Annotated in this window: 53 protein-coding genes, 1 other RNA gene and 1 pseudogene (2 of these 55 running past the window's edge); 23 read left to right on the forward strand and 32 right to left on the reverse strand. The window is 71.1% G+C overall.

Annotated elements, in window-relative coordinates:
* The 5 genes from V5F53_RS18305 to V5F53_RS18325 all read right to left on the reverse strand — a co-directional run.
* Positions 1-759 carry the 5' portion of a TRAP transporter substrate-binding protein gene (locus V5F53_RS18305; protein WP_393995966.1) on the reverse strand. It extends 333 nt beyond the left edge of the window, so 759 of the gene's 1,092 nt are visible here — the first part of the coding sequence; the start codon lies at positions 757-759; the stop codon falls past the left edge of the window.
* Between the two features lie 178 nt (positions 760-937).
* Positions 938-2,095: an Mrp/NBP35 family ATP-binding protein gene (locus tag V5F53_RS18310; protein WP_393995965.1), complete on the reverse strand. Its 1,158-nt coding sequence runs from the start codon at positions 2,093-2,095 to the stop codon at positions 938-940.
* A 228-nt stretch (positions 2,096-2,323) separates the two neighbouring features.
* On the reverse strand, positions 2,324-2,989 hold the full coding sequence (locus V5F53_RS18315) for a uracil-DNA glycosylase family protein (RefSeq protein WP_393995964.1): 666 nt from the start codon (positions 2,987-2,989) through the stop codon (positions 2,324-2,326).
* Positions 2,982-3,725: an MBL fold metallo-hydrolase gene (locus tag V5F53_RS18320; protein WP_393995963.1), complete on the reverse strand. Its 744-nt coding sequence runs from the start codon at positions 3,723-3,725 to the stop codon at positions 2,982-2,984. The genes V5F53_RS18315 and V5F53_RS18320 overlap by 8 nt, the downstream gene beginning before the upstream one ends.
* 4 nt (positions 3,726-3,729) lie before the next feature.
* The gene (locus V5F53_RS18325) at positions 3,730-4,341 is read right to left on the reverse strand and encodes a glutathione S-transferase family protein (RefSeq protein ID WP_393995962.1); all 612 of its coding nucleotides are present in this window, start codon (positions 4,339-4,341) and stop codon (positions 3,730-3,732) included.
* A gap of 156 nt (positions 4,342-4,497) precedes the next feature.
* Between V5F53_RS18325 and V5F53_RS18330 the strand changes: the two are divergent.
* A pseudogene (locus V5F53_RS18330) lies at positions 4,498-5,255 on the forward strand (IS5 family transposase).
* A gap of 9 nt (positions 5,256-5,264) precedes the next feature.
* Here V5F53_RS18330 and V5F53_RS18335 read toward each other — a convergent pair.
* A complete protein-coding gene (locus V5F53_RS18335) occupies positions 5,265-5,756 on the reverse strand; it encodes a thermonuclease family protein (protein WP_393998467.1) in 492 nt (163 codons plus the stop codon).
* Positions 5,757-6,064: 308 nt separating this feature from the next.
* Here V5F53_RS18335 and V5F53_RS18340 point away from each other — a divergent pair, with 308 nt between their 5' ends.
* Positions 6,065-7,063, forward strand: coding sequence for a sensor histidine kinase (locus tag V5F53_RS18340; protein ID WP_393998468.1), 999 nt, complete (start codon positions 6,065-6,067; stop codon positions 7,061-7,063).
* An 18-nt stretch (positions 7,064-7,081) separates the two neighbouring features.
* Here V5F53_RS18340 and queG read toward each other — a convergent pair whose 3' ends face one another.
* Together queG and V5F53_RS18350 are read right to left on the reverse strand one after the other, a co-directional pair.
* Positions 7,082-8,224, reverse strand: coding sequence for a tRNA epoxyqueuosine(34) reductase QueG (gene queG, locus V5F53_RS18345; RefSeq protein ID WP_393998521.1), 1,143 nt, complete (start codon positions 8,222-8,224; stop codon positions 7,082-7,084).
* Positions 8,221-8,910, reverse strand: a complete 690-nt coding sequence (locus V5F53_RS18350; RefSeq protein WP_393998469.1) for a glutathione S-transferase family protein — start codon at positions 8,908-8,910, stop codon at positions 8,221-8,223. The genes queG and V5F53_RS18350 overlap by 4 nt, the downstream gene beginning before the upstream one ends.
* 544 nt (positions 8,911-9,454) lie before the next feature.
* On the opposite strand from V5F53_RS18350, the gene V5F53_RS18355 reads away from it, so the two are divergent.
* Positions 9,455-10,261: an undecaprenyl-diphosphate phosphatase gene (locus V5F53_RS18355; protein ID WP_393998470.1), complete on the forward strand. Its 807-nt coding sequence runs from the start codon at positions 9,455-9,457 to the stop codon at positions 10,259-10,261.
* Between the two features lie 56 nt (positions 10,262-10,317).
* On the opposite strand, the gene V5F53_RS18360 is transcribed toward V5F53_RS18355, so the two are convergent.
* The 6 genes from V5F53_RS18360 to V5F53_RS18385 form a co-directional block, all read right to left on the reverse strand.
* Entirely contained in the window at positions 10,318-10,773 is a 456-nt protein-coding gene (locus V5F53_RS18360) for an NfeD family protein (protein ID WP_393998471.1), read from the reverse strand.
* Between the two features lie 7 nt (positions 10,774-10,780).
* Positions 10,781-11,755, reverse strand: a complete 975-nt coding sequence (locus V5F53_RS18365) for an SPFH domain-containing protein (RefSeq protein WP_393998472.1) — start codon at positions 11,753-11,755, stop codon at positions 10,781-10,783.
* A 576-nt stretch (positions 11,756-12,331) separates the two neighbouring features.
* Positions 12,332-13,390: an esterase-like activity of phytase family protein gene (locus V5F53_RS18370; RefSeq protein ID WP_393998473.1), complete on the reverse strand. Its 1,059-nt coding sequence runs from the start codon at positions 13,388-13,390 to the stop codon at positions 12,332-12,334.
* Complete coding sequence (cobT, locus tag V5F53_RS18375) at positions 13,390-15,279, reverse strand: cobaltochelatase subunit CobT (protein WP_393998474.1); 1,890 nt, start codon at positions 15,277-15,279, stop codon at positions 13,390-13,392. Before cobT ends, V5F53_RS18370 begins: the two co-directional genes overlap by 1 nt.
* Positions 15,280-15,395: 116 nt before the next feature.
* Positions 15,396-16,379, reverse strand: coding sequence for a cobaltochelatase subunit CobS (gene cobS / locus V5F53_RS18380; protein ID WP_393998475.1), 984 nt, complete (start codon positions 16,377-16,379; stop codon positions 15,396-15,398).
* A 123-nt stretch (positions 16,380-16,502) separates the two neighbouring features.
* Complete coding sequence (locus V5F53_RS18385) at positions 16,503-17,117, reverse strand: J domain-containing protein (protein ID WP_393998476.1); 615 nt, start codon at positions 17,115-17,117, stop codon at positions 16,503-16,505.
* A gap of 268 nt (positions 17,118-17,385) precedes the next feature.
* On the opposite strand from V5F53_RS18385, the gene V5F53_RS18390 reads away from it, so the two are divergent.
* From V5F53_RS18390 to V5F53_RS18440, 11 genes are all read left to right on the forward strand, one after another.
* Entirely contained in the window at positions 17,386-17,685 is a 300-nt protein-coding gene (locus V5F53_RS18390) for a BolA family protein (protein WP_393998477.1), read from the forward strand.
* A 109-nt stretch (positions 17,686-17,794) separates the two neighbouring features.
* The gene (gene queC, locus V5F53_RS18395; RefSeq protein WP_393998478.1) at positions 17,795-18,544 is read left to right on the forward strand and encodes a 7-cyano-7-deazaguanine synthase QueC; all 750 of its coding nucleotides are present in this window, start codon (positions 17,795-17,797) and stop codon (positions 18,542-18,544) included.
* 10 nt (positions 18,545-18,554) lie between these two features.
* Positions 18,555-18,920: a lysozyme inhibitor LprI family protein gene (locus V5F53_RS18400; RefSeq protein WP_393998479.1), complete on the forward strand. Its 366-nt coding sequence runs from the start codon at positions 18,555-18,557 to the stop codon at positions 18,918-18,920.
* 54 nt (positions 18,921-18,974) lie between these two features.
* Positions 18,975-19,706 carry a pyrimidine 5'-nucleotidase gene (locus V5F53_RS18405; protein WP_393998480.1) on the forward strand — a complete coding sequence of 244 codons (732 nt, stop codon included), beginning with the start codon at positions 18,975-18,977 and terminating at the stop codon, positions 19,704-19,706.
* A gap of 160 nt (positions 19,707-19,866) precedes the next feature.
* On the forward strand, positions 19,867-21,162 hold the full coding sequence (locus V5F53_RS18410) for a GGDEF domain-containing protein (protein ID WP_393998481.1): 1,296 nt from the start codon (positions 19,867-19,869) through the stop codon (positions 21,160-21,162).
* Positions 21,155-22,000: a GNAT family N-acetyltransferase gene (locus V5F53_RS18415; protein WP_393998482.1), complete on the forward strand. Its 846-nt coding sequence runs from the start codon at positions 21,155-21,157 to the stop codon at positions 21,998-22,000. Before V5F53_RS18410 ends, V5F53_RS18415 begins: the two co-directional genes overlap by 8 nt.
* A gap of 269 nt (positions 22,001-22,269) precedes the next feature.
* The gene (locus V5F53_RS18420; protein ID WP_393998483.1) at positions 22,270-23,973 is read left to right on the forward strand and encodes an OFA family MFS transporter; all 1,704 of its coding nucleotides are present in this window, start codon (positions 22,270-22,272) and stop codon (positions 23,971-23,973) included.
* A gap of 260 nt (positions 23,974-24,233) precedes the next feature.
* Entirely contained in the window at positions 24,234-25,619 is a 1,386-nt protein-coding gene (locus tag V5F53_RS18425; protein WP_393998484.1) for a sigma-54-dependent transcriptional regulator, read from the forward strand.
* Positions 25,620-25,715: 96 nt separating this feature from the next.
* Positions 25,716-27,776, forward strand: a complete 2,061-nt coding sequence (locus tag V5F53_RS18430) for a sensor histidine kinase (RefSeq protein ID WP_393998485.1) — start codon at positions 25,716-25,718, stop codon at positions 27,774-27,776.
* A gap of 74 nt (positions 27,777-27,850) precedes the next feature.
* A complete protein-coding gene (locus tag V5F53_RS18435) occupies positions 27,851-28,558 on the forward strand; it encodes a TerB family tellurite resistance protein (protein ID WP_393998486.1) in 708 nt (235 codons plus the stop codon).
* Complete coding sequence (locus V5F53_RS18440) at positions 28,555-29,322, forward strand: N-acetylmuramoyl-L-alanine amidase (protein ID WP_393998487.1); 768 nt, start codon at positions 28,555-28,557, stop codon at positions 29,320-29,322. The genes V5F53_RS18435 and V5F53_RS18440 overlap by 4 nt, the downstream gene beginning before the upstream one ends.
* 85 nt (positions 29,323-29,407) lie before the next feature.
* Here the strand turns inward: V5F53_RS18440 and V5F53_RS18445 are convergent, their stop codons facing one another.
* The 10 genes from V5F53_RS18445 to V5F53_RS18490 form a co-directional block, all read right to left on the reverse strand.
* Entirely contained in the window at positions 29,408-30,424 is a 1,017-nt protein-coding gene (locus V5F53_RS18445) for a KpsF/GutQ family sugar-phosphate isomerase (protein ID WP_393998488.1), read from the reverse strand.
* A 184-nt stretch (positions 30,425-30,608) separates the two neighbouring features.
* Positions 30,609-31,223, reverse strand: coding sequence for an LbetaH domain-containing protein (locus tag V5F53_RS18450; protein ID WP_393998489.1), 615 nt, complete (start codon positions 31,221-31,223; stop codon positions 30,609-30,611).
* On the reverse strand, positions 31,220-31,927 hold the full coding sequence (locus V5F53_RS18455) for a DUF1045 domain-containing protein (RefSeq protein ID WP_393998490.1): 708 nt from the start codon (positions 31,925-31,927) through the stop codon (positions 31,220-31,222). The genes V5F53_RS18450 and V5F53_RS18455 overlap by 4 nt, the downstream gene beginning before the upstream one ends.
* A gap of 8 nt (positions 31,928-31,935) precedes the next feature.
* Positions 31,936-32,580, reverse strand: a complete 645-nt coding sequence (locus V5F53_RS18460; RefSeq protein ID WP_393998491.1) for an MBL fold metallo-hydrolase — start codon at positions 32,578-32,580, stop codon at positions 31,936-31,938.
* 56 nt (positions 32,581-32,636) lie between these two features.
* Positions 32,637-33,467 (reverse strand): alpha/beta hydrolase, encoded by an 831-nt coding sequence (locus V5F53_RS18465; RefSeq protein ID WP_393998492.1) that lies wholly within the window; start codon positions 33,465-33,467, stop codon positions 32,637-32,639.
* Positions 33,468-33,537: 70 nt separating this feature from the next.
* A complete protein-coding gene (locus V5F53_RS18470; protein WP_393998493.1) occupies positions 33,538-34,872 on the reverse strand; it encodes a DUF3422 family protein in 1,335 nt (444 codons plus the stop codon).
* Between the two features lie 260 nt (positions 34,873-35,132).
* Positions 35,133-35,417 (reverse strand): GCG_CRPN prefix-to-repeats domain-containing protein, encoded by a 285-nt coding sequence (locus V5F53_RS18475; RefSeq protein ID WP_393998494.1) that lies wholly within the window; start codon positions 35,415-35,417, stop codon positions 35,133-35,135.
* Between the two features lie 38 nt (positions 35,418-35,455).
* Positions 35,456-35,953 carry a Spy/CpxP family protein refolding chaperone gene (locus V5F53_RS18480; protein ID WP_393998495.1) on the reverse strand — a complete coding sequence of 166 codons (498 nt, stop codon included), beginning with the start codon at positions 35,951-35,953 and terminating at the stop codon, positions 35,456-35,458.
* Between the two features lie 164 nt (positions 35,954-36,117).
* Entirely contained in the window at positions 36,118-38,655 is a 2,538-nt protein-coding gene (locus V5F53_RS18485; protein WP_393998496.1) for an ABC transporter permease, read from the reverse strand.
* Positions 38,652-39,389, reverse strand: a complete 738-nt coding sequence (locus tag V5F53_RS18490) for an ABC transporter ATP-binding protein (RefSeq protein ID WP_393998497.1) — start codon at positions 39,387-39,389, stop codon at positions 38,652-38,654. The genes V5F53_RS18485 and V5F53_RS18490 overlap by 4 nt, the downstream gene beginning before the upstream one ends.
* On the opposite strand from V5F53_RS18490, the gene V5F53_RS18495 reads away from it, so the two are divergent.
* Positions 39,388-40,134 (forward strand): arylesterase, encoded by a 747-nt coding sequence (locus V5F53_RS18495; RefSeq protein ID WP_393998498.1) that lies wholly within the window; start codon positions 39,388-39,390, stop codon positions 40,132-40,134. The two genes, V5F53_RS18490 and V5F53_RS18495, sit on opposite strands and share 2 nt — an antisense overlap.
* 30 nt (positions 40,135-40,164) lie before the next feature.
* On the opposite strand, the gene rnpB is transcribed toward V5F53_RS18495, so the two are convergent.
* An RNA gene (rnpB, locus tag V5F53_RS18500) (RNase P RNA component class A) lies at positions 40,165-40,549 on the reverse strand.
* 344 nt (positions 40,550-40,893) lie between these two features.
* On the opposite strand from rnpB, the gene V5F53_RS18505 reads away from it, so the two are divergent.
* From V5F53_RS18505 to V5F53_RS18525, 5 genes are all read left to right on the forward strand, one after another.
* Entirely contained in the window at positions 40,894-42,153 is a 1,260-nt protein-coding gene (locus V5F53_RS18505; protein WP_393998499.1) for an aspartate kinase, read from the forward strand.
* Between the two features lie 89 nt (positions 42,154-42,242).
* On the forward strand, positions 42,243-44,510 hold the full coding sequence (gene ptsP / locus V5F53_RS18510) for a phosphoenolpyruvate--protein phosphotransferase (protein WP_393998500.1): 2,268 nt from the start codon (positions 42,243-42,245) through the stop codon (positions 44,508-44,510).
* 107 nt (positions 44,511-44,617) lie between these two features.
* Entirely contained in the window at positions 44,618-45,703 is a 1,086-nt protein-coding gene (prfA, locus tag V5F53_RS18515; RefSeq protein WP_393998501.1) for a peptide chain release factor 1, read from the forward strand.
* A 51-nt stretch (positions 45,704-45,754) separates the two neighbouring features.
* On the forward strand, positions 45,755-46,621 hold the full coding sequence (prmC, locus tag V5F53_RS18520) for a peptide chain release factor N(5)-glutamine methyltransferase (protein WP_393998502.1): 867 nt from the start codon (positions 45,755-45,757) through the stop codon (positions 46,619-46,621).
* A gap of 562 nt (positions 46,622-47,183) precedes the next feature.
* Positions 47,184-48,146: a DUF4167 domain-containing protein gene (locus V5F53_RS18525; protein WP_393998503.1), complete on the forward strand. Its 963-nt coding sequence runs from the start codon at positions 47,184-47,186 to the stop codon at positions 48,144-48,146.
* Between the two features lie 512 nt (positions 48,147-48,658).
* Here V5F53_RS18525 and coaA read toward each other — a convergent pair.
* The 7 genes from coaA to hisB form a co-directional block, all read right to left on the reverse strand.
* Positions 48,659-49,630 (reverse strand): type I pantothenate kinase, encoded by a 972-nt coding sequence (gene coaA, locus V5F53_RS18530; RefSeq protein ID WP_393998504.1) that lies wholly within the window; start codon positions 49,628-49,630, stop codon positions 48,659-48,661.
* 22 nt (positions 49,631-49,652) lie between these two features.
* Positions 49,653-50,006 (reverse strand): phosphoribosyl-ATP diphosphatase, encoded by a 354-nt coding sequence (locus V5F53_RS18535; protein WP_393998505.1) that lies wholly within the window; start codon positions 50,004-50,006, stop codon positions 49,653-49,655.
* A gap of 107 nt (positions 50,007-50,113) precedes the next feature.
* A complete protein-coding gene (gene hisF, locus V5F53_RS18540) occupies positions 50,114-50,890 on the reverse strand; it encodes an imidazole glycerol phosphate synthase subunit HisF (protein WP_393998506.1) in 777 nt (258 codons plus the stop codon).
* Positions 50,891-50,897: 7 nt separating this feature from the next.
* Complete coding sequence (hisA, locus tag V5F53_RS18545) at positions 50,898-51,635, reverse strand: 1-(5-phosphoribosyl)-5-[(5-phosphoribosylamino)methylideneamino]imidazole-4-carboxamide isomerase (protein ID WP_393998507.1); 738 nt, start codon at positions 51,633-51,635, stop codon at positions 50,898-50,900.
* Entirely contained in the window at positions 51,623-52,270 is a 648-nt protein-coding gene (gene hisH, locus V5F53_RS18550) for an imidazole glycerol phosphate synthase subunit HisH (protein ID WP_393998508.1), read from the reverse strand. The genes hisA and hisH overlap by 13 nt, the downstream gene beginning before the upstream one ends.
* Before the next feature lie 5 nt (positions 52,271-52,275).
* Complete coding sequence (locus V5F53_RS18555) at positions 52,276-52,758, reverse strand: DUF2628 domain-containing protein (RefSeq protein WP_393998509.1); 483 nt, start codon at positions 52,756-52,758, stop codon at positions 52,276-52,278.
* Positions 52,759-52,778: 20 nt separating this feature from the next.
* Positions 52,779-53,372 carry an imidazoleglycerol-phosphate dehydratase HisB gene (hisB, locus tag V5F53_RS18560; protein ID WP_393998510.1) on the reverse strand — a complete coding sequence of 198 codons (594 nt, stop codon included), beginning with the start codon at positions 53,370-53,372 and terminating at the stop codon, positions 52,779-52,781.
* A gap of 139 nt (positions 53,373-53,511) precedes the next feature.
* Between hisB and V5F53_RS18565 the strand changes: the two genes are divergently transcribed.
* From V5F53_RS18565 to V5F53_RS18575, 3 genes are all read left to right on the forward strand, one after another.
* Positions 53,512-54,312, forward strand: coding sequence for an alpha/beta fold hydrolase (locus V5F53_RS18565; protein WP_393998511.1), 801 nt, complete (start codon positions 53,512-53,514; stop codon positions 54,310-54,312).
* A gap of 148 nt (positions 54,313-54,460) precedes the next feature.
* Complete coding sequence (hslV, locus tag V5F53_RS18570) at positions 54,461-55,006, forward strand: ATP-dependent protease subunit HslV (RefSeq protein WP_393998512.1); 546 nt, start codon at positions 54,461-54,463, stop codon at positions 55,004-55,006.
* On the forward strand, positions 55,003-55,628 hold the 5' portion of the coding sequence (locus tag V5F53_RS18575) for a hypothetical protein (RefSeq protein WP_393998513.1). 454 nt of this gene lie beyond the right edge of the window; the window shows 626 of its 1,080 coding nt (coding positions 1-626); the start codon lies at positions 55,003-55,005; the stop codon falls past the right edge of the window. Before hslV ends, V5F53_RS18575 begins: the two co-directional genes overlap by 4 nt.

The raw sequence follows: 55,628 nt of genomic DNA on the forward strand, positions 1-55,628 counted from the left end.
CTCTTCCAGGTTGAAGAAGAAGTTGAGGGCAGCACAGCCTTCCCACCAGCCGGGATAATAATAATACTGCGCCACCTTGTAGAGGCCGAGGCGCTCGTCATCATACGGGCCGACCCATTCGGCGGCGTCGATGGTGCCCTTTTCCAGCGCCGGGTAGATGTCGCCGCCGGCGAGCTGCTGGGGCACCACGCCGAGCTTGGCCATCACCTGCCCGCCCATGCCGGCGATGCGCATCTTGAGGCCCTGAAGGTCGGCCACCGACTTGATTTCCTTGCGGAACCAGCCGCCCATCTGGCCGCCGGTGTTGCCGCCCGGCAGCATGGAGACGCCGTACTTCTTGTAGAAGTCGTTCAACAGGGTGAGGCCGTTGCCGTACAGGAACCAGGCATTGGTCTGCCGGGTGTTGAGCGAGAACGGAATGGCGGTGCCGAGGCCGAAGGTGGGGTCCTTGCCCACGTAATAATAGGAGGCCGAGTGGCACATCTCGACGGTCTTGTTCTGGGTGGCGTCGAGCGCCTGCAGGCCGGGCACGATCTCGCCGGCCGCGAACACCTGGATCTGGAACTTGCCGTCGGTGGCTTCGGAGACGGTCTTCGCCATCAGCTCGGCGGCGCCATAGATGGTGTCGAGGGACTTGGGGAAGGACGAGGTGCAGCGCCACTTTATCTCCGGCGCCGACTGGGCGATGGCGGGCATGGCGACGGCGGTGGAGGCGGCGACACCCGCGCCGGCGGCGGTCAGGAAATCTCGGCGTTTCATGCGGGCAACTCCCTAGGACGTCTTGCGCGACGCGCCTTTATCGCCCGGGGCGAAGCGGCGTCATTGCTCTATCTAGAGCCGCCGTCTTCCAAGGGAAAGCATGTTTGCACTGCAAAAATGACGCCGACGTTCCTAAAAGAACGTCGGCGTCACATGATGCGACATAAAATTACGAAGCCTATTCGATGACGATGCGCGGCGCCGCCTTGGCGCCGCCGTCCGCCCGTTCGAGAGCCGCCTTCACCCCGGCCGCCACATGACGATAGGCGGCGGCGTGCGCGCCGTCCGGGTCGCTCACCACCACCGGCAGGCCGGCGTCGGACATCTCGCGGATGCGCATGTGCAGGGGGATTTCGCCCAGGAACGGCACCCCCAGCTTGTCGGCCTCGGCATGGGCGCCGCCGTGGCCGAAGATGTCGGAGCGTCCGCCGCAGTGGGGGCAGGTGAAATAGGCCATGTTCTCGACCACGCCGAGGATCGGCACGTTCACCTTCTCGAACATGGCGACGCCGCGCCGGGCGTCGATGAGGGCCATGTCCTGGGGGGTGGAGACGATGACCGCGCCGGCGAGGTTCACGTTCTGCGCCATGGTGAGCTGGGCGTCGCCGGTGCCGGGGGGCATGTCCACCACCAGCACGTCGAGCGGGCCCCATTTCACGTCGCGCAGCATCTGGGTGATGGCGCTCATCACCATCGGCCCGCGCCAGATCATCGGCGTCTCTTCATCCACCAGGAACCCGATGGACATCAGCTGCAGGCCGAAATTCTCCAGCGGAATGATGCGCTTGCCGTCCTCCATCTCGGGCTTCTGGCTGAGGCCGGCGAGCCGCGGAAGGGACGGGCCGTAGATGTCGGCATCCAAGAGGCCCACCTTGAGGCCGAGATCGCGCAGGCCCAGGGCGAGGTTGATGGAGGTGGTGGACTTGCCCACTCCGCCCTTGCCCGAGGCCACGGCGATGATCGACTTGACGCCCGGCACGGCGGTGCCCTTGGCGGGGGCCGGGGCGTGGGCGTGTCCATGGCCGGCTCCCGCGCCTTGAGGCGGCTTGGCGGCGGGTGCTGCTGCGGCGCGCTCGGCGGTGAGGGCGACCAGGGCGGAGGCGACGCCCGGCAGGCCGGACACGATCTTTTCCGCAGCGGCGCGCACATCCTCCCACGCCCGCACCTGGGCCGGGTCCACAGTGATGGACAGATAGACCTTGCCGGAGGTCACCACCACGCCCGACAGGGCGGGCGACGCAGACAGGGCCACGCCCTCGGGGGTCTTCACCTGCTTCAGGGCCGCGCGCACGGCGTCTTCGGTCACTGCGGCATCGGCCACGCCAGTCTCGGCCATCTCGTCTCTCCCGCGCCCGGCCCCGGCGGCGGCGCCCGGGAGCAGGGCGCGCAACGCATGGGCGGCACTCTGGAACCAATCGAATGGACTCTTGCTTCGCACGACGGAACCTTTCTGCAAAGCCTCACTCATGAGCACTGCCTACGCAAGCAGCAAATTTCGTGCCCAACCTTCGTTCAATGGTGAAGTATTGCATGCGCATGCGGCGGAAGGGTGGAAATCCTGTCCTCAGCAGGCCTCCGCCGGGGCGTGAAGGGCGCGGTCGATGTCGGCTTTCAGCTCGGGAAGCAGTTCCTGTTCGAAGAAGGGGTGGCGTTTCAGCCAGCCGGTGTTGCGCCAGGAGGGGTGCGGCAGGGGATAGAGGATCACCGGCCGGTCCAGCCGCGCCCCCGCCGCCCGCACCGCGCGCCAGGCGGCGACCGTCTGCGTCAGGCCCTCGCCCGCGTGCGCGGCAAGGCCGAGCCGCCGCAGGTGATAGGCCTGGGCCGGCCGGCCCACCGCCAGCACCAGGGCGAACCGCGGCAGGGCGGCGAACAGGGCGTCGTGCCAGGTGGCGGCGCATTCGCGGCGCGGCGGCAGGTCGGCGCCCTTGGCGTCCTGGCCGGGAAAGCAGAAGCCCATGGGCGCGATGGCGATGCGCGAGGCATCGTAGAAGGTGCTGGCGTCGATGCCCATCCAGGCCCGCAGGCGGTCCCCGGAGGCATCGGTGAAGGGCCGCCCGCTTTCATGCACCCGGGTGCCGGGGGCCTGGCTCGCCACCAGGATGCGCGCGGTGGCGGACACCTGCAGCACCGGCCGGGGGGCATGGGGCAGCGGCGCGCCGCGCGGCGCCTCCACGCACACCCGGCAGGCGCGGATGGCGGCGAGCAGGGCATCCAAGGCGGTCTCAGACATCGAGCACGAGGCCATCCTCGGCGAGCAGGAAGGCCGACGCGTCCACCGCGCCGCGCCGCGCCAGCATCGCCTCGCCCATGTGGGTGAGCAGGATGCGCCCGGCGGCGAAGCTGGTGCGCCGCGCCTCCAGGGTGCGATAGGCGAGATGGCCCACCGGCTCCCCCTCGAACGCCGAGCATTCGCAGATGAAGAGGTCGGCACCATGGGCGATGGGCCCGAGCGCCTCGGTCCACTGGGTGTCGCCGGAAAAGGCCAGGGTGCGCGCGCCGTCGGTAAGGCGCACGGCGGTGGCCGGCGCTCCGGACGGGTGCACCACCTCGGTGGTGGCGAGGCTGAGGCCGCCGAGGGCGGTGGTGGCGCCGGGCGCGGGCTCCAGCACCTGCCAGTCGAACCGCCACGGGGTGCGGCCCATGCCGGGGAACAGGGTCTCCATCAGCGTGTCGAGCCGGGCCCGGGTGCCGGGCGGGCCGACGATGGTGAGCGGCCGGCTGCGGGGGCGGGCGAACTGGCCGTCCAGCAGCAGGGTGGGCAGGCCGCCGAAGTGGTCGCCGTGCAGGTGGCTGAGGATCACCGCGTCGATGCGGCTGGCGTCGATGCCGAGCCGGTTCAGCGCCACCGGGGTGCTGGCGCCGAAATCCAGCGTCAGCAGGGTGTCGCCGGCCTCCACCAGATAGCAGGAATTGCCGCGTCCGCCGGAGCCGAACGCATCGCCGCAGCCCACCACCGTCAGTCGCATGGCCTCAGGCCTTCAGGCTGGGGCGCTGGGAGAGCAGGTCGCGCCAGCGCAGGATGTGGGTGAGGCGCTCCGGCACCTCGGTGCGGATGGCGCGCATGAAGTCGACGGTGACGATGGCGGTGATGTCGGCCACGGTGAAGCGGTCGCCGGCCACATAGGCGCGCTCCGCCAGCTCTTCGTTCAGGAATTCGAGGAAGGCGATGACCTTGGGCCGGTTGGCCTCGCCCCAGGCCGGCACCTGCGGCACCTCCATGGCGGCCATGGCCGGGTTGAGGTGGCGCAGCACAGTGGCCACCGGCAGGAACAGCTCCAGTTCGATCCGGCGCTGCCACATCTCCACCAGGGCTTGCTCCACGGGGCTCCGGCCGAACAGGTTGGGCTCGGGCTGGAGCGCCTCGAAATAGCGGCAGATGGCGATGGTTTCACAGATCACGGTGCCGTCGTCCAGCACCAGGGCCGGCACCCGCTGGCGCGGGTTGAGCCGGGTGAAGGCCTGCGACTTGTGCTCCAGCTTGCCGATATCCACCGGCACCAGCGGCACCGCGATGCCCTTTTCCGCAAGGAAGACGCGGACCCGGCGCGGGTTGGGCGCGCGGCCTGAATCATAGAGCTGCATGGTGTGGCGTCTCCTCTCTTTAGCTTGCACAGACCATGGCCCGCCGCCCGGCGCAAGCCGGGACGCGCGGCCGCCAACGCGGCCTAGGGCGTGGCCCCATAAATTTGCGCGTCTGAGCGTATCGTGATTCAAGCTCCCGAACTGGGAGCCTGACAGATGCGCCGCCACGAGCTGACCGACGAGGAATGGGCGATCATCTCGCCGCTGCTGCCGAACAAGGTGCGCGGCGTGGCGCGGGTGGATGACCGCCGAGTGATCAACGGCATCCTCTGGCGCTTTCGGACCGGTGCGCCGTGGCGGGATGTGCCGGAGCGCTATGGACCACGTACAACCCTCTACAACCGTTTCGTGCGCTGGCGGGCCGCGGGGGTCTGGGACAAGTTGCTGGAAGCGGTCTCGGCCGCCTATGACGGGGACATCGTCATGATCGACAGCTCCTGCGTTCGCGTTCACCAGCACGGCGCCGCGATCAAAAAGGGGGCGATGACGATCGTTGCATGGGACGCTCCCGGGGTGGACTGACTACGAAAATCCACGCCTTGGTCGATGCGGAGGGCCGTCCGATTCACCTCCTGCTCACCGCAGGGCAGGCCGGCGACGCACCGGCGGGGCGCGAACTCCTGGCCCGGCTCGCACCCGGCGGCATCCTCCTCGCCGACAAGGCCTATGACACGGACGCCATCCGCACTGAAGCGGCGGAACGCGGCGCCTTTGCCAATGTGCCGCCACGTGTCATCCGAAAGCGAACCTTCGCCTTCAGCCCTTGGCTCTACCGCCAGAGAAACCAAATCGAGCGCTTCTTCAACCGCATCAAGCAGATGCGCGGCCTCGCCACGCGCTACGATCGCCGTCCGGACAACTTCCTCGCGGCCCTCAAGCTCGCTGCCGTCCGAATCTGGATCAATGCGTTATGAGTCCGCTGCCTAGTCGGCGCGCGGGTGGGCGGCGCGATAGTCCCGCGGTGCCTGGAACCGCCCCGCCCACATGCCGCGCCGGGCGGCGCGGGCCTCGGCCTCCGCCGCAGTGTAGCCGCGCCGGCCATAGGCCACGGCCAGCCCCTGGCGAACCAGTTCCTCGGCGATGTCGACACCGCCCACGGTGCAGCGCGCCAGCGCCCGGCCATAGGCATCCTCGCCGCTGGCGGAGCAGAACACGTCGCCGCGCTGCACCAGCTCGGCCAGAGCGAAGCGGGCCGTCTTGCCGCAGGGCCAGGCGGCGCCGTCGCGCTCGCAGCTCTGGGCCAGCTCCGGCGCGTCCAGGCCCTCGAGGCGGATGCGCCGCCCCCGCAGCAGCAGGGTGTCGCCATCCACCACCGTGGCGGCGCCGGCATACACCTCCTTGCGCTGCATCCATTCGGCCAGCCAGCCGAGGGCGAGAACCAAGGCGAAGGCGACGACCACGTCGAGAATGCGCATGGCGATGACGCCCCCCTTGAACGCCCGGCCGCTTGAACGCCGACCCCCTCGACGCCGACCCCCTCGACGCCGACCCTCGCGAACGTGCGAGCCCCCTCGGACGCGCGGGCCGTCGCCGCCGGGACGGTAGGCAGTTGACGGGAGAGCCTGAACGGGAGAGCGTTAACGCTTCGTTGACCGCCGGCCGGCGGCGCGGCGAAACAACCGGTCCTAAGAACCAATCCTAAGAACCAATCCAGGCGGAGCCCGGCCTTTTCCGGCCCGCCGGCGCCACAGGGAGCGCCACAGGGGCGCATACGGCTCGCATCATGCATGGTTCCGCTCCGCCCCCGGTGACGGACCCGCCGCTTCCCGCACGCGGGCGCGGCGTCGGTTCGCGCCGCGCCGCCGCGCGCGTGGCGGCGGTGGGCGCGCTGGGGCTGGCGGCGGGGGCGTTCGCCCTCGGCGGCGGCGCCGTGCCGGCGGGCGCGGCGGTGGTCCTCGGCCTCGGCGCGGCGGGCGCCTGGCAGGTTCTGCGGCTGCGCCGCGAGCGGGTGAGCCTGGAGGCGCGCCTCGCCGCCGCCGAGGCGGCCCGCGCCCGGGCCGAGGCCGAGAGCCGCGCCAAGTCGCGCTTCCTGGCCGAGATGAGCCACGAGCTGCGCACGCCGCTCAACACGGTGATGGGCTTTTCCGAGATGATGGCGGACGAGGTGCTGGGCCCGCATCGGGTGGCGGCCTATGGCGGCTACGCCCGCGACATTCTCGCTTCCGGCCGTCACCTGCTGGCGCTGGCCGACGATCTGCTCGACCTCGCCCGGATCGAGAGCGGCCATCGCCTGCTGCTGGAAACCCCGGTGCACCTCGACCGCCTGGGCCAGGACTGCCTCTCCATGCTGCGTCCGGATGCCGCGGCGCATCGCCTCACCCTGGGCCAGGAGACGCGGGGGCCGGCGGGGCTGTGGGGGGATGAGCGGGCGGTGCGGCAGATGGCCCTCAACCTGCTCGCCAACGCGGTGAAGTTCACGCCCGCCGGCGGCGAGGTGCGGTTCGTGGCCGGCGTGGACGAGTGCGGCGCCCCGTTCATGGCGGTGGAGGACACCGGCCAGGGCCTGAGCGAGCGCGAGCTGCCGCTGGACGATGCCCGCCATCGCGAGAGCCGGCTCGATGTGAAGAGCGGGCGGGGGGCGGGCCTGGGCCTCGCCATCGTCCGCGCGCTGGCGGCGCTACATGGCGGCGAGCTGAGCCTGACGCGCCGCAGCGGCGGTGGCACCAGCGCCCGCGTCCATTTTCCCAAGAGCCGGGCTCTGACCGTCCCGGGCACGGCTTGACCGTTCCGGCGCCTCCCCTCAGGCGGAGCCGGCGTCGCGCCATTCCTCCTGGACGGAAGCGTCCGCCTCCCCCGGCCGGTGGCGGGCGGCGAGGCGCGCGAACGCGGCCGGCGGCAGCAGCCGCGCCAGCGCCCACGCCGCCGCCCCGCGCACCAGGGGCGAGGCGTCGCCCAGCCGCCGCTCGGCCGCCGGGGCGAGCGCCGGGTCGCCGCCGTTGCCGATGGCGATCAGCACGTTGCGCAGGAAGCGGTCGCGCCCGATCCGCTTGATCGGGCTCCTGGGGAAGCGGGCGCGGAAGGCGGCGTCGTCCAGTTCCACCAGCTCGGCGAGGGGCGGGGCGGCGTTTTCCGCCCGCGCGGCCAGCTTCGCCTCGCGCCCTGCGACGGCGAACTTGTTCCAGGGGCAGGCGGCCAGGCAATCGTCGCAGCCATAGACGCGATTGCCGATGAGCGGGCGCAGCGGGCGCGGGACCGGCCCCTTCAGCTCGATGGTGAGATAGGAGACGCAACGCCGCGCGTCGATCTGGTAGGGGGCGGGGAAGGCCGCCGTCGGGCAGGCCTCCAGGCAGGCGCGGCAGGAGCCGCAGCGGTCGGCGGCGGGCGGATCGAACGGCAGTTCCAGGGTGGTGGCGATGGCGCCGAGGAACAGCCAGGAGCCGAAGTCGCGCGACACCAGGTTGGTGTGCTTGCCCGCCCAGCCGAGGCCGGCGGCGGCGGCCAGCGGCTTTTCCATCAGCGGGGCGGTGTCCACGAACACCTTCACGTCGCCGCTCCCGGCGGCGGCCAGCAGGGCGCGCGCGACCCGCTTGAGTTTCGGCTTGATGACCTCGTGGTAATCCTCGCCCCGCGCATAGACCGAGAGGGCGCCGACGGCGCGGTCGGCGAGGGCGGCGCGGGGATCGTCCTGCGGCCCGTAGTTGAGGCCGAGCATCACCACCGCCCGCAGGTCCGGCCACAGCACGCGCGGATCGGCCCGGCGCGCCAGGGTCTCGGCCATCCAGCCCATGTCGCCATGGGCGCTGGCTTCCACCCATTGGGCGAGGCGGGCGCCGGCGGGCAGGCCGGCGCTGGGATCGGCGACGCCGATGGCGTCGAACCCCTCGGCGCGGGCGAGATCGGCGAGCCGCGCCTTCAGCGCGGCCGGTGTCGGCGGCTGCTTCAGAAGTCCAGGTCCGCGTAGGTCTTGGAGGGCGGCATGCCGGGGATGCTCTCGTTGAGCAGGGCGCGGAAGGTCGGGCGTGACTTGATGCGCGCGTACCAGTCGCGGGCGTGCTCGTCCTCGTCCCACGGGACGTCGCCCAGATAGTCGGCCACCGAGAGATGCGCCGCCGCCGCGAGATCCGCCTGGGTCAGCTTTTCGCCGGCCAGCCATTTGCGGGCGCGGGCGAGCCAGCCGATGTATTTCAGGTGATAGCGCAGGTTGGAGCGGGCCATGCGCAGCGCCGTGGCGTCGGGCGCGCCGCCGCCCTGGTCGCGGTTCATGTAGCGCTTGTGGATGCGCTCGCGCACCAGCGGCTCGGTGGATTCCACGAACATCTTCTCGTGGAACCAGACGGTGAGACGGCGCACCTCCACCCGCTCGCCGGGATTCTCCGGCAACAGGCGGTGGCTGCCCAGGGCGAGACCGCGCGTTTCGTCGAGATATTCGGCGATGATGCCGGCGCCCGGCACCGAGGGAATTTGCTCTTCCACGATCACCGGCGTCTCGCCGGCGGGATTCAAGGCCAGGAAGCCGGGTCGCCGGTCCCACACCCGCTCTTCCACGAGCTCCGGTTCCAGCCCGTACTCGGCGAGCAGCAGGCGAACGAAGCGGGAATGGGGGCAGAACGGATGATGGTGCAGATACATGAGGCTTTTTCGCCGGGGCGTTCGAGCGCTCAGCGCTCACCCGGCCCGTTCATGTTTAGTGACGGAATCTTTCCGATTGGTTCCAATCGGTGCGATGCACACTGCCCGGCCGCAGGCGGGGATCGGATGCGGCCGCGCATCGTGGACGGAACGCCATGCAGGCCGCCGCCGCGTGCTTTCGCCCTCCGGTCTAAGGCGGCCGGCGCCGCGCCGCAAGGCCTTGTGCCGCATGGCCTTGCGGCAGCGTTCCCCGGTGTGGTCGGCGATTACCGGCGATGCGCGCGCGGCGTGTAACGGCCCGGGCGCGCGTCGAAACGCAGCATGCGCCGCCGCTGCGTCAGCGGGTGGCGCGGCGCCCGATTGCACCTTATAGCCAGCGCGCGGGCGCAGGCGCGTCCGCGCCTCGAACCTCCGGTGCCGCGCGGGCGCGTGATCTCGACGCGACGACGGCATCGAGACGTGGCATTAAGGGCTGCGCGGCCAGGATGGGGCGCCCGGCCGAGCCGCGCGCCCGTCCGTCTCCTCTCCTTCGGATCCTCCCGACATGACCCTCGGCGATATGTTTGAAGCCCTCGTGCTCGGCCTTGTGGAGGGGCTGACCGAGTTCATTCCCGTGTCCTCGACCGCCCATATCCTGCTGCTCGGCCACTTCCTGGGCTTCGAGAGCACCGGGCGCACGTTCGAGGTGCTGATCCAGCTCGGCGCGGTGCTGGCCATCCTCACTGTCTATTTCGAGCGTTTCCTGCGGGTGGCCCGGCAATTGCCGACCAATCCGGGGGCGCGGCGGTTCGTCATCGGCGTGGTGGTCGCCTTCCTGCCGGCGGCGGTGATCGGCGCCCTTGCGCACGGCTTCATCAAGAGCGTGCTGTTCGAGACGCCGGCGCTCATCTGCGCGGCGCTCATCTTCGGCGGCGTGGTGCTGCTGTTCATCGACAAGGTGGTGCCGGAGCCGCGCTACAACAACGCCATGGGCCTGCCGCTGTCGGTGGCGCTGAAGATCGGCTTCTGGCAGTGCCTGGCCATGATCCCCGGCATGTCGCGCTCGGGCTCGACCATCGTCGGCGCCATGCTGATGGGCGTGGACAAGCGCGCGGCGGCGGAATTCTCCTTTTTCCTCGCCCTGCCCACCATGCTCGGTGCCTTCAGCTACGATCTCTACAAGAACCGCAATGCGCTGTCCTTCGACGACGGGCTGCTCATCGCCATCGGCTTCGTGGCGGCGTTCTGCGCGGCGGTGATGGTGGTGCGCTCGCTGCTCGATTTCGTCTCCCGCCACGGCTACAGGCCGTTCGGCTGGTGGCGCATCGCCGTCGGCGTGGCCGGGCTGATCGGGCTGGCCCTGGTGGGCTGAACGCCGGCCGCTCCGGCTCGCCGGGTCCGGTTCCGGCCGGCCTCGCGGCCTGGGCGTCAGGCCGGCTCCACCTTCAGGATGGCGCCGTCCGCGGCCACCACCTGCACCTTGGTGCCGGAGGCGGTGTCGGGGCCGACCACGCGCCAGACCGTATCGTCGATGCGCACCCGGCCCACGCCGCCGGTGATCGGCTCCTCCAGCGTGAACACCCGGCCCACGAAGCCCTGTGCCCGCCGGTTCAGGAACGGCCGGTCGGAGGCCTTGGCGGCGCCGGGCGAGACCCTGCGCCCCACCAGCACCGCCGCCACCGCCAGCGCCGCGAACGCCAGCACCTGCGCCTGCCAGGACAGCTCCACCACGAACGTGACGGCGCCGGTGGCCAGGGCGGCCAGCCCCAGCCACAGCAGGAAGGCGCCGGGCGCGGCGATCTCGGCCACCAGCAGCACGCCGCCGAGCACGAACCAGAGCCATGCGCCGAGGCCGGCCAGCCCGAGATCGGTCAAGAGGCTCATGGCGCCCTCACGCCGCGGGGCCGGTGGGGCGGGGCCGGCGCGGCGGCGGCGCGGACGGCTCGTCCCTGGCGAAGGCGCTGCGGGTCAACTCGCCGATGCCGGCCAGGGAGGAGAGGAGCGCGGTGGCCTCGAACGGCACCATCACCACCTTCTGGTTGGGGGCGCCGGCCAGGGTCTCGAACGCCTTCACGTACTTCTCGGCGATATAATAGTTGAGCGCCGCCGGATCGCCGGTCGCCACCGCCGCCGACAGCATCTGGGTGGCGCGGGCATCCGCCTCGGCCAGCCGCTCGCGGGCCTCGGCGTCGCGGAAGGCGGCCTCGCGCCGGCCCTCCGCCTGCAGGATCTGGCCCTGCTTCTGGCCTTCCGCCTTCAGGATTTCCGATTGGCGCTGGCCCTCGGCCTCCAGGATGGAGGCGCGCTTCTCGCGCTCCGCCTTCATCTGCCGGGCCATGGCGTTCACCAGGTCGGCCGGGGGCACGATGTCCTTGATCTCGATGCGGTTGATCTTGACGCCCCAGGGCGCGGCGGCGGCATCCACCACCTTCAGCAGCCGCTCGTTGATCTCGTCGCGGTGGGACAGCAGCTGGTCGAGGTCCATGGAGCCCATGACGGTGCGGATGTTGGTCATGGTCAGGGCCAGGATGGCGGTGTCCAGGTGCGCCACCTCGTAGGAGGCGCGGGCGGCGTCGAACACCTGGAAGAAGGTCACCCCGTCCACCGAGACGGTGGCGTTGTCCTTGGTGATCACCTCCTGGGTGGGCACGTCCAGCACCTGCTCCATCACGTTCACCTTGTTGCCGATGCGGTCGATGAACGGGACGATGAGGTTGAGGCCGGGCGACAGGGTCTTGGTGTAGCGGCGGAAGCGCTCCACGGTGAATTCGTAGCCCTGCGGCACCGTCTTCACGCCCGAGAACACGACCGCGATGGCCAGCACCAGCAGCACGATCACGAAGAGGTTGGGGCCGATCTGGATCATGTCGTCTCCTGCTGGCCGTCCGGACGTCGCGCCCCGGGGCACGCTGCCGGTGCGTGAGGGGCGTTCCGGCCCGCGCAGTAGGGCATGGCCCCGGCGCGCCCGCAAGGGTGGCGGAACGAAGCGCGATTTCACGGAGCGACGCGATTCGCGCGTGCTTTGTTCACCCCTTGGCGCATTCCTGGCGCGGCCCGGCCCGCAGCCTTGTCCCGGACCGGGACCGGCGGGGCGCGCGGCGGCGGGCGTGCGCCGGATCGCAGCCGGCGATGGGCTGTGGCCTGGTGATCGCTCCTGCCCGTGTCGTGCGGAATCGGCCGTCCCCAGCAACCATTCAGGGGAGAGGCGACAGCGGAGGGGACCCCTGCTCCCACACGGGCTCCATACCCTCGGGGGGAGGGGCTCCGGTCCGCTCCATCACTCTCTCGCAGCTTCAACGGACGGCGGCTTGTGGGCGCAGACTTGCAGGCGCCGAACCGCCGCGTGCCCACTTGTGCGCCCCCACCTGAGCGCCCCCACCTGCGCGCCCCCACTTGCGGGCGCCGGTGTGCGGGCTGGTTCGTGGGACGGCGCGGGCCGGGCTCAGTCGGGCGTCACCGCGAAGCGCAGCAGGAGGGTGCGCTGGAGGACGCTGAAATTGTCGTCGGAGACCAGCGTCAGCAAGGTCTCGCCGGCGGCGCCGGTGGTCACCGCCAGCCCTTCCATATTGTCGATCTCATAGCCGCTGTCGAAGCTGCCGAGCACGCTGCCGGTGAGGGTGGCGCCCGGCTTCACCGCGGCCAGCGGGAACCGGCGGATCTGCATCATCACTCCGGTGGCCAGGGAGAAGTGGCGCTCCAGCAGGTACAGGAAGCCGTCGGCGCCGATGCCGGCATCGGTGGCGTTGAAGGGGCCGCTCTTGGTGATGGTGAAGCGCCCCGGGCTCGGTCCGCCGATGATGAAGCCGGGCAGGTCCGCGCCGGCGCTCGCCCCCTCCTCGCCGACGCCGATGAGCGCGCCCTTCAGCGGTCCCGACGGTACATAGGCCAGGCTTTCCAGGCCGAGATTGTAGCGCAGGTCGCGGATGGCGGGGGCCGGCACGCGGGTGCCCGGCTGCCCCAGGGGAGCGCCCCGCTCGGGGTCGAGCGGATAGCGCCAGATCTCGTTGACGCTTTCCATGCCCACATAGACCACGTCCGGCGCCACGGTGAGGGATTCGCTGTCGCCGCGCCCGCGCTGGGCCTGGAGCTGCCCGTCCTCGTCCTTGAGCGCCGCCGCGGTCACCGCCGACAGGCCGACCGGCCGGTCGCCGTCCACATCGAGCCGGCCAGAGAGGAACACGCCGGCGTCGGTCACCGCCAGGAAGCGGTCGTCGGCGCCCAGGGTGAAGCCGGAGATGCCGCCGAACGCGGGGTAGGTTGATTTCAACACCAGCCCGCCGCGAAAGCTGAGCGCGCCGAAACGGACGGCGTCCTCGTTCACCTTGAAGCGGGTGATGGGGGTGGCGGTGACGGCGAACGCCTCCGGCTGCTCGGGCAGGGTGGTGGGCTTGGAACTGGCGGTGGACACCACCACCGCCGCGCCGATCGCCAGCGCCAGCAGCCCCGCCGCCACGCCGGCCACGAGCCGCCCCATCCGCCTTGCGGCCGGTGCGCGCGCCATCAGTGCCCCCGCCGGCCGCGCGCCGGGGCGCCGGCCTTCTCGGCGAACAGCTCCGCCAGCTTCTCGGTCATCACCCCGCCCAGCTCCTCGGCATCGACGATGGTGACGGCGCGCTTGTAGTAGCGCGTCACGTCATGGCCGATGCCGATGGCGATCAGTTCCACCGGCGAGCGGGTCTCGATCTCGGTGATGACGTGGCGCAGGTGGCGCTCCAGGTAGTTGCCCGGGTTCACCGAGAGGGTGGAGTCGTCCACCGGCGCCCCGTCGGAGATCATCATCAGGATGCGGCGCGCCTCGGGACGGGCGAGCAGGCGCTTGTGGGCCCAGTCCAGGGCCTCGCCGTCGATGTTCTCCTTCAGCAGCCCCTCGCGCATCATCAGGCCGAGATTGCGCCGCGACCGCCGCCAGGGCGCGTCGGCCGCCTTGTAGATGATGTGGCGCAGGTCGTTGAGGCGGCCGGGGGCCGCCGGCTTGCTGGCTGCCAGCCACGCCTCGCGGGACTGGCCGCCCTTCCAGGCCTTGGTGGTGAAGCCCAGCACCTCCACCTTCACCCCGCACCGCTCCAGGGTGCGGGCCAGGATGTCGGCGCAGGTGGCGGCGACGGTGATGGGGCGCCCGCGCATGGAGCCGGAATTGTCGATGATCAGCGTCACCACCGTGTCGCGGAAGTCGGTGTCGCGCTCGCGCTTGAAGGACAGGGCCGCGGTGGGGTCGGTGACGACGCGGGAGAGCCGCGCCGGGTCGAGCACCCCTTCCTCCAGGTCGAACTCCCAGGCCCGGTTCTGCTGCGCCAGCAGGCGCCGCTGCAGCCGGTTGGCCAGCCGCGCCACCACTCCCTGGAGATGGGAGAGCTGCTTGTCGAGATAGGTGCGCAGCCGGGTCAGCTCCTCCGGGTCGCAGAGGTCCTCGGCGTGCACTTCCTCATCGAACTTGGTGGTGAAGGCGTGGTATTCCGGTCCGCGATTGTCATGGGTCACCGGCGGGCGGGGCTGCCAGGGTTCGGCGGCCTCGTCGCTCTCGCCGGGCTCGGCGCCGTCGGGCAGGTCGTCGGGGGGGCCGGCCTCGGCGTCCACCTCGCCGAGCGGCAGTTCCTCTTCGGACAGCATGGCGTCGGCCTCGGAGGCGCCCTGCTGGCTTTCGTCCTGCTTGGACTGGCCCTGCTCGGCGCCTTCCTCCTCGGCGCCACCCTGGTTGTCCTCGTCGTCGTCCTCGTTCTCGGTGTCGAGGCTCGAGTCCTCGCCCATGTCCAGCGATGACAGGAGGTGGCGGGCGATCTCGCCAAACCGCTTCTGGTTGTCGATGCTCTCGATCAGGCGGGCCAGGTCCTTGCCCGCGCGGGCTTCCACATGCGGGCGCCAGAGGTCCACCAGCCGCTGCGCCGCGCGGGGCGGGGCCTCGCCGGTGAGCCGCTCGCGCACCAGCAGGGCGAGGGCGTCCTCGATCGGCGCTTCCGACCGCTCGGTGATGTCGGCGGCGTTGGCGCGGTGGTAGCGGTCCTGGAGCATGGCCGTGATGTTGCTCCGGGTGCCCGGCATGCGGTTGGAGCCGATGGCTTCGACCCGGGCCTGCTCCACCGCCTCGAAGATGGCGCGGGCGGTGTCTCCGGTGGGCTGCAGCTTGCGATGCAGATTGGGGTTGTGGCAGGCGAGCTTCAGCGCCAGCGCATCGGCCTGGCCGCGCACGATGGCGGCGTCATGGGCGGTGAAGCGGCGCGGCGGCTCCGGCAGGCGCGCCCGGCCGGGGGCGACGGCGGGGCGTTCCGACGAAAAGGTCACCTCCAGCTCGCCGACCCCGGCGATGGCCTTGAAGCAGCCGGTCACCGCCCGCTTGAAGGGCTCGACGGACGCCTCCGCGGGCGTCTTTCCGGGGGGGCGGTTGGTGGGGGCCATGGTCGGGCTCTTTCTCGGCTCGGGTCACGCGGCGGACGGCGGGCGGGCGCGGCCCGGTGCGGGCGATGGGGTGCGGGCCGCGGGCGCCGGGGCCCGCGGCCGCAGGGCGCGCGTCCTCAGGACAGGGCGACGTTGACGGTGCTTTCGGTCAGCTCCTGGCCGAAGCAGCGCTGGAAGAACTCGGCCACCAGCGGCCGTTCCAGCTCGTCGCACTTGTTGAGGAAGGTGACCCGGAGGGCGAACGCGATGTCCTTGAAGATGTCCGCGTTTTCGGCCCAGGTGATGACCGTGCGCGGGCTCATCACGGTGGAGAGGTCGCCGTTGATGAAGGCCTGGCGGGTGAGGTCGGCGAGGCGCACCATGCGGTTGACGGTGTCGCGGCCCTCCGGGTTCTGGAAGTGCTTGGCCTTGGCCAGCACGATATCCACTTCCTTGTCGTGGGCGAGGTAGTTCAGCGAGGTCACGATGGACCAGCGGTCCATCTGCGCCTGGTTGATCTGCTGGGTGCCGTGGTAGAGGCCGGTGGTGTCGCCGAGGCCGATGGTGTTGGCGGTGGCGAACAGGCGGAACGCGGGGTGGGGGCGGATGACCCGGCTCTGGTCGAGCAGGGTGAGGCGGCCGGAGGATTCCAGCACCCGCTGGATGACGAACATCACGTCCGGCCGGCCGGCGTCATATTCGTCGAATACCAAGGCGATGTTGTTCTGGTAGGCCCAGGGCAGGATGCCGTCGCGGAACTCGGTGACCTGGAGCCCGTCCTTGACGACGATGGCGTCTTTGCCGATCAGGTCGATGCGGGAAATATGGCTGTCGAGGTTGATGCGCACGCACGGCCAGTTGAGCCGCGCCGCCACCTGCTCGATATGGGTGGACTTGCCGGTTCCGTGGTATCCGGTAACCATCACCCGCCGGTTGCGCGAGAAGCCGGCGAGGATGGCGAGGGTGGTCGGCCGGTCGAACAGGTAGTCGGGGTCGAGGTCGGGGACGTGCTCGTCGGGCTCGGAATAGGCCGGCACTTCCATGTCGACATCAATGCCGAAGGTCTGGCGCACCGAGACTTTTATGTCCGGGGTGGGGCTCAGGGTTTCGGTGCCGCTCATAAGTCCTCCGTGGGCGAAAAGGGGGCGGATTCTGTGCGCCCGTCGCGTCTGAATGGCTGCCCGGCGGGCGCGGTGCCAGCCGGCCCGCGGGCAACGTGAAAAAGGGTCCCGGCCGGCCCGGGGTCAGCAGAAACCCGCCTGCTTGAGGTTGGCATAGGCCTGGATCACCGAGCGCAACCGGTCCTCCGACGAGCGATCGCCGCCGTTGGCGTCCGGGTGGTGCAGCTTCACCAGGGCCTTGTAGCGGGCCTTGATCTCGTCCGCGCCGGCCGACATCTCAAGGCCCATGATTTCCAGCGCCCGCCGCTCGGTGGTGCGGATCACGCGGCCGTCCGGTTCCTCGCGGTCGGCGCGGAAGGTGCGCCCCATCTCGGAGGCGAAGCCGAACGGATCGCGCATCCCCGCGTCGGCGCGGGTGTGGCGCTCGCCGCCGGTCTCCCCGGCGCCCTTGCTGCCCATGCGCCAGGTGGGGCGGTGGCCGGTGAGCGCGTCCTTCTGGTAGGCCGAGACGGCGTCGTCGGTCATTCCCGAGAAGTAATTGTAGGATTGGTTATATGCCTTCACGTGGTCGAGGCAGTAGTTCCAGTACTGCCCTTCCAGGTGCCGGCCCTTCGGCGCGCGGTGAGTCGCCGGCGCGCGGCATCCCGCCCACTGGCAGCAGCCGTCCTGGGGCTGGCGCGAGCGGTCCTCGTCGGGTTTCACGCGGATGCGGTCGAAGAGGGGGGAGTTGAGCTTCATGGTGCGTCGATTATGAGCGCCGCGCCGGAGCGCGGCAAGAAAGGTGGGGCAAGAAAGGTCAAGGAGTAAGGTCAGGGAGTAAGGTCAGGCAGAAACGCGGTCGGAGGGCGGCGGAGCACGCAGGACAGAACGGCCGCCCCGAGTGGACGCGCCGGCCGCTCCGGGAAGGATAGGCGGGTCGGCATAACGCTTATATAATGGCCGCCGGCCGGTGCGCCATCGCGGTGCCGGCCTGTTCGATCCTTCCTTTTCAGATCCTGGTTTCATCATGTCACAGACCTCCCTTTCCGCTATTCGCGAGACCCTTCAGGCGGGTCTTTCCCCCCTGGTGCTGGACCTTGAGGACGAGAGCCACAAGCACGCCGGCCACATGGGCGTCAGCCACGACCACAAGGGGGCCCATCGCCAGGATGGCGGCGTCACCCATGTGAAGGTGCGGGTGGTGGCGGCCGAGTTCGCCGGCAAGAGCCGGGTTGAGCGGCACCGCATCGTGAACACCCTGTTGCGGGGCGAGATCGACAAGGGCCTGCACGCCCTCTCCATCGACGCCAAGGCGCCCGGCGAGTGAGGCCGGCGCCCGCGCCCGGTTGCGGCGCCCACCGCCCCGGTCACCCCCGGGAGGCGCGCCCATTCCAGGTGTGCCCGCACGAGGTGTGCCCATTCGAGGTGTGCCGCCGATGACCGCCGCCGATCCGCGCGCGCCGGACAGCGCCGGCGAAGGGGCCCTGGTGCTGTTTTCCGGCGGCCAGGATTCCACCACCTGCCTCGCCTATGCCCTCGACCGCTTCGCGCGGGTGGAGACGGTGGGCTTCGCCTATGGCCAGCGCCATGCGGTGGAGCTGGAGTGCCGGCCGCGCCTGCGCGCCGCGCTCTGCGGGCTCGATCCCGGCTGGGGCGAGCGGCTGGGGCCGGACCACACGGTGAGCCTCGACGCCCTCGGCCAGATTTCCGATACCGCCCTGACCCGCGACGTCTCCATCGCCATGGCGGCGGACGGCCTGCCCAACACCTTCGTGCCGGGGCGCAATCTCATCTTTCTCGCCTTCGCGGCGGCGCTGGCCTATCGGCGGGGGCTCCGGCACATCGTCGGCGGCATGTGCGAAACCGATTTCTCCGGCTACCCCGACTGTCGCGACGACACGGTGAAGGCCATGCAGGTGGCGCTGAACCTGGGCATGGAGTCGCGCTTCGTGCTGCACACGCCGCTGATGTGGATCGACAAGGCCGAGACCTGGCGCCTCGCCGAGACCCTGGGCGGGCCGGCATTGGTGGCGGTGATCCAGGAGGAGACCCACACCTGCTACCTGGGTGAGCGTGGCGCCCGGCAGGACTGGGGCTATGGCTGCGGCGTCTGCCCGGCCTGCCGGCTGCGGGCGGATGGCTATGCGCGCTATCGCGCCTCGGCCGGTGCGCCGGCGCAGGACTGAGGAGATGGGGATGGGTGCGCTCTTGCGTTCTTCCACCGGTGTCGCGCTGGGCGCGGCGATGGCCGGCTGGCTTGCCGTGGCGCCGGCCGCCGGCGCCAGCTTCGATTGCGCCACCGCCGGCGCCGCCGACGAGAAGGCGGTGTGCGCGAGCTGCGCGCTTGAACAGCTCGATGTGAAGATGAGCACCCTTTATGGGGTGATCACCAAGCTGGTCGCCATGGGCCAGCGCGGCGCCATCCAGGAGGCCCAGCGCGCATGGCTGGCGCGCCGCGCTTTGTGCGGCACCGACGCGAGCTGTCTCGACCAGGCCTACCGCGCCCGCATCGGCGAGCTTGAGACGGAGCTTGCCAGCGTCTATTCCCGCGGGCCGTTCTGATCCCCGTCCACCCCTGACCCGGCGCGCCACCCTGGCGCGCCCGCCGAGCCCCGCATGACCCTGTCCGCCCTGCCGTCCCGCTTCCAGTCCGTCGACACCTGGGTGTTCGATCTCGACAACACCCTTTACAGCGCCGATCACGACCTGTGGCCGCAGATCGACGCGCGCATGAAGGCCTATATCTCCGACCTGCTGGGCATTGCCCCCGACGACGCCTTCCGGCTGCAGAAGGATTATTATCGCCGCTACGGCACCTCGCTGCGCGGGCTGATGATCGAGCATCAGATGGACCCCGAGGCGTTCCTGGCGCACGTCCACGACATCGACCTGTCCGGCCTCGCGCCCACGCCGCGCCTGGGCCGGGCCATCGACGCGTTGCCGGGCCGCAAGATCGTTTATACCAACGGGTCGGAGGGGCACGCCCGCAACGTGCTGGAAAAGCTCGGCATCGACGACCGTTTCAGCGCGGTGCACGACATCGTCGCGGCGCAGTTCCAGCCCAAGCCCACCGAGGCGGCCTATCGCCTGTTCCTCGACGCCCATGGCGTGGCGCCCGAGCGCGCCGCCATGTTCGAGGACCTCGCCCGCAATCTGGAGGTGCCCCACCGGCTGGGCATGGCGACGGTGCTGGTGGTGGCGCCGGGCCAGCCGCCGGACGCGCGCCCGGCCGGCGCTCCGGGGGGCGGCCACGGCGCCCGCGAGGCGTGGGAGCTGGAAGGGCGCGAGGCGGCGCACGTCGACCGGGTGACCGATGACCTGCCCGGGTTCCTGGAGGCACTCGCCTGAGTCTTGGAGATGTCACATCGTGCGTCCTGGGGTTGCCGGGCGCAGTCTTGAAAGATTTCACGTGTGCAGGCGCGAGGAGCAGGCTAGGCTTGATGGCGTTGGGTACCGCCGTCCGCAGGGGCGGGGGCCGGCGCGTTGCTCGCGAGAGGTGTTCCGGGGGATGAAAGCAGATCGTTTCGCGTGGCTCGATCTGGTCTTTACTCCGCTGCTCGCGGTCGAGCCCGATGGCCTGACCGTTCGCCGGGCCAATGCCCAGGCCGCCGGCCTGTTCGGGCGCGACCCGCGCGGGTGCGACCTGAGCGAGCTGATCGGCGCCTACGCCGCCGGCCGCGTGCGCGGCCTGCTCCTCGGCGACGATCACGACACCGAGGAGATGGTGCTGTATTGCCGCACCCCCATCGGCCTCGCCACCCTCGGCTTCAAGGCCGCCCAGCTGCCGGACGGGCTCGGCTCTGTGGTGACGCTGCGCGACCATGGCACCCGCGGCCCGGCGCCCGGGCGGGGGGGCTCCACCACCCGGGTGGTGGATTTCGCCACCATGCTGGAGGACATCGTCCGCTCGCTGCCGGTGGGCGTGGAAATCTACGACGGCAACATGCGCGAATTGTTCTGCAACGCCATGTCCGACCATCTGCTCGGCTATCCCTACCAGGGCGCCGCGCCGCACCATGACGACTGGTGGGAGCGGGGGTTCCCCGACGACGCGGTGCGGGCCCAGGTGATCGCCGACTGGCACGAGCGCATCGAGCGGGTGCGGGCCGATCCCCACGCGGTGGAGAAGGTGGAGTGGGAGGTGCTGTGCCGCGATGGGCAGACGCGCATCATCCAGTTCCGCTTCCGCTTCATCGGCGATACCTACATCGTCGTGTATTGGGACGTGTCGGAGCGGCGGCGGCTGGAGGAAGAGCTGCGCCACCTCGCCGTCACCGACGAACTGACCGGCCTGTGCAACCGCCGGCGCTTCTTCGAGGAGGCGGACCGGGCGTTCCGCATCGCCGTCGCCACCAGCTCGGATCTGGCGGTGCTGATGCTCGACCTCGATCATTTCAAGTCGATCAACGACAATTTCGGCCATGCCGCCGGCGATGCCGTGCTGCGCGAGGTGGCGGAGCGCTGCCGCACCGCGCTGCGGGCTCGCGACGTGGTGGCGCGCATGGGCGGCGAGGAATTCGCGGTGCTGCTGCCCAACACCGATTCCGCCGGGGCCCTGCTGGTGGCGCAGAACCTGCTCTCCGCCATTTCCGCCCGCCAGGTGAGCGCAGGGGGCACCGACCTGGACGTGCGGGCGAGCGTCGGCGTTGCGTCCATGCTGAATGGAGACCGCAGCATCGAGGCCATCATCGAGCGCTCCGATCGCGCCCTCTATGCCGCCAAGGGCTCCGGCCGCAATCGCGTGGTGATGCTGCCGGAGCCGCCGTGGGCGGTGGAGGAGTGCGACGGGGCGGTCTATGACTGACGCGCCGCGCATCCGCCCGCTCGCCGCCGCCGAGGTGGAGGAGGCGGTGGAATGGGCCGCCCGCGAGGGTTGGAATCCCGGTCTCGCGGACGCGCCGGCCTTCCTGGCCCAGGACCCCGAGGGCTTCCTCGGCCTGTTCGTGGACGGCGCCCTGGCGGTCACCCTGTCGGTGGTGCGCTATGCCGGCGGGTTCGCGTTCGCGGGCTTCTACATCTGCCGGCCGGACCTGCGCGGGCGGGGGCTGGGGCTCGCCTTGTGGCGGGCGGGTCTGGTGCGGCAGTCCGGCGGCACGGTGGGGCTCGACGGGGTGGTGGCGCAGCAGGCCAATTATGCCGCCTCGGGCTTCGTGCTCGCTCATCGCAACATCCGCTACGGCGGGCGCGCCCGCCTCGCCGCCGCGCCCGACACGCGGGTGCGGGCCCTGGCGCCGGAGCTGGACGCCGCCGTCCAGGCCTACGACACGGCGCATTTCGGTGTCGCGCGCCCGGCCTTCCTGGCGCGCTGGCTGGCGCCGCCTGGCGGCGCGGTGCGGGTGCTGGTGGTGGACGGGGCGGTGGCTGGTTACGGCGTGGCGCGCCGTTGCCGCGTCGGCGTCAAGGTCGGCCCGCTGTTCGCCGACACGCCGGAGGGGGCCCGGGCGCTGTTCGCCGCCCTGGCGGCGGCGGCCGGCGATGTTCCCATCTTTCTCGACGCGCCCGAGCCCAACGCGGCCGCGCGGGCGCTGGCGGAGACCGCCGGCCTCGCGCCGGTGTTCGAGACGGCGCGGATGTACAAGGGGCCGGCGCCCCGCCTGCCCCTGTCCCGGACCTTCGGCATCACCAGCTTCGAACTGGGCTGAGACCAAGCGCCCGCGCGGTGCTCGACCGGACTTGACCGGCGTCGGTCGAAGGTCCGGGCCGATGACGCGCGTTGCGACATTTTGGCCGGCCGCGCGCGGGACGTGAGCGTCGCGAAGGACAAAATGTCCATGTGTGCACCGATGTGCGCCACGCGATGCCTTGAGTCTCCGGGGATTTGTCCGGCCACCGGTCCTGGCCTCCCGCTTGCTATCCCATCTGGCCCCGTCGCCGCGCGGCGCGGCACAACAAGAAGATGCCTGGAGGAAGCATGTCCGTCTCGACCCTCGCCCCACCCCCGTTCCTGAGCCGGGAGCGCACCGTGGCCGGCGCCGGCTTCAACCGCTGGCTGGTGCCGCCGGCGGCGCTGGCCATTCACCTGTGCATCGGCATGGCCTATGGCTTCAGCGTGTTCTGGCTGCCGCTGTCGCGCGCCGTGGGCATCACCGCCCCGGTCGCCTGCCCGGCCGACATGAGCTTCATCGCCGGCCTGTTCGCCACCTCCTGCGACTGGCAGATCTCCCAGCTGGGTTGGATGTACACCCTGTTCTTCGTGCTGCTGGGGTCCTCGGCGGCGGTGTGGGGCGGCTGGCTGGAGCATGCCGGTCCGCGCAAGGCGGGCCTCGTCTCGGCCTTCTGCTGGTGCGGCGGCCTGGTGATCTCGGCGCTGGGCGTCTACTGGCACCAGATCTGGATGCTGTGGCTCGGTTCCGGCGTCATTGGCGGCATCGGGCTGGGGCTCGGCTACATCTCGCCGGTGTCCACCCTCATCAAGTGGTTCCCGGACCGGCGCGGCATGGCCACCGGCATGGCCATCATGGGCTTCGGCGGTGGCGCCATGATCGGCGCGCCGCTCGCCAACATGCTGATGCAGCATTTCGCCACCCCGACCTCGGTGGGCGTGTGGCAGACCTTCCTGGCCATGGCCGCCATCTATTTCGTGTTCATGGTCTGTGGCGCGCTGGGCTACCGGGTGCCGCGCGAGGGCTGGAAGCCCGCGGGCTGGACCGCGCCCGCCACCAGCGCCAATGCCATGGTCACCCATCGCCATGTGCATCTGAACGTGGCCTGGAAGACGCCCCAGTTCTGGCTGTTGTGGGCGGTGCTGTGCCTCAACGTTTCGGCCGGCATCGGCGTCATCGGCATGGCTTCGCCCATGCTGCAGGAAGTGTTCGGCGGCCGGTTGATCGGGCTCGACCTCACCTTCTCCCAGCTCGACGCCACCCAGAAGGCGCAGATTGCCGCCATCGCCGCTGGCTTCACCGGCCTCTTGTCCCTGTGCAACATCGGCGGGCGGTTCGGCTGGGCCTCCTTCTCCGACCGGCTCGGGCGCAAGATGACCTACGCCATCTTCTTCGTGCTGGGCTTCGCGCTCTATGCGCTGGTGCCCACCACCGCCCACATGGGCTCGGTGGTGCTGTTCGTGCTCGCCTTCTGCATCATCCTGTCCATGTATGGCGGCGGCTTCGCCACCATTCCCGCGTATCTCGCCGACATCTTCGGCACCCACATGGTGGGCGCCATCCATGGCCGGCTGCTCACCGCCTGGGCCACCGCCGGCGTGCTCGGCCCGGTGCTGGTGAACTATCTGCGCGAATACCAGATCGCTTCCGGCATCCCGCGCGAGGCTGCCTACGACCAGACCATGTACATCCTGGCGGGCCTGCTGGTGGCGGGCTTCGTGGCCAACCTGCTGGTCAAGCCGGTGGCTGAGCACCTCTATATGACCGATGACGAGCTGCGGAAGGCCGGCAAGCTCGCCGCGCAGAAGAAGGAAGAGGAAGTCCACGCCGACTTCGAGGATTTCGAGGAAGAGGCGAAGGACGGCGTGGCCAGCACCGGCCGCACCTCCACCCCGGCGGCGGCGGGGGCAACTCCGCTCGCTCTGGTGGCGGTGGCGTGGGTCGCGGTGGGGGTGCCGCTGCTGTGGGGCGTGTGGATCACCCTGCAAAAGGCGGTGATCCTGTTCCACTGAGCCCCACGCACCCTGGAACCGCCGGCCGGGCCCCGTGCCCGGCCGTGCCGTTGTGTCAGCGTCGCGCGACGGCATTTGATTGCCGTCGCGATTTGAGCGATTGATAGGCCTGATGACGAACGGGCCGGAGGGCGTGGGTTTCCCGCCGAAGAAGCCGCGTCGGCATCGGGGAGGAAGCTGGGCGCGTGGCGCCGGGCTTCGGGGATCGCCCCTGCCGCGTCGGCGGCGCGGGCCCGGGAACTGCGGCCGACCAGATGACCATGAGCAGCGCCGCTCCGGTGGAGCTTTCCGCCGACAGCACCTTCAGCCCGTATCTCGCCGAATCCGCGGTGCTGGTGGTGGACGACGAGCCCGGCATGCGCAATTTCCTCACCCGCATGCTGCAGACCCGCTGCCGCCACGTGGCGGAGGCGGCGGACGTGGCGAGCGCGGCGCGGCTGCTGGAAGCCACCCCGTTCGACCTCATCATCCTCGACAACATCATGGCCGGGCGCACCGGCCTCGACTGGCTGAAGGACCTGCGCGCCACCGGCTTCTACCGGGAAGTGATCCTCATCACCGCCTTCGCCGACCTGGAAACCGCCATTGAGGCGTTGCGCGCCGGGGCGGCGGACTTCGTGCTGAAGCCGTTCCGCTCCAACCAGATCCTCAACGCCATCGCCCGCTGCCTGGAACGGGCGCGCCTCAGCCGCGAGAACTTCGTGCTGCGGCGCGAGCTGGGCACTCTGCCGCGCGCCGCGAGCGGCCCCTCGCCGCTGGTGGGCGCCTCGGCCTCCATCGGCGCCGTGCGCGACATGGTGGCCCGGGTCGCGCCCATGCCCACCACCGTGCTGGTGACCGGGGAGAGCGGCACCGGCAAGGAGGTGACCGCCCGTGCCCTTCACACCGCTTCGCCCCGGGCCCGCAAGCCGTTCGTGCCGGTGAACTGCGCCGCCATCGCCCCGGAGATCATCGAGAGCGAGCTGTTCGGCCATCTCAAGGGCGCCTTCACCGGCGCCGCCTCCTCCCGCGAGGGGCTGTTCTTCTACGCCCAGGGCGGCACCCTGTTCCTCGACGAGGTGGGAGAGCTGCCGCCCGGCCTCCAGGCCAAGTTGCTGCGGGTGATCGAGGACAAGAAGGTGCGCCCGGTGGGGGCCGAGCGCGAGATCCCCGTGGATGTGCGGCTGGTGGCCGCCACCAATTGCGACCTCAAGGAAATGGTCGCCTCCGGCCGGTTCCGGCAGGATCTCTATTACCGTCTCAACGTGGTGAATATCCATCTCGCCCCCTTGCGGGAGCGGGCGGCGGACGTGGCGCCGCTGGCGCGCCTGTTCATGGACGAGCTGTCCGGCGGGCTTGGCGTGCCGCCGCTGGAGCTGACTCCCGGGGTGCTGCGCCAGCTCGCCCGCTACCCCTGGCCCGGCAATGTGCGCGAGCTGCGCAACGTGATCGAGCGCGCCCTCATCCTCGGCGACTTCCCCCGCGACGTCGTGCCGGCCGAGGATGGCGCGGCGGAAGAGGCCCATTCCCAGGCCCTGGAGGCGGTGGAGAAGCATCATATGCTGAAGGTGCTCTCCGAAGCCGGCGGCAACCGCTCCGAGGCCGCCCGCCGCCTCGGCGTCTCGCGCAAGACCCTGGATCGCAAGCTGAAGGCTTGGCACGGTTGAGTGTGGCACGGTTGAGTTTGGCATGGTCGAGCCGGGAGCGGCGGCCCTGGTCACGATGGAATGCGGCAGGGATGAAACGGGCGGGGTGGGCATTCCATGGCTGAACCCGGCAGCGACGAACCGGCGGGCAGGCGCGCCTCGGGGGTGATGGGCCGGCTCGGCTCGGTGCGCATGCGGCTGCTGGCCATCGCGCTCCTGCCGACCCTCATCATCCTGCCGGTGGTGCTGCTGGTGGTGGTGGGCTGGTGGACGCGGCAGTTCGACCGCCTGCTCATTTCCAAGGTGCAGGGGGACCTGACCATCGCCCGCCAGTATCTCGACCGGCTGATGGAGCGCTCCGACGAGACGCTGCACGCCCTGGGTGATTCGGTCGCGTTCGAGACGGTGGCCGAGGGCGGCGACGCGGGCGCCCTCGACGCTTTCCTCGCGGCCCGCCGCAAGGCGATGGGGCTCGACTTCCTCTATGTGCTCGATGCCGGCGGCGCCCTGGTCGCGGCCTCGCCGCCCGGCGCGCGGCCGGACGGGGCGGGGGTCGCCGCCTCCCCGGTGGTGGCGCGGGCGCTGCACGGGGAGGCCGGCTCCGGCATCGACGTCGTGGGGCCGCAGGCCCTGGCCCGGCTCGCGCCCGAGCTGGAGGCGCGGGCGCGGGTGGACCTGGTGCCCACGCCGGGCGCCGTGCCCACCGACCGGACCGCGGAGGGACGCGGCATGGTGGTGCAATCGGCGGTGCCGGTGCGGCTGTCCGGCGACCGGGCCGGGGTGCTGGTGGGCGGGGTGCTGCTCAACCGCAACCTCGACTTCATCGACACCATCAACGACCTGGTCTACGGCCGCGGCGCCCTGCCGGCGGGCAGCGAGGGCACCGCCACGCTGTTCCTGGACGACGTGCGGGTCTCCACCAACGTGCGCCTGTTCGAGGACAAGCGGGCGCTGGGCACGCGGGTGTCGGGGGAGGTGCGCGCGGCGGTGTTGGGCGAGGGCCGGGTGTGGCTCGACCGCGCCTTCGTGGTGAACGACTGGTACATCTCGGCCTATGAGCCGATCCTGAGTTCCGCCGGCGAGCGGGTGGGCATGCTCTATGTGGGCTTCCTGGAGGCGCCGTTCCTGGCGTTGAAACGCACCATCCTGATCGCGGTGGGGGTCGGCTTCGCGCTGGTGGCGGCGGTGACCATCCCCATTCTGCTGCGCTGGGCGGCGGCCATCTTCCGGCCGCTGGAGGCCATGAACGTCACCATCTCCCGGGTGGAGGCGGGCGACCTGTCGGCCCGCACCGGCCTGCCCGGCCAGACCGACGAGATCGGCCGCCTTGCTCACCATCTCGATGCCATGCTCGACCTGTTGCGCCAGCGTGACGCCCAGCTGCGGCAGTGGGCCGATGCGCTCGACGCCCGCGTGGCCGCCCGCACCCGCGAGCTGGAGGCCGCCAACGCCGAATTGGCGGCCGCCCAGCGCCAGCTGGTGATGAGCGGCAAGCTCGCCGCCATCGGCGAGATCACCGCCGGCATCGCCCATGAGATCAACAATCCGGTGGCCGTCATCCAGGGCAACCTGGACGTGGCGCGCGAGCTGCTGGGGGTGGCGGCGCGGCCGGTGCGCACCGAGTTCAACCTCATCGACCAGCAGGTGCACCGCATCAACATCATCGTTTCCAAGCTGCTCCAGTTCGCCCGCCCGGGCGAGTTCGCCGGCGGCTGCGACCCGGTGCCGCCGGCCGAGGTGATCGGCGACAGCCTGCTGCTGGTCCAGCACCTGCTGTCCCGCGCCGACATTCGCCTGGAGCGCCGCGAGGCGGCCACCCGGCTGGTCTTCATGAACCGGGTGGAACTGCAACAGGTGCTTATCAACCTGATGGTGAATGCCGTCCACGCCATGCCGGCAGGCGGGGTCCTGGCCGTGGAGAGCCGCGACGCGGCGCGCGGCGGGCGGGCCGGCGTCATGCTCACCGTGCGCGACAGCGGCCTTGGCATTCCCGCCGCCCATCTGGCGCGGGTGTTCGACCCCTTCTTCACCACCAAGGGCCAGGGCGGCACCGGGCTCGGCCTGTCCATCAGCTATACGCTGGTGGAGCGGGCCGGCGGCAGCATGGAGGTGGACAGCACCGAGGGCGCGGGCAGCGCCTTCGCCGTGTGGCTGCCGCAAGCGCCCGAGGCGGCATGAGCCTGCGGCCGCCCGGCCATCTTGAGAACGCCAAAGTGCTGCCTTAGCTCCCGGTGGCGACGAGGGAGATGCTCTTGACCTATGGATTGATCGGCGGCACCGGGCTGGGCCTGATGCTGGGCGGGCCGCTCGGGGCTCTGGTCGGCGCTCTGGCCGGCCATGTGCTGGACCGCCTCCTTCTGGCGCCGGCGCCAAAGCCCGCCGCCTTCTCGGTGGCGCTGATCGCCCTGTCGGCCAAGATGGCCAAGGCCGACGGCGTGGTGGTGCCGGCGGAGGTCAAGGCGTTCCAGGAGGTGTTCGACATTCCGCCCGAGGATTTCGCCGCCGTCTCCCGGCTCTACAACCTCGCAAAGGTCGATGTCGCCGGCTTCGACGCCTACGCCCGCCAGGTGGCCGAGCTCTTCGCCGATGACCCCGATACCCGCGAAGACCTGATCGACGCCCTGTTCCATGTGGCCAAGGCCGACCACGCCCTGCACCCGCGCGAGCTGGCCTTCCTCGCCGAGGTGGGGCGCATCCTGGGTTTCACCGGCGCCGCCTATGACCGGATCGAGGCCCGACACGTGCACCGGCCCGGCGACCCCTATGCCGTGCTCGACCTGTCGCCGGAGGCCTCCGACGCCGAGGTGAAGCAGCGCTGGCGTGCCCTGGTGGCCAGCCATCATCCCGATCGCATCATCGGGCGCGGCCTGCCGCCGGCGGCGGTGAAGCTGGCCAATGACCGGGTGGCGGCGCTCAACGCCGCCTATGGCCGCATCGCCGAACTGAGGGATTTCCGGTGAGCGACGCCCTCCCCTTCATCCCCGACAGCCCCCTGGTGTCGGGCCTCGCCCCCTCGCCCAATTTCGGCGACCGGCGCGCGCCCATCGACATGCTGGTGCTGCATTATACCGGCATGGAGACCGCGGAGGCGGCGGTGGCGCTGCTGCGCAGCCCGGCGGCCGAGGTGTCCTGCCACTATGTGGTGGGCGAGGACGGCGGCATCCTGCAACTGGTGGCGGAGGACCGGCGCGCCTGGCACGCGGGGCGTTCCGCCTGGGAGGGGATCACCGACACCAACTCCCGCTCCATCGGCATCGAGATCGTCAACGGCGGCCATTCCTTCGGCCTGCCGCCCTATCCTCGGGCGCAGGTGGCGGCGGTGACGGCGCTCGCCGCTGACATCCTCGCCCGCCACCCCATCCGCGCCGACCGGGTGCTGGCCCATTCGGACGTGGCGCCGGCGCGCAAGGACGATCCGGGCGAGCATTTTCCCTGGGAGGAACTGCACCGGGCCGGGGTCGGCCACCTGGTGCCGGAGGCGCCGGTGACCGGCGGGCGCTTCCTGATGCCGGGCGACGGCGGGCCGCCGGTGGAGGCGCTGCAGGCGCTGCTGGCGCTCTATGGCTATGACGTGGCGGTGAGCGGAAGCTACGACCCGGCGACGGAGCGGGTCGTGACCGCGTTCCAGCGCCATTTCCGGCGCGCGCGAGTGGACGGGGTGGCGGACGCGTCCACCATCACCACCCTGCACCGGCTGGTGTCGACCCGGCCGGGGGTGGCCTGATCCCCGCCCGGGGTGGTGCCCGGCGCGACGTTGGCGCGACGGCCTCGGGACCGTCGCGCGCGGGGAGAGGCGCGGGGGCGGCGCCTCAGGCGATGCCGATGCGCAGCAGGTCGTGCACGTGCAGCACGCCCACCGGCTTCAGGTCCTGGGCCACAAGCAGGGCGGTGATCTGCTGGGCGTTCATGATCTGCAGCGCCTCGGAGGCGAGCTGGTCCGGGCGCACGGTCTTGGGCGCCGGGGTCATCACCGCGTCCACGGTCTGCACAATCAGGTCGTTGGTCATGTGGCGGCGCAGGTCGCCGTCAGTGACGATCCCCACCAGCCGGTCGTCGGCATCGAGCACGCCGACGCAGCCCAGCCCCTTGCCGCTCATCTCCACCAGGGCTGCGCCCATCAGGGTGCCGCTCTTCACCAGCGGCAGGGCATCGCCGCCGCGCATCACGTCGCGCACGAACGACAGGCTGGCGCCCAGCTTGCCGCCGGGGTGGAACTGGCGGAACTGCAGGGCGGTGAAGCCACGCCCTTCCAGCAGCGCCACAGCGATGGCATCGCCCAGGGCCAGCAGCATGACGGTGGAGGTGGTGGGGGCAAGGCCCAGCGGGCAGGCTTCCGCCGCCACCGGCACGTCCAGCAGCACCGAGGCCATGCGGCCGAGGGTGCTGTCGCCATTGGAGGTGAACGCGATGAGCTGCGCGCCGAAGCGGCGCGAATAGTTCACCAGGTCGCGCAGCTCCACGGTCTCGCCGGACCAGGACAGGGCGATGATGACGTCGTCGGCGGTGATCATGCCGAGGTCGCCGTGGCTGGCCTCGCCGGGGTGCACGTAATAAGCGGGGGTGCCGGTGGAGGCGAGGGTGGCGGCGATCTTGCGGGCGACGTGCCCGCTCTTGCCCATGCCGGTGACCACGACGCGCCCGCGCGCGTTGCGGATGGTGCTGACCGCCTGCTCGAAGGCGGGGGCCAGACGGCCCTTCAGGGCCTCGATCAGCGCCTGCAGGCCGTTGCGTTCCGCCTCGACGGTGGCGAGGGCGGAGATGACGGCCGCGGGCCGAGGGGCCTGCGCGACAGGATCGCGGCCAGTGGTTTTCTTGGATGGGATCATGCTTGCCTCATAGCACCAATTCGGGCCTGCCGGAATGCTGCGATGCAACGCAGCCGTGCAATGCGCCGATGGACCCTGCCACATGGTGAACCAATGATGTGCGCCCCCGCAGCCGCGACTGGTTCGCCGGCACGATAGCACAGGGCGCGGGTGTGTTGGGCGCGCGGTCGCCGCAGGCGGGCGGTCAGGCGCCGTATTTTTCCAGGAAGGCCTCGACCGCCAGGGCGCGGAAGTCGCAAAGCGCGGCGTGCAGGGCGTCATGGCTCCAGTTCCACCAGGCCAGCGCCTGCAGCCGTTCGGCGATGTCCGGCGCAAAGCGCCACTTCACCACCCGGGCCGGCACGCCGGCGACGATGGCATAGGCCGGCACGTCCTTGGTGACCACCGCCCCGGCCGCCACCACCGCGCCGGTGCCGACGCTGCGCCCGGCCAGGACGATGGCGCCATGCCCGATCCAGACGTCATGGCCAAGGGTCAGCCGGTGGGCTCGCCGCCAGGCGAAGAAGTCCGCCTCGTCGGCTTCGCCCGGGAAATAAGCGGAAGCGCGGTAGGTGAAATGGGCCTGGGTGGCCCGCCAGGTGGGATGATTGCCCGGATTGAGCCGCGTCATGGCGGCGATGGAACAGAACTTGCCGATGCTGGCGGAGGCGATGTCGGAATCGTTCACCACATAGGAATAGTCGCCCATCTCCACGTCGAGCAGCTTGGTCCGGGCGCCGACCTCGGTGTAGCGGCCGAGGCGGGACTCGCGCACCTGCGCGGTGGGGTCGATGAGCGGGGCAAGGCCGAGCTGGCTCATGGCCGCCCTCCGGCGCCGAGGGCGATGCGCCGCGCCAGGCGGAACCGCGCGCCCGGCTCCGCCTGGACGTACAGGCCGACGTCGGCGACCGGAAGCGGCGCGTCGGCGCCGCTGGCCGCATAGGCGGCAGCGAGGGCATTGAGCGCGTGCGGACGCCGGGCGTCGTCGAGGGGGCCGGTGAGTGTCATGTGGAAGCGGAAGTCCTCGCACACGTAAGGATAGCCGTAGCGCTCCAGGTGGTCGCGCTGGCGCGCCGAGAGGCGATCGGGCTGGCGCCGGGCGATCTCGGCGGCGTCGAGCGGCGCCCGCGCCGGCTCCAGGTCGAGCACCGCGCAGCGGGCGATGTCCTCCAGGGTCGGCACCGGCACCGGCGGCACCAGGGCGATGAAGGGTCCGATCGCCCGCACCACCAGCGGCGGCAGCTCGAACGGATGATGCTCGGCCGCGAAGGCGGCGAGGAGCGCGTCGAGGGTGGCCGGGGTGCAGCCGGGCTTGAGCCGGAACGGCGCCTTGAGGGTGCCGTGGAAACCGTAGCGCCGCGGTTCGGCGGTCAGCGTCCGCCAGTCGCCGGGATCGAAGCCGGGGATGTCGGGCGCCGGCAGGTCGGCGCCGGTCTGCGCATCATAGCCGAGCATGGCCGAGCCGAACCGCCACAGGGCGCTGTCGGCGGCGGGCGCGAGATAAAGGGCGTAGCGGTGCGCCATGGCGGGTCTCAGCCCTGCAGGAAGGGATTATGCGCGCGCTCGTCGCCGATGCTGGTCAGCGCCCCGTGTCCCGGCAGGCAGACCACAGCATTGCCCAGCGGCAGCAGCTTCTCGACGATGGCGGAGATGAGCTGGGCGTGGTCGCCATAGGGAAAGTCGGTGCGGCCCACCGAGCCGCGGAACAGGGTGTCGCCGACGATGGCGATGTTTTCCGATTTCAGCACGTAGACCAGATGGCCGGGGGTGTGGCCGGGCACGTGCAGGATGTCCACGGCGAGTTCGCCGATGCGCAGCGCGTCGCCCTCGTCGAGGTAGCGGTCCGGGGTGATCGCGCGGCCGCCGCCCTCGAAGCCATACTTGGTGGCCATGGCGGGCAGGCCGTCCAGCAGGAACTGGTCGGCGGCGTGCGGCCCCTCCACCGGCACCTTCAGTGCCTCGGCCAGTTCGGCGGCGCCCGAGGCGTGGTCCACATGGCCATGGGTGAGCAGGATCTTCTCGATGGTGGCGCCGCTCTCGGCGATGGCGGCGCGGATGCGCTCCACATCGCCGCCGGGATCGATCACCGCCCCCTTCATGGTCCGGGTGCACCAGACGATGGAGCAGTTCTGCGCGAACGGGGTGACGGGCACGATGGCGATCTGGACGGGCTGCATGTGGTCTCCGCTGCCGCCGCGCGGCGCTGGCGTTCCGAGGGGTCTTGAACCGGCCTTCAGGGGGCGATGGCGCGGGCGAGGTCGGTGAGGCGCCGCACCAGCGCCGAATCGGGGTCCGCGAGGGGTTCGAGGACGGTGAAATGGTTGGCCTGGGGCGCCTCCGCGTAGCGCGTGGTGGCGCCCTGGGTGGCCCAGATGTCGGCGAGGCTGCGGCTCTGGCGCAGGAATTCACGGCTTTCAGCGGTGCCCACGACCGCGTCGAAGATGCGGCCGGGCGGCACGGTCCAGGCCGAGGGCGACAGCCGCCGGGCCTCTTCCGGGGTGAGGCGCAGCGCCGCGTTCAACGGCGTCGAAACCAGCGGCTCCACGTCATAGACGCCGGACAGGCCGATGCCGGCCGGCACCAGATCGGACGGCGCGCCGGGGGATTGCTCGCGCCAGGGCGTGCACAGCAGGGCGGCGGCGAGGTGCGCTCCCGCCGAATGGCCGCAGGCCACCACCCGCCGGCCCACCAGCCGGGCCAGGCACAAAGCGGCGGCGCGCGCCTGGCCGAGGATCGCGGCCAGCGGCACGTCCGGCGTCAGGTCGTAGCCGGCCACCGCCACCGCCACCTGGTGCTGAAGGCAACCCCTGGCGACGAAGGAGGCATTGCGCGGATGGCCATGCTGCCAGTAGCCGCCGTGGAAGAACAGCACCACCGGCGCCTGCCGGGAGGCGTCCGGCCACAGGATGTCGAGGATCTGCCGGGGCGAGGGGCCGTAGGGCACGCCGAGATCGGCGGCCGCCACGTCGGCCCGCATCGCCGCCGACCGGCGGACCCAGCCGTCCAGGATGGCGGGATATTCGGGAACCCGGGCCCGGTTGTCGTATTCGACCGCGAGATCCAAACTGCCCTCCGCTGGGGTCGCTGCCATGCCGACCCTGGCCGCTCGACCCTGGCCGCTCGACCGTCGCCGCTCAATCGTGATCGCCGTGCGAGCGGCGGATGCGCCGCACCACCCCCCAGACCGCCAGCACCGAGAGCGGCACCGAAACCGCGGTGACCAGCCCCACGTCCAGGTGCAGGCCGAGGGCGCCGGCGATCCCGCTTTCGTGCAGCCCTTCGGCGAGGTGCTGGATCAGGCTCACCACATAATAAGAAATGGCGGCCACCGAAAGGCCTTCCACCGTCCGTTGCAGGCGCAGCTGGAGGCGGGTGCGGTCGTTCATGGAGGCGAGCAGGTCGCGGTTCTGCTGCTCCAGTTCCACGTCCACCCGGGTGCGCAGCAGGTCGGCGGCATTGGCGAGCTTGCGGGCGATCTTCTCCTGGCGCTCCTCGACCGAAAAGCAGGTGCGCATGGCCGGGGCCATGCGGCGGTCGAGGAACTGCTGCCAGGTGGGAAAGCCCGGCACCGCCACCTCGCGGATGGTGGCGAGGCGCAGCTTCACGATTTCCATGTAGGCCCGGCTGGCGCCGAAGCGGAACAGTGAGCCCATGGCCGCCGCCTCCAGCTCGGCGGCCAGCGCCACCAGCTCGTCGAGCAGCTTGTTGTTGGCCGACAGCCCCTCCGACCGGGTCATGGCGGTGGCCGCCTCGGCCAGGCGCCCCTCGATCTTGGCGATGGCCGGGGCGAGCCGCTGCGCCTCCGGCAGGCCCAGCAGGGCGAGGGTGCGATAGGTTTCGATCTCCAGCAGCCGCTGGACCAGGGCGCCCGCCGCGTCCGGCCCCAGGCCCCGGTCGCGCACCAGGATGCGCACGAAGCCGGAGGGGTCGGCCAGGAAGTCGGTGGCGATCTCGCCCAGGCCGTCGTTGACGTCGGCGCGGGCCAGGCTGGCGCGGTCGAACACCTTGTCGAGGAACAGGTCCTCCGCCGTGTCGTGGACCAGATGCAGGTCCACCGCCACCAGCAGCGGCCCCGGCTGCGGCATCTCGCCGAAGGGGGTGGCGAGGGTGGCCGCCGCCGGCTGGAACGGCAGCATGCCCGGCAGCACGCCGGGGGAGGGCAGGTCCCAGGTGTAGGTGCTGAATTCGGCGTGGCTCTCCCAGCGCAGGTCGGCGCCGCCGAACGAGACATGGTGGTGCTTGGCGCCGGCCGCCGGTGCCGGCAGCCCGCGCGAGGTGCACAGGGTGGCCAAAGCGTCGCGGTCTTTCCGGGCGCCGCCGGCATCCAGCAGGAAAGCGGCATGCAGCACCCGTCGCGGGGTCTGCGCCGGCACGAACGGCCGGGCATGCAGCTCGCGCAGCACGGCAGCGCGCAGCGGATGGGCGGTCAGGGCGCGGCCCTCGCCGATGATGAGATCCGCCTCAGCCATGACTGTGCACCGGTGTCCGCATGTCGCCTGCCTCCCCTTCGCCTTTCGTACGGTGCTGGCACGGCGGGGCACGGGGATCAAGCGGCGGCGGCTGGCCACATTCGTCGCACGGGGGGGCAACGGCGCGGGCGACACCCGGAGCCGGGCCGGGCAAGTGGAGCTTGCGCGGGCACAAGGGAACTCGCGCGCGGCGGCGGTGCGTCGCCGCGCGCGGATTCAGCACTGGCGCCGGCCCGGCCATGGCCGGGGGCACCGGGCCCTCAGCGGCAGACGCGCACCGGGCCGAACGGGCTCGGCCGCCACCAGCAGTGGGGTCCGTACCAGCCACCGTAATAGACCCCGTTGGGGCGGCAGCCGCCCCAGGGGCCGCGATGCCAGCCCCAGCCGCAGCCCTGCGCCACCGGCACCACCGGTGCTTCGGGCGTGGCGGCGGCGCGGCCGGCCGCGGGAGCCGCCAGCGGCGACAGCGGCAGGGCCTGGGCCCCGGCGGCGCCGGCGAGAAGGGCGCCGGCGACCAGCGCCGGCGCGAGCAGTGTCCTGATCATGACGGGTCCTCCCGATGCGATCGCGCCGGGGCTGGCGCTCACTCTTCTTCCTCGAAGATCCAGAGCTGGGCGGAGCCCGGCGCCTGGCCGCCGTCCTGCAGCCCGAGGAAGGCCGGGATGCGGTTGAGCTGGGCCGGCGTCAGCGCCGCGACGAACGGCTTGGCGGCGGCCACGAATGCCTTCAGCGATTTGGCGCGCGCCTCCTCGGCATCGGCGATGATGGCGAGCACGTCGAGCGCGTGGGCCGGCGGCGGGGCGGCGAGGCGGGCCTCGCGGCGGGCGATCGCCCCCTTCACGGCATCGCGGATGGCGGTCTCCACCGGCGGCCACAGCTTCTCCTGCTCGGGGGTCAGCTTGAGCACCGTCTTCAGCGCGGCGAGGCGCGCGTCGAGGATGGCGGCGGCATCCTCCGGCGAATAGGGGGCGGCGTGGGGCGGGGCCGGCGGCGGCGGCGGCAGCGCCGGCTGGGCCAGGGCGGGGGCGGCGAAAGCGGCGCCGAGGGTCGCGGCAAGGGCGAGGGCGGGAATGAGGCGCATGGGAGAAGCAAGCTCCATGTCTGGCGCGACGCGAAGGTCTGGCGCGCGGCGCGGCGGTGTGCCCGGGCCGCAGTGCGACTCGGCCCGTGGGCGGGGCTAGACTAGCAGCCGCGACGCCCGCCGCCAGGGGGCCATCCGCCCCCGCCCGGGCGCCCGCCGGGCGCTCACAGGTGCCGCAGCACCCGCGCCGGGGGCACGCCGAGCACCCGGAAGGTACCGACGAGGCCGAACCCCACGGTGAGCGCCACCGCCGCCAGCACCGCGCCGGCCGCTGCCGGGACGGAGAAGGTGAAGGCGATCTCCATCACCTGCGTCACCACCACGGCGGCGGCCAGCCCTCCCGCTGCCACCGCGAACACGGCGGTGACGAGGCCCAGGCCCGCGTATTCCAGCGCGTAGGCGGCCAGCAGGCGCGTCCGGGTGGCGCCCAGGGTCTTGAGGATCACCGCGTCGTAGACCCGGTGCTGGTGTCCGGCCGCCAGGGCGCCCGCCAGCACCAGCACCGAGGTGACGAGGGTCACGAGGCTGGCGGCGCGGATGCCCAGCGACAAATTGTCGAGCAGGCGCCGGGCCTCCTCCAGGCTCTCCTTGACCCGGACCGTGGTGACGGCCGGCCAGGCCCCCGCCACCGCCTTCATCAGCGCCACCTCGCGGGCGGTGTCGCCGCCGCCGGGGAAGGCGAGGGTGGACAGCACCGTGTGCGGCGCGCCGGCGAAAGCATCGGGCGAGAACACCATCACGAAATTGATGCCCAGCCGCTCCCAGTTCACCCGCCGCAGGTTGGTGATGCGGGCGGTGACGGTGCGGCCGAGGACGTTCACGCTTACCCGGTCGCCCAGCTTCAGGCCGAGGCCGGCGGCCAGCTTGTCCTCGAATGAAACCTGTGGCTCCCGGGTGGCTCCGCCGTCTGTGCCCCACCAGTCGCCGGCCACCACCTGCGAGCCCTCGGGCACCTCGGCGGCCATGGACAGGCCGCGGTCGCTCTGCAGCACCCAGGCGGCGTCGGGGGTGGTGCGCACCTCGTCGGCGGGCACCCCGTTCAGCGCCGTGATGCGCCCGCGCAGCATGGGCACCGACCGCAGTTCGGCGTCCGGCGCCTGGGCGGCGAGGAAGGCGCGGAACGCCTCCTGCTCGGACGAGGGCACGTCCACGAAGAAGAAGCTCGGCGCCTTCTCCTGCATCGGGCCGCTGAGCTCGGCGGTAAGCGAGCGGTCGACCAGGGCCAGCGCCACCATCAGCGACAGGCCGAGGCCGAGCGACAGCACCACCGTGGGGGTGAGCGCCCCGGGCCGATGGACGTTGCCGAGGGCGAGCCGGACCAGGGTGGAGCGCGGCCGCGGCAGGCGCCGGGCCACGGCCATGATGGCGAGCGCCACGCCCCGCAGCAGCGCGAACACCGCCGCCGCCGCCAGCAGGAAGACGCCGGCGGTGCGCAGGTCGTCGGAGGTGGTCAGCGCCACCCCCGCCAGGGCTGCGGCCAGGGCGGCGAGGACGGCGGCATAGCCGGCGGAGGGGCGCGGCAGGCGCGCGCCCAGCCCGTCGCGGAACAGGGCGGAGACCGGGGCCTGCTGGGCCCGGGCCAGCGGCCACACGGTGAACAGCGCCGCCACCAGCAGGCCATAGAGCGCGGCCCGGGCCAGGGCGCCGGCATCGAGCCGGGGCGCCAGCGGGAACGGCACCAGGGCGGCGAGGGCGCCGGCGGCGGCAAACGGCAGCAGCGCCCCGAGAACCAGCCCGAGGATGATGCCGGCGGCGGCGATCATGGCGATTTCCGCCGCATAGGTGGCGAACAGGGTGTCCCGGGTGGCGCCGAGCGCCTTCAGGGTGGCGATGGTCTCGCGCTTGGCGGCCAGGTGGCTCGACACCGCGTTGGCGACACCCACCCCCCCCACCAGCAGGGCGGTGAGGGCGACCAGGGTCAGGAACTGGCTGATGCGCCGCACGTTGCGTTCGAGCTGCGGCGTCGCCGCGTCGCGGGTGCGGATTTCGAACCCGGCGGCGCCGAGCAGCGGGCGCACCCGCTCCATTACCTGCGGCAGGCGCTCGGGATCGTCGAGGGTGGCGCGGTAGCTCCAGCGCACCAGGCTGCCGGGCTGGATCAGCCGGGTGGCCGCCAGGGCGGCGTCGGACACCAGCAGCCGCGCCCCGAACCCGACCCCGGAGGACAGCTTGTCGGGCTCGGAGACGAGGCGGGCGCGGATGTCGAACGTCGCCTCGCCCACCCTGACGCGGCTGCCGATGTCGAGGCCCAGCCGGGTCATGAGCACCTCGTCGGCGGCGGCGCCGAACACGCCGTTTTCTGGGCGCAGCAGGGCGTCCAGGGGCTGCGGCGGCTCAAGATCAAGGGTGCCCACCAGGGGATAGGCGCGGTCCACCGCCTTCAGCTCCACCAAAGCGGCGTCGCCCGAGGTGGCGCGGGCCATGGCGCGCAGCAGCGCCACCTGGCTCACGGTGGCACCGGCGGCGATCTCGGCGCTTTCGTCCGGCGTCGCCTCGCGCTGGACCACGGCATAGGCGATGTCGCCGCCGAGGATGGCGCGGCCCTCCCGTTCCAGCCCCTCGGTGAGGGCACGGGCGAACGAGCCGATGCCGGCGATGGCCATCACCCCCACCGTGAGGCAGGCGAGGAAGATGCCGAAGCCGCGCCGGGCGCCGCGCAGCTCCCGCAGGGCGAGGGCGACCGGCAGGGGAAGCCGGCTCATGGGGCGGTCTCCGCCGGCGCGCCGGCCGGGGCGGCGGGGCGGGCGCTGTCCTCGACGATGAGGCCGGAGCGCAGCTTCAGCACCCGCGCGCAGCGGGCGGCCAGGCTGGCGTCATGGGTGACCAGCACCAGGGTGGTGGCGCGGGCGCGATGGGCGGCGAACAGCAGGTCCATGATCTGGCGGCCGGTGGCCTCGTCGAGATTGCCGGTGGGCTCGTCGGCGACCAGGATGGGCGGCTCGGGGGCGAGCGCGCGGGCCACCGCCACGCGCTGCTGCTCGCCGCCGGAGAGCTGGGCCGGGTAATGGGCGGCGCGATGGCCGAGGCCGACCGCCTCCAGCTCGCGGGCGGCGCGGGCAAAGGCGTCGGGCCGGCCGGCCAGCTCCAGCGGCACCGCGACGTTCTCCAGCGCGGTCATGGTGGGTATGAGGTGGAAGGATTGGAACACGATGCCGATGTGGCGGCCCCGGAAGCGGGCGAGGGCATCCTCGGTGAATGCGGTGATGTCGGTGCCGGCGACGCTCACGGTGCCGCGGTCGGGCCGCTCCAGGCCCGCCATCACCATGAGCAGGGTGGATTTGCCGGAGCCGGAGGGCCCCACCAGCCCCACCGTTTCCCCCGCCGCGATTTGGACGAAGATGTCCTTCAGCACATGCACGCGGGCTGCGCCGGCGCCGAGCGAGAGGTCCACGGCCTTCAGATCGAGCGCGCGGGGGGATAAGGAAACAGTGTTCATGCGTCAGGGGACCTTCGAACCGGAACTCGACTTTGCCCCGCGCCGGCGCGGCGATGCAACATGGCGCGGCGGCTGGACGGCGCCATGGACCCGGGCCTTCAAGGCGGCGCGCGGGCTGCTCGTTCTCGGCGCGCTGATCACGATCGCGTCACCGGCGCTGGCGCGCCCGCTGCGGGTGGTGGCGCTGGGCGACAGCCTCACCGCCGGCTACGGGGTCGCGCCGGCGGAGGCGTTCCCGGCACAGCTCCAGGCGGCGTTGCGGGCGCGCGGCCACGACGTGCTGGTGGAGAACGCCGGTGTTTCCGGCGAAACCGCGACCCAGGGGCTGGCGCGGCTCGACTGGTCGGTGCCGGAGGGCACCGACGCGGTGATCGTGGCGTTGGGCGCCAACGACATGCTGCGCGGCCTGCCGCCCAAGGTGACGCGTGCCGCCCTCACCCAGATCGTCGAGCGGCTGAAGGGGCGGGGCGTGAAGGTGCTGGTGGCCGGCATGCGGGCCTCGCCCAATCTCGGCGCCGCCTATGCCGGTGCGTTCGATCCCATCTTCCCCGAGGTGGCGCAGCAGCAGGGGGTCTTGCTTTATCCGTTCTTCCTGGATGGGGTGGCGGGCATGGCGGCCCTGAACCAGAAGGACGGCCTCCACCCCAATCCCCGGGGCGTGGCCCTGATGGTGGACGGCATCCTGCCGGTCGCCGAGGAGCTGCTGGGCCAGGTGGCGGGCGCCGGTTCGCCGCCGGCGCGCTGAGGCGGGCGGCAGGGGCGCTGCGGGGCGGCGAGGGCCAGCCGGCCTGTAAGCCGGGTTCTGTACGGCGGGCAGGGACACCAAGGCATCTCGGCCCGCGTGGCGACCATTCATCTGGGACGCCGGTTGCCCGGCGCCTCTGGCAGTCAACCCGGACGACGTCCCGAAGACGGGGTGGTTTCCCGTGTCGTCCCTATTTGACCTTGCTCCCGGTGGGGTTTGCCGTGCCGCTCCCGTTGCCGGTCGCGCGGTGGGCTCTTACCCCACCGTTTCACCCTGGCTCGTGCATGCACGAGTGGTTTGATTTCTGTGGCACTTTCCCTGGGGTCGCCCCCGCCGGACGTTATCCGGCACCGTGTCTTCGTGGAGCCCGGACTTTCCTCGATGCGCGATGCACCGCGGTCGCCCGGCCGGCTGGCGCGGCAGGAATGGGCGCTCCCATGCGGGGCGTCAAGGGGTGGCGCGCCGCTGTCCCGCCCCGCCGGTGGGACAATTGGCCTTAAGGCGAAGCCCGACGGTTGCTCCCCGGCGCAACTGCCGCTATGGAGGCCGGCAACGAACCGCGCCCCCGATCGACCCGGCGCGGACAAGGTTTCCGGGGATGGGTGCGAACGTGATGCTTTCTTCGCCGTCTTGGTGCGCCCCCGCGCGTGTCGGGATCCCGCGTCCGCGAAAATGACGCCCGGCCGAAGCCGGCGCCGGCCGCTCCGCCGCGCCGTTGAGACGTTCTCCCTGCATCCTGTGTGAAGAAAGGCACGAGCGATGGCTCGGCTGGTGATGAAGTTCGGCGGCACCTCGGTCGCCACTCTCGAGCGTATCCGCAACGTGGTGCGCCATGTGAAGCGCGAGGTGGAAGCCGGCTACCAGGTGGCGGTGGTGGTCTCGGCCATGGCCGGCAAGACCAACGAGCTGGTGGCCTGGTGCAAGGAGGCGGCGCCCCTCTATGACCCGCGCGAGTATGACGCGGTGGTGGCCTCCGGCGAGCAGGTCACCTCGGGCCTGCTGGCGATCGCGCTGCAGCAGCTCGGTGTTCCCGCCCGCTCGTGGCAGGGCTGGCAGATTCCGCTGCTGACCGACGACGCCCACGGCGCGGCCCGCATTCTGGACATCGACGGCACGCGGCTCGGCGGCGCCATCGACGGTGGCGAAGTGGCGGTGATCGCCGGTTTCCAGGGCATTCATGCCGAGACCGGCCGCATCACCACCCTGGGGCGCGGCGGTTCCGACACCAGCGCCGTGGCCATCGCCGCCGGCCTGATGGCCGAGCGCTGCGACATCTATACCGACGTGGACGGGGTCTACACCACCGATCCGCGGGTGGTGCCCAAGGCCCGGCGGCTCGACCGCATCGCCTTCGAGGAAATGCTGGAAATGGCGTCGCTGGGCGCCAAGGTGCTGCAGGTGCGCTCGGTGGAGCTCGCCATGGTGCACAATGTGCGCACCTTCGTGCGCTCGAGCCTCACCGATCCCGATGCGCCGGAGATGGCGCACGTGGAGAAGGCCGGCACGCTCATCTGCGACGAGGAGGAAATCGTGGCAAACCAGATGGAATCCCAGGTCGTCACCGGCATCGCCTTTTCTAAGGACGAGGCCCAGGTGTCCATCCGCCGGGTGGCGGACAAGCCCGGCATCGCCGCTGCCGTGTTCGGCCCGCTGGCGGAAGCCCATATCAATGTGGACATGATCGTCCAGAACGTCTCGGCGGATGGCTTCACCGACATCACCTTCACCGTGCCCACCGCCGATTACGAGCGGGCCAAGGCGGTGATCGAGACCGCCAAGGACGCCATCGGCCACCAGGTGGTGGAAGGCGCCGCCGACGTCACCAAGGTGTCGGTCATTGGCATCGGCATGCGTTCGCACGCGGGGGTTGCCGCGAACGCGTTCGAGGCGCTCGCCGCCAAGGGCATCAATATCCGCGCCATCACCACGTCGGAGATCAAGATCTCCTTCCTCATCGATGCCGCCTACACCGAACTTGCGGTTCGGACTCTGCATTCGCTATACGGGCTGGACAGCTGACGGCAGGACGTTCGCGGCCTGCGTTCCAGGCCGCCGTGTGCCGATGGCTTCCGCGGGTGTGAAACCCGCACAATTTAAGGATGCGGCCGATGCGTGGCGCGCTCGGCGGTCCTCGCGTGCTGCTCCGGCGTCTCCGTGAGGTGATGGCGGAGCCGGTCAGCGCGCAGGATCGTCTCGACAAGATCGTAGTGCTGATCGCCGCCAACATGGTGGCGGAGGTCTGCTCGGTCTACGTGCTGCGGGTCGACCAGACCCTGGAACTCTATGCCACCGAGGGTCTGAACCGCGACGCGGTCCACCAGACCGTGATGCGGGTGGACGAGGGCCTGGTGGGCCATGTGGCGCGGGAGGCGGAATCCCTCGCCCTGTCCGATGCCCACGCCCATCCCGAATTCTCCTATCGCCCGGAAACCGGCGAGGAGGTCTACAACTCCTTCCTCGGCGTGCCGATCCTGCGGGCCGGCAACACCCTCGGCGTGCTGGTGGTGCAGAACCGCGCCCGGCGCACCTATACCGAGGAGGAGATCGAGGCGCTCCAGACCACCGCCATGGTGCTGGCGGAGATGATCGCCTCCGGCGAGCTGACCGCGCTCGCCCGGCCCGGCGCCGAGCCGGCGGTGCGCCGGCCGCTGCACCTCAAGGGCGTGGGCCTCGCCGATGCCCTGGGCCTCGGCCATGTGGTGCTGCACGAACCGCGGGTGAAGGTGACCAACGTCATCGCCGACGATGTGCCGCGCGAGACCCACCGGCTCGACGCTGCCATTGGCAAGCTGCGCCACGCCATCGACAAGATGCTGGAGGACGACGGCCTCGCCAAGTCGGGCGAGCACCGCGAGATCCTCGAAGCCTATCGCATGTTCGCCCACGACCGGGGCTGGATGCACAAGATGCGCGAGGCGGTGCTCTCCGGCCTCACCGCCGAGGGCGCGGTGGAGCGGGTGCAGTCCGACACCCGCGCCCGCATGATGCGCGCCTCCGACCCCTATCTGCGCGAGCGCCTGCACGATCTCGACGACCTCGCCAACCGCCTGCTGCGCGAGCTGATCGGCCGCGCGCCGGGGCCGGACCGCGAGGCGCTGCCGGACAACGCCATCCTGGTGGCCCGCAACATGAGCCCGGCGGCGCTGCTCGACTATGACCGGGCCCGCATTCGCGGCCTGGTGCTGGAGGAGGGCGGCACCACCAGCCATGTCACCATCGTCGCCCGCGCGCTCGGCATCGCCGCGGTGGGGCAGGTGGACAACATCACCGGCCTTGCCGATTCCGGCGATCCCATGATCGTGGACGGGCAGGCCGGCGAGGTGCACCTGCGCCCGCCCGGCGACGTGGAGGAGGCCTATGCCGAGAAGGTGCGCTTCCGCGCCCGCCGGCAGGCCCAGTATGCCGCTCTGCGCACCCGCCCGTCGGTCACCAAGGACGGAGTGCATGTGGCGCTGCACCTCAACGCCGGCCTGGTGGTGGACCTGCCTCACATCGCCGAGACCGGGGCGGCGGGCATCGGCCTGTTCCGCACCGAGCTGCAGTTCATGATCGCCTCGGCCTTCCCGCGCATCTCGGAACAGCTGAAGCTCTATCGCGCGGTGATGGACGCCGCGGGCGAGCGGCCGGTGACCTTCCGCACCCTCGACATCGGCGGCGACAAGGTGCTGCCCTACATGCGGGCGGTGGAGGAGGAGAATCCGGCGCTCGGCTGGCGCGCCATCCGCCTCGGCCTCGACCGGCCCGGCCTGCTGCGCTCCCAGGTGCGGGCGCTGCTGCGCGCCGGCGCCGGGCGTGACCTGCGCCTCATGTTCCCCATGGTGGCGGCGGTGGAGGAGTTCGACGCCGCCCGCGCCATCGTCGAGCGCGAGCTCACCCACCTGCGCAAGCACGGCCACAGCCTGCCCGAGCGGGTGTTCGTGGGGGTGATGGTGGAGGTGCCCTCGCTGCTGTTCCAGCTCGACGAGATCCTCGCCCGCGCCGATTTCCTCTCGGTGGGCTCGAACGACTTGGTGCAGTTCCTGTTCGCCGCCGACCGCGCCAACGTGCGGGTGGCGGATCGCTTCGATCCGCTGTCGCCGGCGGCGCTGCGCGCGTTCCGCATGGTGGCGGAGGCCGGCAGCCGGGCCGGCAAGCCCATCACCCTGTGCGGCGAGCTGGCGTCGCGGCCGCTGGAGGCAATCGCCCTCGCCGCGCTCGGCTATCGTTCGCTGTCCCTGTCGCCGGCGGCGGTGGGGCCGGTGAAGTCGGCGCTGCTGGAGCTGGACGTGAGCGCGGCCCGCAAGGTGCTGCTGCCGCTGCTGGAGGACCGCGCCGGCACGCCCCGCATTCGCGAGGCGCTGCGGGCGTTCGCCGAAGCCACCGGCGTGCCGCTCTAGGGCGCCTTCCGTCCTCCGCTCGGCTCGCGTAGAACGCGGCTCCCGCCCGGTGCCGGGTTCCGCTCTTCGCGAACCGGTCTCCATCCCGCTCGAAGACGCGCCCGCCCATGTCCTCCGACCTGCCCCTCGCCAAGCTCGACCAGCTGGTCGCGCGCCATAGAGAGATCGAGGCTGCCCTCGCCCAAGGCGCGGAGGGCGACGAATACGTGCGGCTCGGGCGCGAGTTCGCGGACCTGTCGCCGGTGGTGGAGCAGGTGAGCGCGCTCAGGGGCGCCGAGCACGACCTCGCGGGCGCCCGCGAGCTGCTGGCGGACGCCGCCTCCGACGCCGAGATGCGGGCGCTCGCCGAGAGCGAGGTGGAGCGGCTGGAGGCGCGCATCGGCGAGCTCACCCACCAGGTGCGCCTCGCCCTGCTGCCCAAGGATGCCATGGACGAGCGCGGCGTCATCCTGGAGGTGCGCGCGGGCACCGGCGGCGACGAGGCGGCGCTGTTCGCTGGCGATCTCTACCGCATGTACGTCCGCTATGCCGCCGAGCATGGCTGGAGCCTGGAGGTGCTGTCCGAGAGCGAGGGCACCATGGGCGGCTACAAGGAAATCGTCGCCGCCATGCACGGGCGCGGGGCCTATGCCCGGCTCAAGTTCGAAAGCGGCGTGCACCGCGTGCAGCGGGTGCCCGCCACCGAGGCCGGCGGGCGCATCCACACCTCGGCCGCCACGGTCGCCGTCCTGCCGGAGGCGGAGGAGGTGGACGTGGACATCAATGACTCCGACCTGCGCATTGACGTGTTCCGCGCCCAGGGCGCCGGCGGCCAGCATGTGAACAAGACCGAAAGCGCGGTCCGCATCACCCATCTGCCCACCAATACCGTGGTGGTGGTGCAGGACGAGCGGTCCCAGCATCGCAACAAGGCCCGTGCCATGGCGCTGCTGCGCGCGCGGCTGCTGGACGAGGAGCGCACCCGCGCCGCCGCCGGCCGCGCCGCCGAGCGCAAGGGCCAGGTGGGCTCCGGCGACCGCTCCGAGCGCATCCGCACCTATAACTTCCCCCAGGGGCGGGTCACCGACCACCGCATCAACCTGACCCTCTACAAGCTGGAGGAAGTGATGGCCGGCACCGCCCTCGACGAGATCATCGATGCGCTGCTCACCGAGCACCACGCGGCGTTGCTGGCGGCGGTCGACGATGCCTGAGCGCCCGCCCGCCCGGCGCGCATGCCGGCTCTGGCGGCGAGGCCGCCGGGCATGACCGCCGATCCGCCCTTCACCGTGGCCGCCCTCTGCCGGCAGATGGCGGCCGAGCTCCTGGTGTCCGGGGTCGAGGCGCCGGAGCTGGAAGCGCGCATCCTGCTGGCCCTGGCCCTCCGGTGTGACCGCGCACAGCTGTTCGCCCGGTCCGACGATCCGGTGCCGGCCGGCGTGGCGCATGATGCCCTGGCACTGCTGCTGCGGCGGATTTCGGGCGAGCCGGTGGCCCGCATCCTCGGCCGTCGCGAGTTCTGGAGCCTCGATCTCCATCTCTCCCCGGACACGCTGGTGCCGCGTCCCGACACCGAGACCGTGGTGGAGGAGGCGTTGCATCTGTGCGCCGACCGCGCCGCGCCGCTGCGGATCCTCGACCTGGGCACCGGTTCCGGCGCCATCCTGGCGGCATTGCTCGTGGAGCGCCCCGCCGCGTGGGGGATTGGCGTGGACCGGGCGGAGGGCGCGGCGCGTGCGGCCCGCGACAATCTGGCGCGCGCGGGGGTTGCGGATCGCGCGGCGGTGCTGGTCGGGGACTGGGGCGCAGGCCTTCGCGGCGGCTTCGATCTCGTGGTTTCCAACCCACCCTATATCGAGCACGGCGCCCTGGCCGGCCTGTCGCGGGAGGTGCGCCTGCATGATCCGGTCCTGGCCCTCGACGGCGGCCCGGATGGGCTCGATGCCTATCGGGCCATCGTTGCCGATCTGCCGCGCCTGCTCGCGCCGGGCGGCGCCGCGGTGCTGGAGCTCGGCGCCGGGCAGGAGGCGGACGTGGCGCGCCTCGCCGCCGCCGCCGGGCTGTCGGTGCCGGCCGCGGCGCGCCGCGATCTCGCGGGCATCCCCCGCGCCCTGGCGGTCCGCCGGCCCTGACGCGAGCTGCGCGGCAGAGTTGGCCGATGCGGCGAAAAAATTCACTTGGAACAGGGCGGCGAACTGGCTAGTGTCCTTTTCAGGAATCGAACCGCAGCACGTGCCTCGGTGGCAGGTGCGGGCTTCCGAAAACTCATTTAGCGGTTTCGGGTGCTGATGGTGGCCCAGTGTGGTGGCGCGCAGACGTGCTGCGCTCCGGCGGGTCTCAGGCGGAAAGATCGTTTCATGACGTGGCACACTTCGGTTTCAGGCCGGGCGGTGCTGCTTAGGGCAGCCGCGTGGAACCATGCGGAACAGAGCTCGGCAAGCGGACGGAATCCGGAACCTTTGTCGCCTCTATCGCTCTGAAAGTGCGCGAGTGTCCGATGCAGGCGGGCCTCGTGAGGGAAGACGTTCATCACCTGCGGTGAGAGACGCGGACACTGCCGCCGACAGTCGTACACCACGATTTCAGGCCCACCGGGATCATGGCATCCATGGTGACGCGCGCAGGACGCAAACGGCGGTTTTCACGCCGCGCGAGTAGAGAACGATCCAGATGAGAAATGGTCAGCAGAAGCGCATGCGCGGCCGTAACAACCGCCGCAGCTCTAATCCCCTGACTCGGGTCTATGAGTCTAACGGTCCCGACGTGAAGGTGCGTGGCACCGCTCATCACATCGCCGAGAAGTATCAGCAACTTGCCCGTGACGCCCAGTCTTCCGGCGACCCGGTGGCGGCGGAAAACTATTTCCAGCACGCGGAACACTATCAGCGCCTGATCGCAACGCTTCAGGGCACGGCGTACACGCCGCAGCTCGGATACGGTCGCGACGACGAGTTCGACGACGAGGACGGGGATGACGTGTCCGCGCTGGACGCGCCCCAGCCCTATGCGCGCCCGGAGCCGCCGGCCTATTCGCAGCGCGAGCCGCGGGACGTCCGGGAGCCGCGCGAGCCCCGGGAGAGCCGCGAGGCGCGTGAGCCGCGTGAAAATCGCGACACCCGCGACAATCGTGGCGAGGGCCGGTCCGGCAAGGAGGGGCGCCAGGGCGGCTATCGCCGCAATCGCGACGAGGATGGCGGTGAGCCGCGCGAGTATCGCGCATCGACCCGGCAGCCCCGCGAGGAAGCGCCCGAGGCCCCGGCCTATGTGCCGCCGCCTCCTGCTCCGCGTCCCTCGCGCAGCCGCGCCACCGCTCAGGTGGAAGCTCCGCCGCGCGTCGAGGACGATCAGGACATCGGCCTGCCCGCCTTCATCACCGGCGCGCCGGCGGTCGCCAAGGAGCGGGCCGAGCCCAAGGTCGAGGCCAAGGCTGAGACTAGGGTTGAGGCTAGGGCTGAGACCAGGGCCGAGCTGAAGGCCGAGCGAGAGGAGTCGGTCGAGGCGGTGGCCACCGATGAGTCTCCGGATGCCGGTGACGCGGGCCGGGTGACCCGTCGCCGCCGCCGCTTCCGGACCCGCGCCGAGCGCGCCGAGGAGGCGGGCGAGGGCGGAGCCGGGGACGCGCCGGTGCCGGAACAGCCGGCCTTGTTCGGCGAGTGAGCCGGGCGCTTCAGGTCGCCGACCGGCGGAAGCCATGAGATTCGTGACGCCCGGGCTTGTCCCGGGCGTTTTCTTTTGCCGGCGACGGAGCGAGGGACCGCTCGGGTTCCTTGCCAGACATGTGCCGACCCGCCGGGCCGCTCCATGGGACGCGCCGCCCGGCCCTCGCGGGGATCATGGCCGGGGTCCGTGCTGCCCGGCACAGCGTCGGCCAGCGCTCCACCGTCGTCTCGTGACGAGGTTTCGCGGGTTCGTTCGCGGCCAGACTGCGGGCGCCCGCGCTGCGCAATGCCTGGCGCGGGGATTGCGCGGCGGTGCAGGGGCGTTGGAGGCCCCGCGACATGGCCGTTGCTCTCGCGGCCGGGCGAAGGCAGAGGGGCGCGGCCGTCGGCGCGGATGTTCACAAGCGCCAGAGCACCGCCGGTGAAGCCGCTCCGGCCGCCATGCTCTGGTTTGTTGTCCTGATGCGATTCCGGGACGCGAAGCCCGGTCCCGCTTCCGCTGGAACCGCGCTACAGGCGACGCAGGCTTACTTCCGCCACCTCATGGTCGCCGGCCTTGCGCAGGATCAGGTCGGCCCGCTGCCGGGTGGGCAGGATGTTGTCCGTGAGGTTCGGCAGGTTGATGGTGCGCCAGATGGACAGCGCCCGCTCGCGCGCGCCCTCGTCCGTCAGCTTCGAATAGCGGTGGAAGTAGGACATGGGATCGAGGAAGGCGGTGGAGCGCAGCCGCATGAAGCGGGACACGTACCAGTCCTCCAGAATTTCTTCCTCGGCATCGATATAGATGGAGAAGTCGAAGAAATCGGAGACGAACGGGATGGCCTTGCCGTCCTTGGGCGGACGGGTGGTCTGCAGCACGTTCAGCCCCTCGACGATGAGGATGTCGGGGCGCTCGACCTCCACCACCTGGTCCGGCATCACGTCATAGAAGAAGTGCGAATAGAGCGGTGCCCGAACCTGGCGGCGTCCGGCCTTGATGTCGGTGAGGAACCGCAGCAGCAGCGGCAGGTCGTAGCTTTCGGGAAAGCCTTTCTTCTCCATCAGCCCTTCGCGCTTCAACACCGCATTGGGGTAGAGGAAGCCGTCGGTGGTCACAAGGTCCACCTTGGGGGTGTTGGGCCAGCGCGCCAACAGCGCCTGCAGCACGCGGGCGGTGGTGGACTTGCCCACCGCCACGGAGCCGGCGATGCCGATGATGTAGGGCATCTTGCCCTCGCCCTCGCGCTCGGTGTCCTTCTGGTCGAGGAAGTAGCTCATGGCGCGGAATAATTTCTGCGTCGCCGCGACATAGAGCGAGAGCAGCCGCGACAGCGGAAGATAGATCTCCTCCACCTCGCGGATGGAGAGGTGGGCGTTGAGGCCTTCCAGGCGCGCGATCTCGTCGCGGCGCAGGGTCATGGGCGTGTCGCGCCGCAGCGCCGCCCATTCATCGCGCGAGAAGGTGCGATAGGGTGAGAGGCCGGCGTCGACACGGCGGTCCATCGTGATGCCCCCCGCGTGCGCGTCAGCTCTTGGATCGGCTGGCTTTTTCCGTGAGCCCGGATTGCCCGGTGCGGCGGGCGAGCTCGGCCTGGACCTCGCGCAGCGACACGTCGCGCGCCCGCAGCACCACCAGGAGATGGTACAGCAGGTCGGAGGCCTCGGCGATCACGTCCTCGCGCCCGCCGGACACGGCCGCGATCACGGTCTCCACGCCCTCTTCGCCCAGCTTCTGGGCGCACTTGGCGACGCCCTTCTCCAGCAGCGTGCGGGTATAGGAGGTCCCGTCCGGGGCGCCGGCCCGGGCCGCGATGATGGCCTCCAGGTCTGCCAGGGTGAAGGTGTCGCCGGTGATCGGATCGCTGATCGTGTCACTCATTGGGGCACCCGGTTGTTCCCCGCCGCAGGCGCGGTCGGGTGGGGAGAGGGGAGCGAAGGGGCCGCGCCGCCACACGGCGCGGGGACGGGCCACGGGCGGCGCGGCGCTCAGACATCCAGGCGCACCGGCAGGCCGGCGGCGGCCAGGTGCTCCTTGGCCTGGCGGATGGTGAAGGTGCCGAAATGGAAGATGGAGGCGGCCAGCACCGCCGAGGCGCCGCCCTCGCGGATGCCGTCCACCAGATGGTCCAGGGTGCCCACGCCGCCGGAGGCGATCACCGGCACATGCACCGCGTCGGAGATGGCGCGGGTGAGGGCGCAGTCGAAGCCGATGCCGGTGCCGTCGCGATCCATGGAGGTGAGCAGCAGCTCGCCGGCTCCCAGGTCCACCACCTCGCGGGCATACTGGATGGCGTCGATGCCGGTGGGCTTGCGCCCGCCATGGGTGAAGATTTCCCAGCGGTCGGCCTCGCCGGGCCTGCTCACCTTCTTGGCGTCGATGGCCACGACGATGCATTGCTCGCCGAACTTCTCGGCCGCCTCGCCCACGAAGGCGCGGCGGTTGACGGCGGCGGTGTTGATGGAAACCTTGTCGGCGCCGGCGTGCAGCAGGGTGCGCACGTCGTCCACGGTGCGCACGCCGCCGCCTACGGTGAGCGGCATGAAGCACTGCTCGGCGGTGCGCTGGACCACATCGAGGATGGTGCCGCGGTTCTCGTGGCTGGCGGTGATGTCGAGGAAGGTCAGCTCGTCGGCGCCGGCGGCGTCATAGGCGCGCGCCGATTCCACCGGGTCGCCGGCGTCGCGCAGGTCCACGAACTGGACACCCTTGACCACGCGGCCGTCCTTGACGTCGAGACAGGGGATGACGCGAACTTTCAGCATGGCACACCTACCGTCCGGCCACCAGGGCCAGCGCCTCGCGCGCATCGAGCCGGCCGTCATAGAGGGCGCGCCCCGTGATGGCGCCTTCGAGCCGCGCCGCCCGAGGCTCCAGGAGCGCTTCGATGTCCGTGAGCGCGGCGAGCCCGCCGGAGGCGATGACGGGAATGGACACCGCCTCGGCGAGGGCGATGGTGGCCTCCAGGTTCAGGCCCTTGAGCAGCCCGTCGCGGGCGATGTCGGTGTAGATGATGGCGGTGACGCCGGCGTCCTCGAACCTTTTGGCGATGTCCACCGCCGGCAGGTCCGAGGTCTCGGCCCAGCCCTCCACCGCCACATGGCCGTCGCGGGCGTCGAGGCCCACGGCGACGCGGCCGGGATGGGCCCGGGCGGCAGCCTTCACGAACTCGGGGTCGCGCACCGCGGCGGTGCCGAGGATGACGCGGGTGACCCCCTTGCCCAGCCACGCGTCCACGGTGGCCATGTCGCGGATGCCGCCGCCGAGCTGCACCGGCACGGACACGGTTTCCAGAATCCGCTCCACGGCGGCGGCGTTCACCGGCTTGCCGGCGAAGGCGCCGTTGAGGTCCACCAGATGGAGATAGCGGAAGCCGAGGGTCTCGAACTCCCCGGCCTGGGCAGCGGGGTCGTGGTTGAACACGGTGGCGCGCGCCATGTCGCCCTGTTCAAGGCGAACGGCGAGGCCGTCTTTCAGATCGATGGCCGGAAAAAGGATCACGGGTGCCACTTCAGGAAATTCGCGAGCAGCGCCAGGCCCAGGGTCTGGCTCTTCTCGGGGTGGAACTGGGTGCCGGCCACATTGTCGCGCGCAACCATGGCGGTGATGGTTCCGCCATAATCGGTGGTGGCGACAAGGTCTATCCCGTCGGCCGGCTTGAGGTGATAGGAGTGCACGAAATAGGCGTTGAGACCGCCCTCGCCGGTGCGGATGCCGGCCAGCAGCGGGTGTTCGCGCGCCGGGTTCAGGGTGTTCCAGCCCATGTGCGGGATCTTCAGGTGCGGATCGGCGGGGGCGATGCGGTCCACCTCGCCCTTGATCCAGCCGAGGCCGGCAGTCACCTTGTGCTCCAGCCCGCGCTCGGCGAGCAGCTGGGCGCCGACGCAGATGCCGAGGAAGGGCCGGCCCTTCGCCTGCACCACTTCGGTCATCGCTTCCACCATGCCGGGCACGGCGTCGAGGCCGGCGCGGCAGTCGGCGAAGGCGCCGACGCCGGGCAGCACGATGCGGTCGGCGGCGCGCACCACCTCGGGGTCGCTGGTGACGATGACGCTCTCGCCGCCCACGCTCTGGGCGGCCCGCTCCATGGCCTTGGCGGCCGAGTGCAGGTTGCCGGAATTGTAATCGATGATGGCGACGGTCATGGGTCTCAATGTCCCGGAAAGGCGCCGATGACGGACGGCCCCGCCGCCGGTCCGCCGGTCCGCGCGGCCGGGCGGGGGGTGAGGGCCTCCGCCGGCGCCGGACGGCGCGGCGTCCAGGCCGCGAAGAAGCGCTGTTCGGCGGTGTCCCGCTTCGGTGCGATCACGACGCCTTCCTCCACATAGCCGCGGTGGACGAGCTGGTGCGCGCGCAGCGCCGGCAGCTCGAAGGCGATCAGCAGGTTGAAGCCGGCCAGCACCACCTGGACGCTCACTTCCGGCGCGCCCGCCGCCGACAGGGCGAAGCCGAGCAGCACCGATACCGCCAGATAGGCGAGGAAGGCAAGCCACAGTCGATGGTAGAGCAGGACCAGCGGCGCAAACAGCAGGGCGAGCCAGGAGAAGGACTCGCGCACGAACACCACGCGCCCCTCCGCCGCCGCCGCCGTATCCTGCGGGCGGGTGCGGGAGAAGACCGTAAAGGTCGCCATGCTGTGCTCCCGTCCGTTGCTCAGTTGCCGAGGGCGCCCTTGGTGGAGGGGATCTCCCCCCGGGCCGCCGGGTCGATGGCCACCGCCGCCCGCAGCACGCGGGCGAGGCCCTTGAAACAGCTCTCGGAGATATGGTGCGCGTTCACGCCGTAGAGGGTTTCCACATGCAGGGTGACGCCGGCGTTCATGGCGAACGCCTGGAAGAACTCGCGCACCAGCTCGGTGTCGAAGGCGCCGATCTTGGCGGCCGGGAAGGTGGTGCGGAACACCAGGAACGGCCGGCCCGAGATGTCGATGGCGACGCGGGTCAGGGTCTCGTCCATGGGCATCAGGCAGTCGGCGTAGCGGGTGATGCCGCGCAGGTCGCCCAGCGCTGCCTTGACCGCCTGGCCGAGCACGATGCCCACGTCCTCGGTGGTGTGGTGGAAATCGATGTGGAGATCGCCCACCGCCTTGATGGTGAGGTCGAAGCGGGCATGACGCGCGATCGCATCCAGCATATGGTCCAGGAACCCGATGCCGGTGGAGATGTCGGATTTTCCCGTGCCGTCGAGATCGACGGTGAGGGAGATCTTCGTCTCCTTGGTTTCGCGAACGATGTCTGCCTTGCGCATGAACGCCTCTGGACCACCTTCAGGAAGGCCGTTGGAACCCCTCCAAGGCAGCGCCTTCTAGCAGCATCCCTGCCGCATGGCCATATGGCGATGCGACGACGGGTTGTGAAGGGCGGGCTTTGAGCCAACGGGAGCCGAGATGCCGACCACGGTGAATGACTCAATCGTCCTGGATTACGAGGTGAGCGGCGAAGGCCCGCCGGTGCTGCTCATTTCCGGCCTGTCGGCCCAGCGTCCGTTCTGGGGGCTGGCGCGGCCGCTGCTCACGGGCTTCACGCTGGTCGAGTTCGACAATCGCGACATCGGCCGGAGCGGCCAGGCCTCCGGCCCCTATACGGTGGCGGACATGGCCCGCGATGCGCTCGCGGTGCTCGACGCGGCGGGGGTCGGCCGCGCTCACGTGGTGGGCCATTCCATGGGCGGGGCCATTGCCCAGGAACTGGCCATCGCGGCGCCGGGGCGGGTGGATCGGCTGGTGCTGGCCAACACCTATGCCCGGCAGAATCTCTATACCCGGGAGATCATGCGCCTGTTCGCCGACCTGCGCGCCCGGCTCGATGACGAGCTGGTGTTCGGGGCGGCGCTCACCAGCTTCGTGCTGGGCGAGCACACGCTGAAGCATCAGGCGCTCTACGGCATCGTCCAGGCTTCCCTCGACGCCGGCCTCGACCAGCCGAAGGCGGGCTTCCTGCGCCAGCTCGACGCCTGCGCCAAGGCCGACACGCTGGACCGCCTCCACGCCATCACGGCGCCCACCCTGGTGCTCTACAGCGACGACGACCGCCTGTTCTCGCCCGCCATGGCGCGGGAGATCGCCTCGGGCATCCCGGCCGGGTCCGATCTGGACGAGATCGTGGACAGCGGCCATTGCCCCATGGTGGAGCAGCCGGCCGCGTTCGCCGAGGTGGTGCGGCGCTTCCTCGGCGCCGCCGGGCGGTGAGGTCGCCTGGGCCCGACGCTGGCGCATTGCGTCGGCGCGGGAACGGCCTAAGTAAGCCCGTGGGCGAAGCCCACCCCAAGGAAGTCACGCGCCGTCCCCGAACCCCAGCCCGGCGGGCGGGCCGGGGCGGGGCCGAGCGGAGCGCTTGATGCATTCTTCCCCCGATACCATCTACGGCACCACCATCGTCTCCATCCGCAAGGGCGGCCGGGTCGCCATCGCCGGCGACGGCCAGGTGACGCTCGGCAATACGGTGCTGAAATCCAACGCCCGCAAGGTGCGGCGCCTGGGCCGCGGCGACGTGATCGGCGGCTTTGCCGGGGCCACCGCCGACGCCTTCACTTTGTTCGAGCGCCTGGAAGCCAAGCTGGAGCAGTACCCGGGCCAGCTGCAGCGCGCCGCCGTGGAACTGGCCAAGGACTGGCGCACCGACCGCTATCTGCGCCGCCTGGAAGCCATGATGATCGTGGCCGACGCCGCGGTAACCCTGGTGCTCACCGGCACCGGCGACGTGCTGGAGCCGGAGGCCGGCGTGGCGGGCATCGGCTCCGGCGGCTCCTATGCGCTGGCGGCGGCCCGCGCCCTGCTCGACCGCGAGGACGACCCGGAGGTGATCGCCCGGCGGGCGCTGGAGATCGCCGCCGACATCTGCATCTACACCAACCGCAACATCGTCATCGAGACCATTGGATGAGAAGCGTCGAGCAGACGCTCGCGCTTGCCCGCGCCCAAGGCGTCATCACGCCGGGGCAGATGGATGCGCTGTGGGCGATCGCGGCCGAGCCAGCGGAGGGCGCCAACCCGGCGCCCGCGCCGGGCGCGCCGCAGGACGACGAAAGGCTGCGCCTGATCACCGGCTTCGCCGACATCTTCGTCACCATCGGCCTCGGCATGTTCCTCGGAGCGCTGAGCTATTTTGCCGGCGAACTGGGGCTCGCCGGCCGGGGCGCGGCCGTGGCTGTCGCGGCGTGGCTGCTGGCGGAATTCTTCACGCGCCGCCAACGCATGGCGCTCCCCAGCATCGTGCTGTTCGTGGTCTATGCGGCGGCGGTCTTCGCAACGGTTGACGGGGCAGTCGGCGGGACGGCCAGCGGGGTCCGCACCCCGTCCGCCCCGATGCCTGAACACGATCTTTTCGCTTTCGCCATCGCCGGCCTTGTTACCTTTCCAGCAGCGGGTCTGCACTACTGGCGCTTTCGCGTGCCCATCACGCCGGCGGCCGGGGCGGCCGCGCTGATTCCGGTGGTGCTCGGCTTTGCCGAGGTTCTGGGGCCGGACGCCGCCTCCGCCATGCGGCCAGCGCTGCTGGCGGGCTG

It is taken from the genome of Xanthobacter cornucopiae (genome assembly GCF_043195065.2).
GTDB lineage: Bacteria > Pseudomonadota > Alphaproteobacteria > Rhizobiales > Xanthobacteraceae > Xanthobacter.

Coding starts and splice junctions, on each gene's coding strand:
- V5F53_RS18400 (WP_393998479.1), top strand. CDS start 18,555: ATGGGTGCGCTCTTGCGTTCTTCCACCGGTGTCGCGCTGGGCGCGGCG.
- V5F53_RS18385 (WP_393998476.1), bottom strand. CDS start 17,117: ATGAAGCTCAACTCCCCCCTCTTCGACCGCATCCGCGTGAAACCCGAC.
- V5F53_RS18320 (WP_393995963.1), bottom strand. CDS start 3,725: ATGCGACTGACGGTGGTGGGCTGCGGCGATGCGTTCGGCTCCGGCGGA.
- V5F53_RS18340 (WP_393998468.1), top strand. CDS start 6,065: ATGCATGGTTCCGCTCCGCCCCCGGTGACGGACCCGCCGCTTCCCGCA.
- V5F53_RS18360 (WP_393998471.1), bottom strand. CDS start 10,773: ATGAGCCTCTTGACCGATCTCGGGCTGGCCGGCCTCGGCGCATGGCTC.
- cobS (WP_393998475.1), bottom strand. CDS start 16,379: ATGAGCGGCACCGAAACCCTGAGCCCCACCCCGGACATAAAAGTCTCG.
- V5F53_RS18355 (WP_393998470.1), top strand. CDS start 9,455: ATGACCCTCGGCGATATGTTTGAAGCCCTCGTGCTCGGCCTTGTGGAG.
- hisH (WP_393998508.1), bottom strand. CDS start 52,270: ATGACCGTCGCCATCATCGATTACAATTCCGGCAACCTGCACTCGGCC.
- V5F53_RS18410 (WP_393998481.1), top strand. CDS start 19,867: ATGAAAGCAGATCGTTTCGCGTGGCTCGATCTGGTCTTTACTCCGCTG.
- V5F53_RS18450 (WP_393998489.1), bottom strand. CDS start 31,223: ATGAGCCAGCTCGGCCTTGCCCCGCTCATCGACCCCACCGCGCAGGTG.
- cobT (WP_393998474.1), bottom strand. CDS start 15,279: ATGGCCCCCACCAACCGCCCCCCCGGAAAGACGCCCGCGGAGGCGTCC.
- ptsP (WP_393998500.1), top strand. CDS start 42,243: ATGCGTGGCGCGCTCGGCGGTCCTCGCGTGCTGCTCCGGCGTCTCCGT.
- queC (WP_393998478.1), top strand. CDS start 17,795: ATGACCGCCGCCGATCCGCGCGCGCCGGACAGCGCCGGCGAAGGGGCC.
- coaA (WP_393998504.1), bottom strand. CDS start 49,630: ATGGACCGCCGTGTCGACGCCGGCCTCTCACCCTATCGCACCTTCTCG.
- V5F53_RS18325 (WP_393995962.1), bottom strand. CDS start 4,341: ATGCAGCTCTATGATTCAGGCCGCGCGCCCAACCCGCGCCGGGTCCGC.
- V5F53_RS18505 (WP_393998499.1), top strand. CDS start 40,894: ATGGCTCGGCTGGTGATGAAGTTCGGCGGCACCTCGGTCGCCACTCTC.
- prmC (WP_393998502.1), top strand. CDS start 45,755: ATGACCGCCGATCCGCCCTTCACCGTGGCCGCCCTCTGCCGGCAGATG.
- V5F53_RS18535 (WP_393998505.1), bottom strand. CDS start 50,006: ATGAGTGACACGATCAGCGATCCGATCACCGGCGACACCTTCACCCTG.
- V5F53_RS18350 (WP_393998469.1), bottom strand. CDS start 8,910: ATGTATCTGCACCATCATCCGTTCTGCCCCCATTCCCGCTTCGTTCGC.
- V5F53_RS18430 (WP_393998485.1), top strand. CDS start 25,716: ATGGCTGAACCCGGCAGCGACGAACCGGCGGGCAGGCGCGCCTCGGGG.
- V5F53_RS18490 (WP_393998497.1), bottom strand. CDS start 39,389: ATGAACACTGTTTCCTTATCCCCCCGCGCGCTCGATCTGAAGGCCGTG.
- V5F53_RS18470 (WP_393998493.1), bottom strand. CDS start 34,872: ATGGCTGAGGCGGATCTCATCATCGGCGAGGGCCGCGCCCTGACCGCC.
- V5F53_RS18415 (WP_393998482.1), top strand. CDS start 21,155: ATGACTGACGCGCCGCGCATCCGCCCGCTCGCCGCCGCCGAGGTGGAG.
- V5F53_RS18420 (WP_393998483.1), top strand. CDS start 22,270: ATGTCCGTCTCGACCCTCGCCCCACCCCCGTTCCTGAGCCGGGAGCGC.
- V5F53_RS18335 (WP_393998467.1), bottom strand. CDS start 5,756: ATGCGCATTCTCGACGTGGTCGTCGCCTTCGCCTTGGTTCTCGCCCTC.
- V5F53_RS18475 (WP_393998494.1), bottom strand. CDS start 35,417: ATGATCAGGACACTGCTCGCGCCGGCGCTGGTCGCCGGCGCCCTTCTC.
- V5F53_RS18365 (WP_393998472.1), bottom strand. CDS start 11,755: ATGATCCAGATCGGCCCCAACCTCTTCGTGATCGTGCTGCTGGTGCTG.
- V5F53_RS18310 (WP_393995965.1), bottom strand. CDS start 2,095: ATGGCCGAGACTGGCGTGGCCGATGCCGCAGTGACCGAAGACGCCGTG.
- V5F53_RS18565 (WP_393998511.1), top strand. CDS start 53,512: ATGCCGACCACGGTGAATGACTCAATCGTCCTGGATTACGAGGTGAGC.
- V5F53_RS18370 (WP_393998473.1), bottom strand. CDS start 13,390: ATGGCGCGCGCACCGGCCGCAAGGCGGATGGGGCGGCTCGTGGCCGGC.
- V5F53_RS18525 (WP_393998503.1), top strand. CDS start 47,184: ATGCGCGGCCGTAACAACCGCCGCAGCTCTAATCCCCTGACTCGGGTC.
- V5F53_RS18445 (WP_393998488.1), bottom strand. CDS start 30,424: ATGATCCCATCCAAGAAAACCACTGGCCGCGATCCTGTCGCGCAGGCC.
- V5F53_RS18460 (WP_393998491.1), bottom strand. CDS start 32,580: ATGCAGCCCGTCCAGATCGCCATCGTGCCCGTCACCCCGTTCGCGCAG.
- hslV (WP_393998512.1), top strand. CDS start 54,461: ATGCATTCTTCCCCCGATACCATCTACGGCACCACCATCGTCTCCATC.
- hisB (WP_393998510.1), bottom strand. CDS start 53,372: ATGCGCAAGGCAGACATCGTTCGCGAAACCAAGGAGACGAAGATCTCC.
- V5F53_RS18455 (WP_393998490.1), bottom strand. CDS start 31,927: ATGGCGCACCGCTACGCCCTTTATCTCGCGCCCGCCGCCGACAGCGCC.
- prfA (WP_393998501.1), top strand. CDS start 44,618: ATGTCCTCCGACCTGCCCCTCGCCAAGCTCGACCAGCTGGTCGCGCGC.
- V5F53_RS18485 (WP_393998496.1), bottom strand. CDS start 38,655: ATGAGCCGGCTTCCCCTGCCGGTCGCCCTCGCCCTGCGGGAGCTGCGC.
- V5F53_RS18390 (WP_393998477.1), top strand. CDS start 17,386: ATGTCACAGACCTCCCTTTCCGCTATTCGCGAGACCCTTCAGGCGGGT.
- V5F53_RS18315 (WP_393995964.1), bottom strand. CDS start 2,989: ATGTCTGAGACCGCCTTGGATGCCCTGCTCGCCGCCATCCGCGCCTGC.
- V5F53_RS18405 (WP_393998480.1), top strand. CDS start 18,975: ATGACCCTGTCCGCCCTGCCGTCCCGCTTCCAGTCCGTCGACACCTGG.
- V5F53_RS18555 (WP_393998509.1), bottom strand. CDS start 52,758: ATGGCGACCTTTACGGTCTTCTCCCGCACCCGCCCGCAGGATACGGCG.
- V5F53_RS18425 (WP_393998484.1), top strand. CDS start 24,234: ATGAGCAGCGCCGCTCCGGTGGAGCTTTCCGCCGACAGCACCTTCAGC.
- V5F53_RS18495 (WP_393998498.1), top strand. CDS start 39,388: ATGCGTCAGGGGACCTTCGAACCGGAACTCGACTTTGCCCCGCGCCGG.
- V5F53_RS18480 (WP_393998495.1), bottom strand. CDS start 35,953: ATGCGCCTCATTCCCGCCCTCGCCCTTGCCGCGACCCTCGGCGCCGCT.
- hisF (WP_393998506.1), bottom strand. CDS start 50,890: ATGCTGAAAGTTCGCGTCATCCCCTGTCTCGACGTCAAGGACGGCCGC.